Here is a 56585-nt window from a genome sequence, read left to right as displayed (position 1 = left end):
ACGCCAATGCCGACATCGAGGCTGCGAAGACGTCGTTGTCGGAAGCCGACCTCGACCAGTTGACCGTCCGGGTCGGGTACCTCGCACCGGACCCGGTGCGGGCGCAGATCGTCTCCGAAGCGAAAGCCGCGTGTGCTCCGGCGGGAATCACGGTCGAGGACGCAAGTAGCGACAGCTTCGATCCCGCGAGTCTGCAGAGTGGGGGAGTCGACGCCGTACTCTCCGGCATGGCAGGCAAAGTCGGCGCAGGCGGAACAGCGAGCATGATCGACGCGCGCGGAGCGCTGCGATCGGGCAACGGCGCAAACCTCGGTACGTACGGAAATGCCAGGATCGATCAGATCATCGATCAGTTGAACGTGGATGCGAGCACGAGTGCGCAATTGGGACTCTCGGTGGAGGCGGAGAACATCCTGTGGACCCAGGTGCCTACGATTCCACTGTTCAATCAACTACGAACTGTCGCTGTAGCTCCAGGCATGTCGGCAGTGTTGGTCAATCCGACTCGGGCCGCTACCGGCTGGAACATGGACAGATGGGTACTACGCAGATGAGCGTCTCGAATGGTGTTGCCTTGCACACGACTGAAGAATTGATCGCAATCCACCGGGCTGCCGGGGACGCCGTTGTTCGGCTGACCCGCTGGGCTGACAACTTTCCCGGTCCCGGTGTTCGGTTCGCCGATCTGACTCCGGTGTTCGCCGACGCCGAGGGGTTCGGGGCCGTGCTCGATGCCCTTGTCTCCTGTGCTCCGGACGCCGACACGATCGCCGCCGTCGATGCTCGTGGATTCCTGCTCGGTGCCGGTGCGGCCGCGAAGATGGGTGCGGGAGTCGTTGCCGTGCGGAAGGTCGGCAAACTGCCGCCGCCGGTGCTCTCTCGTTCGTACAGCCTCGAGTACGGATCCTCGACTCTCGAGATTCCCGCAAACGGCTTCGATCTCACCGGGCGGAATGTTCTGGTGATCGACGACGTTCTGGCTACCGGAGGGACACTCGAGGCGGCTGTACAGTTGGTCGAGTTGGGTGGAGCGAACGTCGTCGGCGTCGCAGTGGTGCTCGAGATCGAGGAACTGCGCGGTCGAGATCGCTTCTTGAAGTACCCACTGACATCACTGGTGAAGGTCTGAGTATTAAAGTTGTCTCCTGGGGGTCGAGTTAGACCTCCAGGGCAATTACCCGATGCAGGGCGGTTGCCTCAACCAACTCGGTGGTAGGAGGTGGCGACATGACGTCGAATCTTGATCGATCACAGAACTCGGGTGCAGTGTCGCAGGAGACGGGTGCAGTTCCGGCTCCGGAGACGACACCATCGAAGTCCGCGGTGCCCGACGATTCGGGATCTGCGCAAACTACCGGCAATCGGGGTGGGCAGAATCTGGCCGTGCCCGCTTCCGCCTCCCGTAGGGTGCGCGCTCGGCTTGCTCGACGCATCACCGGTCAGCGCAACGCCACCATCCGCCCGGTGCTCGAGCCGTTGGTCAGCCTCCACCGTGAGCTGTATCCGAAGGCCGACCTCGCGCTGCTCCAGCGTGCGTACGACGTCGCCGAGGACAGACATTCGAGCCAGCGGCGCAAGTCCGGCGATCCGTACATCACGCATCCGTTGGCCGTCGCAAGCATTCTGGCCGAGTTGGGTATGGACACCACTACCCTCGTCGCAGCCCTTCTGCACGACACCGTCGAGGACACCGGTTACTCACTCGAAGAGTTGACCAAGGACTTCGGTGACGAGGTCGCTCATCTCGTCGACGGAGTCACCAAACTCGACAAGGTCGTTCTGGGCACCGCAGCCGAGGGCGAAACCATCCGCAAGATGATCATCGCGATGGCGCGGGACCCGCGCGTGCTCGTGATCAAGGTTGCGGATCGTCTGCACAACATGCGCACGATGCGATTCCTGCCGCCCGAAAAGCAGGCACGTAAGGCGCGTGAGACTCTCGAAGTCATTGCACCACTTGCGCATCGGCTCGGAATGGCGACCGTCAAGTGGGAACTCGAGGACCTTTCGTTCGCGATCCTGCACCCGAAGAAGTACGACGAGATCGTTCGACTGGTCGCCGATCGCGCGCCCTCTCGAGACACTTATCTGGCCAAGGTTCGCGCCGAGATCAACTCGACTCTGTCCGCCTCGCGGATCAATGCCATCGTCGAGGGCCGGCCCAAGCACTACTGGTCGATCTACCAGAAGATGATCGTCAAGGGCCGCGATTTCGACGACATCCACGATCTGGTCGGCGTGCGCATTCTGTGCGAAGAAGTGCGTGACTGTTACGCCGCGGTCGGTGTTGTCCACTCGCTGTGGCAGCCGATGGCCGGACGCTTCAAGGACTACATCGCACAACCGCGCTACGGCGTCTACCAGTCGCTGCACACCACCGTCGTGGGACCGGAAGGCAAGCCCCTGGAGGTCCAGATCCGGACCCAGGACATGCACCGGACCGCCGAGTTCGGTATCGCCGCGCACTGGCGGTACAAGGAGACCAAGGGCAAGCACGCGGGCGACATCGCCGAGGTCGACGACATGGCGTGGATGCGTCAGCTACTCGACTGGCAACGTGAAGCGGCCGATCCGGGGGAGTTCCTCGAATCGTTGCGTTACGACCTCGCGGTCAAGGAGATCTTCGTCTTCACGCCGAAGGGCGACGTCATCACGTTGCCTGCCGGATCGACTCCCGTCGATTTTGCATACGCCGTGCACACCGAGGTCGGGCACCGATGCATCGGTGCCAGGGTCAACGGCCGACTGGTCGCGCTGGAACGAACTCTCGAAAACGGCGAAGTGGTGGAGGTCTTCACGTCGAAGGCTGCCACCGCCGGGCCGAGCCGTGATTGGCAGACGTTTGTCGTCTCGCCGCGTGCCAAGGCCAAGATCCGGCAGTGGTTCGCGAAGGAACGCCGCGAAGAGGCGCTCGAGTCCGGCAAGGATCAGATCGCGAAGGAAGTCCGCCGTGTGGGACTTCCGTTGCAGCGGTTGATGAATGCCGAATCGATGAGCACGATCGCGCACGAACTTCGCTATCCCGACGTCTCGGCGTTGTACACGGCCGTAGGCGAGAGTCAGGTGTCGGCGCACCACGTCGTGCAGCGACTGGTTGCTCATCTGGGCGGCGTCGGCGCCGTCGAGGAGGAACTGGCCGAGCGTTCGACGCCGTCGACCATGCCGGTGCGCACCCGCAGTACGGGTGACTCCGGAATTCTGGTTCCCGGAGCACCGGGCACGGTGGCAAAACTCGCGAAGTGTTGCACGCCGGTACCGGGCGATTCGATTCTGGGCTTCGTCACGCGTGGCGGCGCGGTCAGCGTGCACCGTACCGACTGCACCAACGCCAACTCGCTCCACGATCAGTCGGAGCGAATCATCGACGTCGAATGGGCACCGTCAGCGACATCGGTGTTCCTGGTCGCGATCCAGATCGAGGCACTCGATCGTCATCGGTTGCTTTCCGACGTCACCAAGGCGTTGGCCGACGAGAAGGTGAACATCCTGTCGGCCTCGGTCACCACCTCAGGTGACCGAGTGGCGATCAGCAAGTTCACCTTCGAGATGGGTGACCCGAAGCACTTGGGTCATGTTCTCAACGTGGTTCGTAACGTGGAAGGCGTCTACGACGTCTACCGCGTGACCTCTGCCTCGTAAACTGCTGTGCGCCTTTATTAACCGCGGGCGGTTAATAAAGGCGCACAGGGGGTCAGGCGACTACTGCAGTCTCGATGGTGATCGGGGTGTTGGGTGCACCGCCGCCGGTTGCTCCCATGCCACCATCGTCGCCGTCGGCCGCGATCTTCTCGATCGTCGCCAGGCCGGCGTCGTCGATCTTTCCGAAGACCGTGTAGTTGGGCGGCAAGACCGAATCCTCGTAGACGAGGAAGAACTGACTGCCGTTGCTGCCCGGTTTACCCGAGTTGGCCATTGCCAGCGTGCCGCGGGGGTAGACGGCAGGCAAGGAGAGTGCCGGATCGTTAGCCGGGTAGGCAGTGGTCGGGTACTCGTTGTCGAAGCCGTAGCCCGGTCCGCCCGTGCCCTTGCCCGAGGGATCGCCGCACTGCAGGATCTGTAGACCGGGTGTGGTGACGAGTCGATGGCACGGGGTGTCGTCGAAGTACTTCTGCTCGGTCAAGCTCACGATGCTGTTGACCGTGCAGGGGGCTTCCGCCCGGTTCAGTTCCATCCCGATCGGGCCGGCCGTAGTCGTGAGCGCGACGTTGACGGTTCCCTCGGTGGACACACCCGTGGAGTTCGGCGGATTGACGGTTTTTGCTGCACCCGCCGCGCTCGGGTACGAGCAGTCGACGGTCGCCGAGGCCGGAGTCGGGACAGGCGGGAGTGCGTCGAACTGTGACATGTCGAGCGGCGGCATGGCAGCCGTTGTCGTCTTCGCCTTGGAGGTGCTGGACGGCGAGTCCGAGCTACCGGAATCACTGGAACAACCAGCCAGAAGCAGCGCCGCGGCGCTTGCGGCGGCAATAACTACAGGAAAGCGCATCACAGGATTACGTCGCATCAGTCGAGCCTTACTGTCTTGATGTCGGTGGTCAGATTCGGCTTGCCGTCACCCTCTGGCGTCGATCCGCCGGCCGCGACCTTGTCCAAAGTGGCGAGCCCGGTTTCGTCGATCGTGCCGAAAACCGTGTACTGCGGGGGGAGTTGTGAGTCGCCGTAGACGAGGAAGAACTGGCTGCCGTTGCTACCGGGTGCCCCGGTGTTGGCCATCGCAACCGTGCCGCGCGCGTAGGTGACGGGCTCCTGCGCTGCCGGGTCGGTGGTGGAATACGCCGTGGTGGGGAATTCGTTGTCGAAGCCGTAGCCCGGTCCGCCGGTGCCGGTGCCCGACGGGTCACCGCACTGCAGCACCTGGAGCGAGGGGCTCGTCGTCATGCGGTGGCAGGTGGTGTCGTTGAAGTAGTCCTGCTGCGCCAAGCTCACGAAGCTGTTGACCGTGCACGGAGACTTCGTTCCGTCGAGTGTGAGCCCGATGTTTCCCTGCGAGGTCTCGACGCTGATGCTCGGCGTCGCGTCCGGCGCGGTGGTGGGAATCCCGTCGGTACGAGGAGGGTTGTTGGCCTTGGACGCGGTAGCGCCGTCGGCTGGATACGAGCAGGAGACCGTGTCGGCCAGTGGCGTCGACAGACCGGCCGGCATTGCACCCGCGGTCTGTGGCGTGAGGCTCGAGTCGTCGGCAGCAGTGTTGGTGGTGTTCGCGTCGTCGTCACTGCGATTGCTCAGCCAGATGAGTCCACCGACGACGCCGACTACGACGACCACGCCGAGCGCAGTTCCGGCTATCGTCATCTGCTTGCGCTTGCGGGCACGTTCTGCGCGACGTTCGAGCTGACGCTCGAGCTTGCGTTTCGCCGCCTCGCGGCGTTGCTCGTTACTCGGCACTGCTGTAGTCCTCCGTATCGCGGGTGGATCGTGGTCGGCCGGCCGAGCGACACCCTGGGGGTCGGCTTCGGCAAGCGGCTCTACTCGTCGTCAGAGTCTCCCATTGCAACCTGAGAACTTACTGGCGGGGCAGCAGCTTAGGCTGTAACCGACACCGTGTTGTTTGTTTCCACCCTTCGAAGAGGAGTTGCCCCCGTGCTCGTCACTGGTTTTCCGGCCGGGATGTTCCAAACCAACTGCTACATACTCGCTCAGGACGACGCGTGCGAGTGCGTAGTCGTAGATCCGGGTCAGGATGCAGCTGAGCCGCTCTTCGAATATCTGGACTCCAAGGACATGTCGGTCACGGCGGTCCTCCTGACGCACGGTCATCTCGATCACGTGTGGTCGGCCCGCGAGGTCTGTGAGCGGTATTCCGTACCCGCGTACATCCATCCCGAGGATCGCTACATGCTCAGCGATCCGGCACGGGGGATCGGCCCGACGATGAAGGAATTCATTCAAGGCATGACGTTCGTGGAGCCGGACGAGGTGATCGAACTGGCCGACGGAGACAAGATCACCGAGGCCGGAATGACGTTCGTCGTGGACCACACACCCGGGCACACGCAGGGATCGGTGGTGTTCCGCACCCAGGCGAACACCGAGAGCGGGCCCGTGGATTTGGCGTTCACCGGTGACACCCTGTTCCAGGGTTCCATCGGGCGCAGCGACCTGCCCGGCGGAAATCACGAGCAGTTGCTCGCTTCGATCGCCCGCAAGCTATTGGTACTCGGTGACGAGACAGTGGTCCTGCCCGGGCACGGCGGCAACAGTTCGATCGGCGCCGAGCGAAGCTCGAATCCGTTTCTCGTTGGACTCAGCGCACAAGAATAAGGAAAAGTACCTCTCGTGAGTAAAGCCAGCACCTTCTCTGCACCCAAGGGCATTCCGGACTACGTTCCGCCGCAGTCAGCCGAATTCGTCGCCGTTCGTGACGGTTTGACGCGCGCCGCGAGGTTGGCCGGATACGGCCACATCGAATTGCCGATCTTCGAGGACACCGGCCTGTTCGCTCGCGGTGTCGGTGAGTCGACCGACGTCGTCAGCAAAGAGATGTACACCTTCGCCGATCGCGGTGACCGTTCGGTGACGTTGCGTCCCGAGGGAACCGCGGGTGTCATGCGTGCCGTCATCGAGCACAGCCTCGATCGTGGACAGTTGCCGGTCAAGGTCAGCTACGCGGGCCCGTTCTTCCGCTACGAGCGCCCGCAGGCCGGCCGCTACCGCCAGTTGCAGCAGGTCGGAGTCGAAGCCATCGGGATCGACGACCCCGCGCTCGACGCTGAGGTCATCGCGATCGCCGACGCCGGATTCCGGTCGTTGGGGCTCGACGGCTTCCGCCTCGAAATCACCTCTCTCGGCGATGACACCTGCCGACCGCAGTACCGCGAACTGCTGCAGGAGTTTCTCTTTGCACTTCCGCTCGACGAAGACACACGTCGACGCGCCGAGATCAACCCGCTTCGGGTGCTCGACGACAAGCGCCCAGATGTACGCGAGATGACGGCCGGCGCACCGCTCATGCTCGATCACCTGTCCGAGAGCTGCAAGGCGCACTTCGACGAGGTGCTAGCGCACCTGGACGCATTGGGCGTTCCGTACGTCGTCAACCCGCGCATGGTCCGCGGCCTCGACTACTACACCAAGACAACCTTCGAATTCGTGCACGACGGACTGGGTGCGCAGTCCGGAATCGGTGGTGGTGGTCGTTACGACGGTCTGATGGAACAGCTGGGTGGACAGCCGCTCTCGGGCATCGGGTTCGGAATCGGCGTCGACCGCACGGTTCTCGCGCTCGAGGCCGAGGGCAAGTCCGTTGCGCCACCGGCGCGTGTCGACGTCTTCTGTGTACCGATGGGTGCCGAGGCGAAGGCTGCACTGGTGAAGATCGCACATCAGTTGCGTGCCAATGGGATTCGCGTCGACCTGGCGTACGGAAACCGTGGCGTGAAGGGCTCGATGAAGGCAGCTGATCGTTCGGGTGCCGCGATCGCTTTGGTTCTCGGCGAGCGTGAACTCGAAGAGGGCGTTGTCGTTGTCAAACAGTTGGCAACAGGTGAGCAGGAGACAGTGGCGCTCGACCAGGTTGTCGACAAGCTCGGGGAACTCGTTGAGCACTGAGGCCGAACCGGTTTCGCTCGATCTGGTTCCCGTGGCGTTGATCGCGCCGCGGCTGAAGAAGTTCGCCGTTGTTGTCGTGGTGTTCGGTGTGGTCGTCGGGTTGATCGTCAGTGTGTTCTCGACGGCGACCGTTGGAGTGATCGTCGGTGCCGTCATCGCGGTGCCGACGTCACTGGCGATCCTGATGACGCTGCGCCGACATATCACGTTGTACGGCAACAGAGTTCGTGCGCAAGCTGGTTTTCGAACCAACGACGTCGACGTGGCCGAGGTACTCACGGCGGCATTGACGGTGCGATCCGGCCGGATCAGCGAAGTCAGCTTGACGCTCGGCGACGGACGGTCCACCGTGCGGATCCCGCTCGCGCTGTATACCGCGGGGGGTGGGCGCGAGTTGGAAATCCTTGCACTCCGCAAGCTCGCCGACGCGCTGGCGGCCAGCGAGTTGGTACCGGCTGCCGCGTTGTCCTCGGTGCTGATCGAACAGTTGCGTGCCGAAGCCCGCGGCGCCGGACTCGCCGAGCGTCCGCTCTACCGCGCCGTCGAACTCGTGACGGCGGAGGGACGAGTGCCGAGGACCACACTGACAGACCACGAAGTGGCCGGTTTACTCGACTAGCGTGGAAACCGTTCTTACAGCGTTGTAGAACGGACAGTCGTGAAAACGGCAGGTGAGGAGTCGGCAATGAGTATTGCGCCCGTAACCGTCACGGTAACCGGAGCGTCGGGTCAGATCGCATACGGAATGCTTTTCCGCATAGCTGCGGGGGAGATGCTCGGCGCTGACGTCCCGATCAAACTTCGACTGCTCGAGATTCCTGCCGCCGTGTCCGCTGCCGAAGGCGTTGCGATGGAACTCGAAGACGGCGCATTTCCGTTGCTGAGCTCCATCGACATCACCGACGATCCCGATGTCGCCTTCTCCGGCGCGAACGTCGGGATGCTGGTCGGCGCACGTCCGCGGAGCAAGGGGATGGAGCGTGCCGACTTGCTGAGTGCGAACGGCGCGATTTTCACAGCGCACGGGAAGGCGATCAACAACAACGCAGCCTCGGACGTCAAGGTGCTGGTCGTGGGAAACCCGGCCAACACCAACGCGCTCATCGCGATGAACAATGCACCGGACGTGCCCGATACTCGGTTCAGTGCGCTGACACGTCTCGACCACAACCGAGCGATCGCGCAGGTGGTGAAGAAGACCGGGGTTCGTGCGTCGTCGGTGCGCAAGGTGTCCGTCTGGGGAAACCATTCGGCGACGCAGTACCCGGACCTGTCCCACGCGACTGTCGCAGGTGAGCCTGCACTCGCGGTGATCGACGACCGCGACTGGGTGGAGAACGATTTCATCCCGACTGTGCAGGTGCGAGGCACCGCCATCATCGCTGCGCGGGGATCGTCCTCTGCGGCGAGTGCGGCCAGCGCGTCGATCGACCACGTCCGGGACTGGGTGATCGGTACCGCCGAGGACGACTGGGTATCCATGGCCGTCTGTTCGGACGGTTCCTACGGAGTGCCCGAAGGATTGATCTCTTCCTTCCCTGTGACCTGTGCCGATGGCGAGTTCGCTATCGTTCCCGACCTCGCGATCGACGACTTCTCACGCGAACGGATCGACCTGTCCGTCAGCGAACTGGAGCAGGAGCGTGCGGCGGTGCGGAAGTTGGGCTTCGTCTGAGGTTTGTCTTGATCAGAGATCTCGGAACAGGTACTGATCGGGATCGTCAGCCCCGAGCACGGGCGGCGACACCATCGGCAGATCGTCGACCATCGAATTCTCGTCGCCGGCAGTGACGAGATACCTCGGGGTAGTGCGTGACGACTCGTCGTCCCGAGATCCGCGGGGTCCACCGCCCAGCATGCCGCCCGGCGACATGCCGCTACTGCCGACTGCCGACGATGGTGCACCCAGGCCGGGCGTTGTTACCGGAACCGGTTGAACTGCAGCAACTCCCGCTGCACCCCTCACCATTCCGCCGGTAGTGCCACCGCTTCCGCTCACCCATGCTCCGCCAGAGCTTGCCGTCGCACTGGGTGACGGCGACGCGCCGGCTGCGAGTGACGTCGACGGATTGCCTGCGCCCCACAGCTTGTCGACGCCGGTCGGAAGCCCGGCGCCGGCCTGTGCAGCCGAGGTTCGAACAGCCTCGGTGCCTGGCTGAGTGGAGTCCGGGTGGGTGGAGTACGGCGCATCACCGGCATCGGTTGAGGCAGAAAGAGGTTGGGCGATCTGACGGGCGGCGTTGTTGATTGCCTCCGCAGTGACCAGGTTGGAGAGTGCCTCACTGGTCGGTGGGGTCGGCACGGGGATCGGTCCGGCAAGGGCGTTCATGGCTGCGGTGTGCCCGAGCATCTCCCCACGCGTCCGAGTCACCGCCGCGACGGCTGCCTGCATGTGTTCAGCTGTCGAGGCAAGCAACATCGCCTGTCCTGGTGGTGTCCACGCGATGGGCGCGGCAGCTGCGACCGTGGTGGCGAAGGACTGCGCGATTGCCGCGAGATTCGCGTTGCCTCGCTGCACCGATTCCGCGGCGGCGGCAGCAGTTTTCGATATCGCGGTTCCGCGTTCGCTCAATTCTGCGCCGCTGTTCTGGGCGGATCGCGACAGTTCGGTCGCGGCGTCACTGCCGGTGCTGTTCCAGGTCTGGCCCACGTCGGCGACCGCGCTTCGGGACAGTCCCATGGCGTGGTAGATGAGAGTGGACGCCTGATCGAAGATGCCGACGGGATCGATGCCCGCAAAAGTGCCTGTGCCGAGACCCTTCCCGAGTTCGATCAAGGGCGCGAACAGATCTTCGATTCCGGGGAGTGCCGGTACCGGTATGCCGGCGAGCATCGATTCGACCACATTGTTCGGCAGTACCGGGGCAGGAGCGCCACCGTGAGGGAATTCGATGACGGTCGTCGAGTCGTCTTCGGTGCTCACGCGGTCGCGCCCGTCGATCCGGCCGCAGCGGTCAGATCTGTTGCGATTGCATGATCTGTGGTGTCGTAGGCCTGCGCGGCTGCACCGGCCGTCGCGGCGTTGCCGGCGTAGAACGTGGCGAGTGCTGCAACATCTTTGGTGTGTGTGGCCTGAGCGCGCGCGAATGCTTCGAGAAATTCGATCCCGACGGGGCCCACGGCCGGTGCGACTGCTGCGATGTTTGCACCCAGATCGACGGCGGCGGCCTGCGCGATGCGTCCTGCCGCTTCGGTCGACGTCGAGCCGTACTTTCGGATGCCGTCAGTGGCGACAGTCAATTCGCTCATCATTACCCCCCAGTTGGTAAGCGTCGTGAGAACTTTAGCGGACCACTGTGGGCCCTTACAGGGAGACGACGCGACCTACTCAGCGGTTCCGGACAACCTGGACGAAGTGGCAGAGATTACATTCGGCTCCGGTGTTGGTATTGCGAGTGCGATCGATTTGGCACACTCGAACCATGCGAACCGCTTCGGACGTCATCCTCCGACTCACGTCCGATCCAGCTCGCTGTGGACTGGTGATGGATTTCGACGGCGTGCTTGCACCCATCGTCGACGATCCGTCGGCGAGTGCGCTACTGCCCGGCGCCGAAGACGTGCTTGCGACCCTGGCCGAGCATCTCGGTGTTGTCGGCTTGCTCTCGGGACGGCCTGTGTCGTTCTTGCGAGAGCGGCTCAGCTTGAATTCCGTTGCGCTCATGGGTTCCTACGGCGTCGAGACCTGGACGGACGACGGAATCCACGTGCTTCCGGCCGTCGCGGCGTTCAGTGATGCTGTCGCCGAAGCAGAAGCCGAATTGCGACGCTTGTTCGACTCTCCGGCAGTTCCTGGCATCCATGTCGAGAGCAAAGGCCTTGCGGTGGCCGTGCATTGGCGTCGGGCCGCGGATCGTGCGGTCGCGCAGCGCCTGGTGGAAGCAGCGACGACAGAAATCGCGAGCCGGACCGGGTTGCGGCGTGAGCCCGGCAAGTTGGTCGAGGAATTGCGCCCACCCGTTGAGGCGGACAAGGGGACAGGCCTCCTTCGCGCGATCGCGGCCGCAGGGGTCGACGTCGTCGCGTACGCGGGCGACGACCGGGGTGACCTACCGGCCTTTGCCGCTGTCCTTGCCTCGGGTGGAGAAGCGTTGGTGGTCAAGGGCGACGACATCGCACCGGAAGTGGCTGCTGTCGACGGCGTCCAGTTCGACGGCCCGCAGGCATTCCTCGATTGGATGAAAGAGCTTGCCGCGCAACTGGAACGCTGACGCGTAAGGTCAGTCTGCCAGGAACTCGACCAGGTCTTATTTCGAGGTGCCGCGTCCGCGGGGCAGAGTGACGCGAACCCGCGCGTGCCCTGTTCCTTGGCGTGATCGACAAGCGCTGCGGGTTCTGTCAACGCGAAACTGGCCGCACCGGAAGGGCTCCGGTGCGGCCAGTTTTGGTCTTGGTCGGTTTGCGACTCGGTCAGGCGTCGCGCTTGTTGACGACGCCGATGCTGATTCCGAATATCACCAGCACAAACGCTGCGAAGTAGAACAAGCTTCCCCAAGGGCCCCAATGGAAATTGGTGCTCGAACCCGAAGAGAGGAAGTGGTCGGCGTTGGCGAACGGGAGGAACGGTGTGACGTTTCTGCCGAAGGATCCGAACATGCCGAACAGGCTCTCGATGAGCAGTGGCCACAGCAGCAGTAGTGCAATGGCGCCGGCGGACTGACGAAGGAGTGCTCCGACGGCGATGGCAAGGGCAACGCAGAGGAACGCGAAGATCGGTACGCCGTAAACGGCGCGCCAGGCGTCGGCGTTGTCCAGTGCCAGATTGGTGGAACCTTCAGAGCCTGCCGCAGCTTTGGTGATGAATACCGCGCCGAGCATGAGAACGAAGGACAGCACCGCGCCGAAAGCCCCGATCAGGCAGGCTTTGGCGATCAGAACCGAAGCCCGACTCGGGATGGCCTGGAAGGTGGTACGGATGATGCCGAAGCGGTACTCGCTGGTGATCGCGAGCGCCGCCATGATCATCAGGACCATGACGCCGAATCCGGATACTCCTAGCCCCGCGTCGTTGAACGTGGGGAGGAATTTCTCGAAATCAGGAGTTCCTGATGCGGCTTCGTCGTTGTACGCCTGAATGCTCGAACTCGACGAACGCCCGATCATCCAGGCGACGCCCAACCCTAGGACGATGATTGCGATCGTGCACCACAGCGGCGACTTGGTCGTGGTGATCTTGATACGTTCAGCACTGAGAACAGCCATTACAGTGCACCTCCCATAGCGTGCTGTGTGTTTGCGTGGTGGGCTCCGGCGCCCGGATCGATACCGGATGCGTGGTACTGGACATCGTCCCCGGTCAACTTCATGAACGCATCCTCGAGCGACCCCTGCTGAGAAGCCAACTCGTACAACACGATTCCCTGCGAACCAGCTAAACCACCGATCACATCGGTGGTCGAATCCACGACCACCAACACCGGCTCCGATCCTGAATGTTCCTCGCGGACAGTCAGTCCCTGGGCAGTCAATGCGGCATGGAGAGCGTCCAATTGTGGGCTGCGCACGCGCACCGTCGACTCCGACGAACGATCCACGAACTCCGCGACCGTCGAATCCGAAATCAACCGACCCCGACCGATCACCACCAACTGCTCCGCCGTGAGCGCCATCTCCGACAGGAGGTGACTCGACACGAGCACCGTGCGGCCCTCGGCCGCCAACCGCTGCATGAACTTACGAATCCAGACGATGCCCTCCGGATCGAGACCGTTGACCGGCTCGTCGAACAACAACACCTTCGGATCCCCCAACAACGCACCCGCCAACCCCAGACGCTGCGACATACCGAGCGAGAACCCGCCGGCCTTCTTGCCCGCCACCTCGGACAACCCGACCAACCCGAGCACCTCGTCGACGCGGGACTTCGGGATCCCGTTCGAAGCAGCCATCCACTGCAGATGCGCACGCGCACTGCGATTGGGGTGCACCCACTTCGCATCCAACAACGCACCCACCGTCCGCAACGGCGTCTTGAGCTCCCGGTACGGCTTGCCCTCGATCAACGCCGCACCCGACGTCGGCTGATCCAAACCCAGGATCATCCGCATCGTCGTCGACTTACCGGCACCGTTCGGGCCCAGGAAGCCCGTCACGATGCCCGGCTTGACCGTGAACGACAAATCGTCCACCGCTTTCGTCGGTCCGTAAACCTTGGTCAATCCCCTCAGTTCAATCATGAGGAGAACTGTGCCCTACCGGCACTGACCAGCACATCGGTCCCGAGGATGACATGAACCCTGAGATGTGAATACGGCAGTTCAGGGAAAACCCTGTGCTCGACCGGAAGGCGGAACTGGCGCGGCCTGCGGGTAGGGCGCATCGAAGTCGCCGTCGAACAATCGCCAGTAGAAGTCGTTCATCCTCGCAGCGGCGGGCGCGTGCCGTGTCACGATCGCGGCCACCTCTGGTGTCACATCACCTGGAATATGACCTGTGGCGCATCGTCGTACGTACTGGTTGCGGGCGACTGGTCCGCCGCTCGTCGGCCTCGGTACCCCGCAGACCTCGGTCACCAGCCAGTTGACCAGAAGCATGGCGGCGTAGTCGGCGTCATGAGTGGCGTGGCGCCGGACGAAGTCGTGCTCGGCAGTCGACAGGTCGAAGTGTGGGGATGTGGCCAGTCCGAAGTCGGTGAGATAGATCCGCTCCATGTCGGTGCGCATGTTGCCGAAATGTCCGTCCATGTGCAGCAACTGTCGATCGCGCAAGAACGCCACGATCTCCGAAAACTGTCGCTCGACTTCGGCAGCTTTGGCGGACGGGTTGTCTTCCAGCCAATTCGAGATCGGGTGTTCGATGTACTCGCAGAACAGTACGAGGCTGCACGGCGCAGCGGCAAGCGCTTCGAGACGGGTCCGCACTTCACGGCTGGCGCCGGCGGTGTGAACGGAATCGATGTCGGCGTGTTCGACCGCAACGGGCGAACGTCCGGGAAGTATCCGCCAGTGGTAAAGCATTGGGAACGACTGTGTTTCGCCGGCCAGAACGGCATCGGTGACCACGAGGTTCGCGGCCAGTTCTCGCCAGGCGTTGAAGCTTGGGCCACCAATGCCGTACTGGCAGAACGTCGGCAGATCGAAATGGTTGGAAGTAGAGCCCACCTCGGCGATTTCCCGCACGCTCAGTGGGATGCGTTTGGTGAATACCGGAACGCCGTTGAGCCTGTGGTCATAGACCCTGATCACTCCTGCGGCGCCACCTACGCCGACACTCGAGATTCGAACGGTGTCGACCAGTCGGGCCAGTTCGACATCGTTCTGGGAAGACAGGAACGCCGACAGCTTTCGGTGGCGTTCAATCCTGACGTCTGTCATTCCACGACTGTGCCACAGGCTCGTCCGGCTTCGATTTCGCGGAGCCGCCTGTCGAAGTCACCGATTCTGGCGGTGTCCTCGTAGTAGTCCTCTTGCTCGATGATCTTTCCCCACTTGGTCCGAACGAGAAGCACTGTTCGATTTCGATAGATGACGGCGCCGTCGGGGCCAAGGGCTCGGTCGTCGAAACGGGCGAGCAGGGTCATGCGCCAGAGCGGACCACCGAAATACGCTTCGGTGACCGCGCCTTGAAGCCCCGCATCGACAAATTCTTGGAGAAACGTCTCGATTCGGTCCCGTCCGGCATGCACTCCTGACCACCGGTGATCACCATCCGCGAATCTCAGCACCGCGTCGCGGTGATAGGAATTCAACAGCGGCTGATAGTTGCCGGAATTGAGCGCGCGGACGTCGCGTCGGAACTTGAAGATCAGCGCTTGGCGCAGTAGCGATCGCGAGACGATCGCCGTTCCGAAGCCCGCCGCGAACCATCGTTTCATCTTCGAAGCTTGTCGTGGCATCGAATGCCCTGTCAACGAAATGCCCGGGTCTGCTGATATCTGACAGAGAATTGGATATTGACAGTAACTGTCACAATAGGTGAGACTCGCATTATCGAGAACGGCCGGATCTCGGCCGAGGCGGGAGGACGTTGCTGATGTCACTACGGGAGAGACAGCGGTTGCAGGTGCGAGCAGACATTCAACGTGCGGCATTCGATCTGTTCGCGCGTGACGGTTTCGAGGACGTGACCACCGAGCAGATTGCGGCGGCAGCGGGGGTGTCGGCGAGTACGTACTTCCGGCACGTTCGTAACAAGGAGGATCTGCTGTTGGATCCGGTCAGGCAGGGCGGCGCCGGAATCGTGACGCTGCTCGAGGATCGCCCGGCATCCGAGTCGGCTGATCTTGCGATCTCGCGGGCAATCCTGGAACGCTCCAATGCTTTCGAGTCCTCGGAGATCGATCAGTGGCGAGCAGCGTTCCGCACCGCGCCGCACCTGATGGATCGAGTCGCCCTGATCGCGCCCGAGCATCGTGATCGGTTGGTCGAGTTGGTGGCACAACGGATGTACCTCGATCCGGAAAACGACAGCCGCCCAGGACTTCTCGTTCATTTGATGTTGGCAGCGGCGGAGTTCGGTTATCGGCAATGGATACGTAACCCTCACAAGCGCGGGGCATCACTTCCCGTGTGCGTCGAGGGGGCGCTCGACGCAGTTCGGGGATCCCGGTGGCACACGCAGGACGAAGATGACACGAAAGGTCGTGACCAGTGATGGACGAGAACTCTCAGGGCGCCGCGCCGCCCGTAGTGGATGTCGTTGTTGTCGGATCGGGGGCTGCCGGCATGTCCGCAGCCATCACCGCAGCCCGCAACGGACTCTCGACGATACTCGTGGAGAAGTCCAAATACTGGGGCGGTTCGTCGTCCCGGTCCGGGGGCGGCGTGTGGATTCCGGGAAACTCGATACTTCGCCGCGAGGCACCGAAAGATGATATCGACTCTGCGCGAACATATCTGAAGAGCATTGTCGGAGAGGATGCAGACAGCGACCGAATCGACACGTATCTCGATCGAGGTCCGGAAGCCCTCGATTTCCTGATTCGTCACTCTGCACTCGAGCTCGAATGGGTGAAGGGTTACTCCGACTACTTTCCCGAGGCACCTGGCGGACGTGCAAGCGGCCGCTCGTGCGAGCCGCGCCCGTTCGACGCGCGAGCTCTGGGCGACGATCTTGCGACACTTCATCCGCCGTACATGAAGGTTCCGCTCAACATGGTTGTCCAACAATCTGATTACCGTTGGCTGAGCACGGGGATCCGGCATTGGCGGGGTCCGGTGCGGATGCTTCGGGTAGGAATGAGATCCCTGGCCGCAAGAGCTCGGAAGAAGAAGCTGATCGGGCTCGGGCCGGCGCTCATGGCCGAACTGATGCTCGGAGTTCGGGACGCCGGAGTGACGGTGGAGCTCGGGACGAGGCTTGTGGATTTGGTGACCGACAGTGATCGTGTCGTGGGTGTGCGACTCGAGTCCGGGGGAGTGCAGACCACCATGCACGCTCGATGCGGTGTCATCCTCGCGTGTGGCGGGTTCGACAACAACGACGACATGCGAGGCGAGTACCAGCGACGGCCGAGTAGCGCGCAGTGGACTCTCGGGGCACCGACCAATACCGGGGATGGCATCCGTGCAGCTCTACGCGTCGACGCCGCAATTTCGTACATGGACGACGCGTGGTGGGCCCCGTCGATTCCACTGCCCAAAGGCCCGTGGTTCGCCTTGGCGGAACGCTCGTTGCCTCGCAGCCTCATGGTCAACGCCAGCGGTCAGCGCTTCATGAACGAGTCACTTCCCTATGTCGAAGCGGCACACGCCATGTTCGGCGGAAAGTACGGCCGAGGTGAAGGACCCGCTGAGAACATCCCGGCTTGGCTGATCTTCGATCAGACGTACCGTGACCGTTACCTGTTCGCGGGGGTTCCGGCGCGCAGGCCGATACCTCGGTCGTGGATCGAATCGGGTGCGATCGTGCGAGCTGGATCGATTGCCGAACTCGCTGCCGAGATCGGAGTGCCGGGCGATGCGCTGTCCGCGACCATCACACGATTCAACAGTCACGCGCGCGACGGAGTCGATCGCGACTTCGGCCGTGGGACAAGCAGATACGACCACTACTACGGCGACTGCACCAACAAGCCCAACCCCAGCCTCGGAGAACTCACGAAGGGTCCGTTCTATGCCGCGAAGATGGTGCCTGGAGACCTGGGGACCAAAGGCGGCATCAACACGGACGCTCGCGCGCGAGCGTTGCGCGCCGACGGTTCGGTCATCGACGGGCTCTATGCAGCAGGTAACACCAGCTCACCGGTGATGGGTCATACCTATGCCGGTCCAGGTGCAACTATCGGTCCCGCAATGGTTTTCGGATATCTGGCGGCGCTCGATGCGGTCGGACGATCCCGCGACGGTAGTGAGCTCGAGACCGAAGGCAGGAATAATGGTTTGGCAGATCGCCGTGGGTAGGGTTCTCTTGACAGCGTGACCCACCTCAACATCGCCGACGTCGACTACTTTCTCCCTGATGGTCGGCAACTGCTCAGCGGTGTCAGCTTTCGGGTCGGCAACGGTGCAAAAACTGCACTGATAGGCCCCAACGGGACTGGTAAGACGACGTTGCTCCGCATTGTCGCCGGAGACGTCGTCGCCGACGAGGGCGCTGTCACTCGATCCGGAACACTGGGCGTGATGCGGCAATTCGTCGGCCAGGTTCGCGACGAGTCCACCGTGCGCGATCTTCTGTTGTCCGTCTCGCCGGCACGGATCCGGGACGCAGCACTGGCGCTCGATACGGCAGAAAACGCGATGATCGAGCGCGACGAGGAATCAACTCAAATGAAGTATTCGCATGCGCTGGCCGATTGGGCCGACGTGGGCGGCTACGAGACCGAAGACTTCTGGGACAAGGTCACTACCGCGGCTCTCGGTGTTCCCTATGACCGTGCGAAGTGGCGCGCGGCCAACTCCCTCAGTGGTGGCGAGCAGAAACGGTTGGTTCTCGAAGCACTGTTCGCTGGGCCCGACGACGCACTCCTACTGGACGAGCCGGACAACTACCTCGATGTTCCGGGCAAGCGATGGCTGGAAAAGACGATCTCGGAATCGTCGAAAGTGGTTTTGTTCGTCAGCCACGACCGCGAACTGATCGCCAACGCGGCCACCCACATCGTGACGCTCGAGCCCGGAATCAGCGGCGCAACGTCGTGGACGCACGGCGCTGGGCTGGCCAGCTACCACCAAGCCCGCGAGGATCGCAACGCTCGATTCGAAGAACTGCGCCGACGCTGGGACGAGGAGCACGCGAAATTACGTGCCCTGGTTCTGCGATTGCGTGAAAAGGCCAAGTTCAACGACGGCGTCGCTGCGCGGTATCACGCCTCGCAAACCAGGTTGGCGAAGTTCGAGGAGGCAGGGCCACCCGAAGCGATTCCACTTCAGCAGAAGGTGACGGTTCGGCTGGCGGGCGGGCGAACCGCCAAGCGCGCGTTGGTATGTCAAGATCTCGAGCTGACCGGATTGATGAAGCCTTTCGACACCGAGATCTGGTACGGAGATCGGGTTGCCGTGCTGGGCTCCAATGGATCCGGAAAGTCGCATTTCCTTCGGCTCTTGGCGGGTGGGGGGACCGATCCGGGGAGCGAGCATCTGCCCGTCGAGGCGCTCGACATCGCGCCGGTCGAGCACGGGGGTACTGCGACGCTGGGTGCCCGGGTACGTCCCGGATTGTTTGCGCAGACACACTCCAGGCCCGATCTGACCGGAAACACGCTGCTCGAGATCCTGCACATGGGCGACGAACACCGCAGCGGAATGGGACGCGAAGCGGCGAGCCGCGCGCTGGACCGTTACGGATTGTCCCAAGCTGCGGAACAGAAGTACGACGACCTGTCCGGCGGTCAGCAGGCACGATTGCAGATCCTGCTCCTCGAGCTCTCCGGCGCCACGATGTTGTTGCTCGACGAACCGACCGACAACCTCGACCTTCATTCGGCTGACGCGCTCGAGCAGGGCATTGCTCAGTTTGCCGGCACGGTCATCTCGGTAACCCACGATCGCTGGTTCGCGCGCGGGTTCGACAGGTTCCTCGTCTTCGGATCGGATGGGAACGTGTACGAGAGCGAGTCGCCGGTGTGGGACGAGGCCAGGGTCGAACGAGCGCGCTGAGATCGAGCAGCCACTCCCTACCTGGTGAGAGGCGGCAGCTCGTTGATCACCGCGCGAAGGAGGCCCGGATCGCTGCGATCCGATCGAGGCGGGGGACAGCGCGAAAGATCGAGCTGTGTCGGAAAGCGCCACACAACGCGACCTGGATCTACCCTGTTCACTGCCGAGTACCAGTGGGTGAGGGGCTCGGCGAGCGCCGCGTGAAGCTCGAAATGCCGTCGGCGGCGGCTGGGGTCTCCTTCGCGCTGAAGTAGAAGCTGCCCCGGTGACGGTATCGAGATGACGGTCAGATCCGCGAAACCCAGTTCGAGGTGCTCGAAAGCTGTCTCGAGTGCCGCGAGTTCGTACTCGAATCGCTCCCGAGGTGCTGCGCCCACCGCAGCGAGACACCAGCTGTAGTGCAGTTTCAGCGGGTCGCTGTCGCAGAGCGCGATACCGGTTCTCGCTTCGAGATCTTCCGCTTGCGACCATCGCTTCGAATTGACCGTTGTCCAGTAACTTGCCTGAAGATCGAGATCCGTGCCGTCCGGCTCGAACCCGGTGGGCTGATACTCGGCGACGAATCTCTCCGCGGCGGATTCGCCACCGAGTTGGGTTCGGCACCAGGTGGTCTTGCCGGCGGCGCTGGGTCCTTCTACTGCGATGATCATCAGTTGATCTCCATAATGATTGGGGCGGTTGGTTTTTCCCGTTGCCAGGACTCTCTTAACATCCCCAGGATCCTCGTTGGCGGTCCGACACGGCCTGTTTCGGTGCGGTGGGTCACAAAATCACCGTGACGGTTGCCACATAACGGACGGATAACGATCGGTATGGTTGAAGCTCGAATCAATTAGTTGACCTGTGGTTATTGCTCGAGTTTTGACTGAGTCTGGTACAGCAGTGCCGGAAAACTGCCCCGTGACCAATCCGTGACCATCGCCTACGGTCGTTGACAGCCCGAAACTACCGGGCAAACACCGACCCGCAACTGCGTGCTTCTGCCCCGCGGGTCCGGTACTCCCGAAACCTTCGCGGGGCAGGAGTGAAACAGACGAGTCGATCGACGAGACGTGAAAGCGTCCGGGCCGACCTCGTCCGCGGTAGCGGAGAGGATTTACCCAATGACCAGCATCACCTTCAAGCGCGCCCTCGGCGCAGTTGCAACCGCAGGCGCAGTCGTCGCGATCCCGCTCGCCATGAGCACCGGCACCGCTTCGGCAGCCGGCCACGACTGGTCCGGAGTCGCAAACTGCGAGTCCTCCGGTAACTGGGCCGCCAACACCGGAAACGGCTTCTACGGTGGTCTGCAGTTCACGCAGAGCACCTGGAACGCATTCGGTGGATCGGGCAACGCTGCCAACGCCAGCCAGGCCGAGCAGATCCGTGTCGCCGAGAACGTTCTCGCAGGCCAGGGCGTCGGCGCATGGCCCGTCTGCGGTCAGTACCTGACCACCGGCACCACCGCAGGCAACTACGAGGCCGCAGCCGCCCCCGTCACCGCTGAGGCTTCCGTCGAGTCGGCTCCGGCAGCAAGCACCGGAAGTGGCAACTACGTGGTCAAGGCAGGCGACACCCTGTCGAAGATCGCTGCTGCACACGGCATCTCGCTTGAGAACCTCGCCAGCCAGGTTCCGAACATCAACCTGATCTTCCCGGGACAGTCCCTCTCGGTCTAGTCTCGTGGCCGTTTAGGTCCTCAATGCGTCGAAATTGTCCGGAGCTGATGCAGCCCCGGACAATTTCGGCGTTTCTGCGTTCGCAATGATCGTTGCCGCTTCCGTATGGATGGGGTCAAGATCCTGGCGCCACCCAAGAATGTGCAGCGCCGACCCGGCGATGACAGCGGCGTCGGGAATCGGGGTGCCTTCGAGCGCGTCGGCTCGCGCGCTGATCACACTTTCTACCAGGCGAAACGGAAGCTCGGCCAGGTGCGTTGATGATGGATCGTCAATCGCGTCGAGCACATCCTGGGCGAGTGCCCGGTATTGCTCGCGAAGCCGATCGCGATCGGCTCGGAACGACATGAACCTGTCACTTCTCAGTTCCGGTAAGAGATAAAGGACGCCGAGGTTCCACCGTCCGGTGATCAGTTGTGCCGCGTCGATGTACGAAAGTGCGTAAAGCTTCACCTCGGGTGCGGTGTCGAGTGGCCTGAGATTCTCCGCGAAGTCGAGCGCCGGCGTCACGGTGTCGGCGAGCAGTGCAACCAGAATGTCGTCCTTGGTGGCGAAATGGTTGTACAGCGACGCCTGACGCATTCCGACTGCTTCGGCGATGTGGCGTGTGGACGTCGCGGCGAAGCCTCGGGTGGTGAACAGTTCAGCGGCTGCATCCAAGATCTCCGCCCGGGCAGTGCCACCCGGGCGTCGGCGAGCGGTCAGGCGGGGTCGTCCGGGGCCGGCGTTGGTCACGCCTTCCATAGTGGCAGGCTGCGGCCTTACGTGCGGGGATGGCCGCCGCTGTGAGCATTCGGTCACGTGCTCGAAACGTACTCAACGAGCCTGTTACAGAATCAGGCGAATCGTATACGCGGGCGTCACCTGCGGCGAGTGGATTTCGCGAAAACTATCAATCGACAGTTATTCGCCTCTGAATCGCTTCGCCGAAGGAGTACGCCGTTGAGTGCAACCACCCCGGCTGCGCAGCCCACCACCGCATCCGCACTCGCCTCTTCGCCTCACGACGACGGTGACCTCGCGGAGTTCGGCTACGAGCAGCAGCTGCATCGATCGCTGGGAAAGTTCGCGTCTTTCGCCGCGGGCTTCTCCTTCGTCTCCATCCTCACCACGATCTTCCAATTGTTCGGCCTCGGTTTCGGTTTCGCGGGTCCGGCATTCTTCTGGACGTGGCCGGTCGTCTTCATCGGTCAGTTCATGGTCGCTCTCAACTTCGCGGAACTTGCTGCCAGATATCCGATTTCGGGTGCCATCTACCAGTGGTCGCGGCGGATGGGTGGTGAGATCGTCGGCTGGTTCGCCGGTTGGTTCATGATTCTCGCTCAGATCGTTACTGCATCGGCCGCCGCGATCGCCTTGCAGGTCGTGCTCCCCAATGTGTGGAGCGGGTTCCAGATCATCGGCGAGGACAGCGCACTCACCTCATCGAGTGGTGCCGCCAACGCCGTGCTGCTCGGATCGGTACTTCTGGTTCTGACCACCTTTATCAACTGCATCGGCGTCAACTGGATGTCGCGTATCAACAACATCGGCGTGACCTGCGAAATCGTCGGTGTCATCGCAGTGATTGGGATGTTCTTCACCCACGCTCAGCGCGGACCGGACGTCGTCTTCGACACCGGCAGTGCCGGCGGTCAGCCCGGATACGCCTGGGCGTGGATCATGTCCGGACTGATGGCTGCTTACGTCATGGTCGGCTTCGGTTCGGCAGGCGAACTGGCCGAGGAGACCCGCAACCCCCGACGCGTCGCACCTCGTACGATCCGGCTTGCACTGTCCGCTTCCGCGCTCGGCGGCGGCTTGATGATCCTCGGCGCGTTGATGGCAGCGCCCTCACTCACCGACGGACGCCTGGCCACGGAAGGTTTGCCGTACGTACTGACATCGATTCTCAGTTCCCCGTGGGGCACGGTCTTGTTGATCGACGTCTCGATCGCAGTGTTCGTGTGCACCTTGGCCATTCAGACTGCTGCTTCACGGCTGATGTTCTCGATGGCCCGCGACGGGCGGCTTCCTGCCTCGCAGGTACTGGCAAAGGTCAACCCCCGCACCGGAACACCTATCGCGCCGTCCGTCCTCATCGGTCTGGTCTGCATTGCCGTCCTGGCCGTCAACGTGGGCAACTCGGCAATTTTTGCAACCCTGTCCAGCGTATGCATCATCTTGATCTACTTGGCCTACCTCATGGTGACCGTGCCGCTGCTGGTTCAGCGTCTCAAGGGATGGCCTCGCACGGCAGTCGGCCCCAAGTTCGACGCCGAAGGCAAAAAGCTTTTCTCCCTGGGCGTCTGGGGAATTCCGGTCAACATCGCCGCGGTTGTGTACGGCGCGCTGATGGTGATCAACCTGTCCTGGCCACGAGCCGAGATCTTCAACCCCACCGGGGAGTACCCCATTCTGCAGTGGGCCGCGCCCATCACGGTAGCGCTGGTCGTGGGGCTGGGAGTCGCTTGCTTCCCACGTGGCCGCGCCACCCCGAATCCCGTCACGATCGGAGCCTGACCATGAGTACTCAGACCACCGCCGGAGCGCGCGAGCATGCCCGGTCTCAAGCTGGAACGATCACCGATTCCATGCCCGTATTGCCGGCAACGCGTTGGCCGAACCCACCCGAAGACGTCGCTCCCGAACGTCTGACCTGGGCTGAGACCGTGCCGGGTGGGCGGTACACGACCAAGGTTCTCGCACGTGGAACCCGATTGCGACTTCGCGACATCGCTGGCAGCGCCTGCGCAAACATCTTGCTCTATCGCGCCGACGCCCCCTGGGAGCGTCTCAACGTCGCCGATACCGTCAAGGTGCCATGGCAGGCCTATCTCGGCGTCGGGCACCCGTTGCTCTCCGATCAGGGGCGAGTACTTGCGACCGTGGTCGCAGACACGTCGGGTCACCACGACGCGTTCTGCGGAACGACGTCACGCGCCACCAACGAGGCGAAGTACGGGCAGGGTTCGCTGCACAGTGCCTCACCGGCCGGTCGTGAACTGTTCACCGTCGCTGCCGCGAAGAACGGACTCGGGCCGCAGGACATAGCGCCGCCGTTGTCCTTCTTCCATGGTGTCCGCGTCGAGGCGGACGGCGCTCTCACCAGTACGGGGTCCGCCGGCTCAGGCGCAACGGTCGACCTTCTGATTCACCTGCCCGTCATCGTGATGATCGCCAACACCGCGCACCCACTCGATCCGGCGCCGCAGTTTCCCACCACGTCCCTCGAAGTGCTCGCGTGGAAGGCCGCCGACGAACTCGGCAGCCTTGACGATCTCGGGCCGGAATACCAACGCGCAGTGCTCAATACCGAAGATGCCTGGACGGCTTCGAACCTGGAGGAGACCGCATGACCACCACCTTGGATGTCCCCGCCCTCCTTCCCGGAACGGTGATCCTCGACGAGATCGCGGACGCATTCGGGCCGTGGTCCGCAGTTGTCCGCGCCGGTGACGTCCTGACCATCGTCGATTTACACGGAAATCAAGCCGTCGACACCCTCGTCTACGCCGGTGACGATCACAGCGTTCGGTATTCGGCAGCAGCGACGGTCACAGCTCAGAAGAACCTGTTTCTGTCCACAGGCTCCGTGCTCCGCAGTGACGACGGAACTCCACTCATGACCCTGGTCGCAGACGAGGTCGGAAACCACGACACCGTCGGCGGCGCGTGCTCACAGGAATCGAACACCCTGCGATACGGCCACCACACCAAGCATCAGCACGCGTGCGTCGAGAACTTCCTCGTCGAGGGCGCAAAATGGGGGCTCGGTAAGCGGGACCTGGTGTCCAACATCAACTTCTTCATGAACGTCCCGGTCGACCCCGACGGCACACTCGGAATCGTCGACGGACTGTCGGCACCAGGCAAGCGGCTCGCGTTGCGTGCCGAACGTGACGTGCTCGTCCTCGTGTCCAACTGCCCGCAGATCAACAACCCGTGCAACGGCTTCGATCCCACGGCCGTCCGCATGATCGTCACACGGCCGGGAGCAGACGAATGAACGCAAAACTGACCATCGTGCGTCCCGGAATGCTGACGACGGTTCAGGACTATCCAGGACGCGTCGGATACTGGCAGATCGGAGTCCCACCATCGGGCCCGATGGACGACCTGTCGTTTCGGTTGGGAAACACCGCACTCGGAAACCCCGAAGGCGCCCCCGGCATCGAATGCGCGATGGCCGGACCTGCCATGACGTTCGACGAAGACACCACGGTCTGCATCACAGGTGCCCCGGTGTCGGTGACCGTCGACGGCGTCGTACACGGTCAGTGGCGACCAGTTTTCGTCCCCGCTGGATCGGTGCTCGACGTCGGAACGGTCAGCGGCCCGGGACTGCGCATCTACGTACTCGTACAGGGCGGAATCGAGACCGACGACTATCTCGGCAGTGCGTCGACCTTCACCCTGGGCAGGTTCGGGGGACACGAAGGTAGGACTCTGCGGGCAGGAGACGTTCTCAAACTCGGACAGGCGACCGGGGTCGCGGGAGCTGTTCCCGCCGAGCATGTTCCGGCGATACACACGTGCTGGGAACTTGCGGTGACCGAGGGCCCGCACGGGGCGCCGGAGTTCTTCACCCGCTCCGACATCGACACGCTGTACGCGACCGAGTACGAGGTCCACTTCAACTCCGACCGCACCGGTGTCCGGTTGATAGGTCCGAAACCTGACTGGGCCAGAACCACCGGCGGCGAAGCGGGACTTCACCCTTCGAACATCCACGACAACGCGTATTCGATCGGTGCACTCGACTTCACCGGCGACACGCCCATCCTCCTCGGACCCGACGGACCGAGCCTCGGCGGCTTCGTCTGCCCGATCACGGTGGTGTCCGCTGATCGCTGGAAGCTCGGACAGTTGGCTCCAGGGAACAAGATTCGCTTCGTGCCGGTCCGCGCCGAACGGGCAGCCTCCCGGCGTGACCTCGGAGTATCGCGTCGAGCCTCCAATTCGGTTGTTCATTCCTCCGGTGGTGACGGCGACGACGGCGTCATAGCCCGCCGTGACGGCGACACCGCGGTCACGTACCGGCGCTCAGGCGACGACAACGTTTTGGTCGAATACGGCGACATGAATCTCGACCTGGCGTTACGTGCGCGTGCTCATGCACTGCATCAGCGACTCGAAGCCGAGAAGCCGGCCGGACTACTCGATCTCACCCCGGGAATCCGCAGCCTGCAGGTCCGCGTCGACCCGGACGTGCTGCCCGTCGGCAAGCTGATGGGAATGCTCGCCGAGGCGGAGGACACCTTGCCGGCGGCCAACGAACTCGTTGTGCCCAGTCGCACTGTGCGGATGCCACTGTCGTGGGACGACCCGGCAACGCGCGAAGCGATCCAGCGGTACATGCACGGGGTTCGCGCCGACGCGCCGTGGTGCCCGTGGAACATCGAGTTCATCCGCCGGATGAACGGTCTCGAATCCGTGAACGACGTGTTCGACACCGTCTTCGGCGCCGAATACATGGTGCTCGGACTCGGTGACGTCTACCTCGGAGCGCCGGTCGCGACGCCGCTCGATCCGCGTCATCGTCTGGTCACGACCAAGTACAACCCCGCCCGCACCTGGACCCCCGAAAACGCCGTCGGGATCGGTGGGGCGTACCTCTGCATCTACGGCATGGAAGGCCCAGGCGGGTACCAGTTCGTCGGACGTACGACGCAGGTGTGGAATCACCGCCACCCCGCGAAGTCCGGGCCGTTCGAGGAGGGCACTCCGTGGTTGCTGCGATTCTTCGACCGGATCTCCTGGTACCCCGTCGAGCCGGAAGAGTTGATGGATCTGCGCGCGGACACCGCCGCCGGCCGCGGCGGGGGCGTCGAGATCGAGGACGGCAGCTTCTCGCTGGCCGAGCATCAGGAGTTCCTCGCGTCGAACTCGCGCTCGATCGAGGAGTTCCGCGCGATGCAGTCCGTCGCGTTCGGGGCCGAGCGTCAGCGTTGGTCCGACGCAGGAGAGTTCGCGCTGCCCGGCTGATGGTCGAGTGAGCACAGTCGTCTTAGAGTGAGCACCGCTTCGAGTGTGGCGGAAGCGGTGCTCACTCAGCAGTAACGGTGTTCAGTCCGCCTGGAACGGTTGCAGATGTCTGCGTCAGCGAGTCAGCGCGCGATTGAACAGATCGATGAACGGGCGAGGCGACGGGGTTCCGGTGGGCCGGAAAGGCGCAGAATCCCTCGACGCGGATACCCACTCGGTTCTGCTCACCCGCGACAAGTCGAGCTGATACCGGGTGTCGGCGGCGAGTCGGTGCAGGAAGAGGGTTCCGGTTCGCCCGTTTCCTTCCCGAAACGGGTGGGCATGATTGAGCGTCGAGTACACCAATGCGAGCGCGAACGACGCAGCGCCGTGATCGAGCGCTACCCAATCGACGGCGGCGATGATCTCTTCCGCCTCGGACAGGTAGTTCCGAATCGCCGAGACCGGAGCAAACGTTGCCGCACCTTTCCTGATGTCGACGGTTCTGATGTGGCCGGCCCACTGGTACAGATCTTGGAAAACGTGCTGGTGAAGTAGGAGAAGTTCGGCTGTGTCTCGCGTGTGCGGTACGAGGTCGCTGCCGAGATGCGCCTCACCCAGGCGAAGCGCGGTCGCCGCGAACTCGAGTGATTGCAGTGCGGCGGGATCTCGTACGTCGAAATTGTTCTCGAGAACCGATGTACCGCGATAGACGTACGGCGCTGATCGTCGCCAGCGGATCCGCGGGGGAATCGCAGACGAGAGGCCGACGGCTCGCGCCAATTCCTGCTCGAAATACTCACGCCGAGAAAGCATCCCGATCATCACGGCCTCGAGTTCCGCGATCTGTTCATCGCTCGGATCCCAGCCTTCGAGGCGCTCCGCCGCCAGAACCTGTTCGAGCGCAGTGCGATTCACGGATCGATGTCGGGTAGCGCCGACGCGGACGCGGCATATTCGAGTCGTCGTTGCACGCCCGCGACCTCGCGCACTGCATTGCTCAGCAAGCTCCTCGAGAGCGGAGTGAGTTCGGAGATCACGACTTCGTCGGTCGGTGGCCGACCTGCCGCGAACTGATCGGTCTGGTGGCGGACACGAATCTGCTGCAACACCTCGAAAGATTCGATCAGTACCTGGGCGTCGTCGTCGAGTAGGAAACCGCTTCCCGCTGCAGCCTTGAGGCGTTCGAGTGTCGAACTCGTGCGGGCGCCCACGGAAATCCCCGCCCAACGAGCGATGTTCACGATCGGTTGGACGGCGCTGGCTTTGAGGTCGACGGTTCCGGTCCGACGCGTCATCACGTCCTTGAACGAATGGAGCTTTGCCTTGTCTCCGACGGCTTCGCGAAGGAGCAGTCGCATGACGGCCGGGTGCAGTCGCAGTTGATCCAACGCCGCAGGGCGAGGATCCAACGCCGGATCGCCTGCGACGACACGGGCGTCCGCCAGCATCGACAACATGACCAGGGCTTGGTCCTGATACGGGTTGGACACCCATTTCCGCAGCGCAGTGCGCCATTGTGGGAGTGTCCGAGCAAACCTGGCCTGGGTCGCGACGGCGTTCTTGGTGTCGCGAGGGAACCCGCAGAGATCGAGGATGTCGTGGATGGTCTTCGCGGCGTCGGCTCCCTCGTGATGAGATTCGCCGCCCCACACCAGCGCACTGTCGATATCCGAAGAGGGGAGCGCTTCACGTCTGGCGACGCTGCCGAGCGACAGCCACGCGAAATCCGGTCGCTCGTCTCCGCCGACCACCAATTCGATGGCTCGCCTGACCGTCACGTCGATCAGCACGGCCAGCGTCGCGCCGATGTCGAGCGGAGAGACCCGTGACGCCACCAATTCCGTCACCAGAACAGGGACCGCGCGGGCTGTTTCGACGAGGTGGGCGTCATCCTGTGCTGTGGCGAGCGCTGCGCGCAGTTCGAAACCCTGATTGGTGGCCGAAGTCAGGAGGTCGCTGAGTTCGAGCACGCCCATCAGTGCGCCTGCCTCGGTCACGACCGGGAGATGGCGCAATCCGTACTCGAGCATGTCGGTCACGGCGTCGGCGCCCAATCGATCCGGATCGACTGTCACTGCTGACGGCGTCATCACCGTTGATACCGGCTGATTGCTGTCGATACCACCGACTACCACACGAGCACGTAGGTCACCTTCGGTGAAGATTCCGAAACCGGTTGTCTCCGTCGGGATCACAACGGCGCGGCGGCCCGCATCGGTCATCAACTTCGCGGCCTCGCGGATGGTTGCCCGGCCATCGCAGACAATTGCGGGCCCGCGCAACAGGTCTCGCACCCGGCGCATGGCGGGACTCTGCATGCCTTGCCCCGTCGAGTGCCCCGTCATGGGGTCATTGTCGCAGGTGTGTCCGGTTCAGGCAGCGGAGGGTGAGATGTCAGAGACCACCGAGTCGCGAGAGTACGTCGAGAGCGGAATCTGTAGTACGCCAGAGCGCGTCGATCTCCTGTTCTGCGCCGGGACGTGTCTGCGGATTCTGGAGGGCGAACCCGTTGGCCAGCGTGATGGTGTTGTATCCGCTGTCGGCGGCGCGGAGCAACAGTTCCGAGGGCTGCGAGTTTCCGGCCAATCGGTCGAGTCCTTCGCCGACGAAGTAGAACCGCCAGAGGGGCCCGAGATCGGCGTCGTACTCGGCCTTGGTGAGCGTCACGATCGAACCACCTTTGACGGCAATCGAATCGACGATCTTGTAGAAATCGGGGACATCCTCTGCTGTGGTTCCGGACGTGGCGACGGCGTGAGCGAGGTCGACGGTGAGATGCGCGTTGTAGCCGGCCATGGCGACTCGTGCCGGACTGGCGTCGCACTGACGCGTCAGGGTGAAGTAGTTGTTCCACGCCGGATCTGTGGGAGTGCCGGTGAACTCCGCATGGACGTTCACCAGGTACCTTCGCAGCAATTCGTAGCTGACCGAATGGGCCCACTCGTCATCGTCGAAGGCCGCGGGGTCTCGCTGCAGCGGCATCACCGCCTCGTGCTCGACAGCGTCGAGGCCGACGGAGAACAGGCCTCGCCAATCGTGGTGGGAGACGAGGATCGACGTGATCTCACGATGACGTTCGACAGCGGTCTCGAGGCGAGGTAGTCCGCCACCGTTCAGCGTCGAGACGTCGCTGAGTTCGGCAATCCTATCGACCTCGGCATTGCTCAGCGGGCTGCCGCAAGCCGTCGAAAGACTCTCGCCCGGTTCTGCGAGTGCAGAGCCGGGCGAGAGGAAAGTGACGGTGATGCCGAGCGCGAGCGTCAACGGATACAGCCGCATCGGTTTCATCGGCTCAGACTAGGCGCCCACTGTCACAAACGTCCGGATTGGCGATCAGCTGAGGACCGCGTCGGCCTCGATCTCGATGAGCAGAGCGGGGTCGATCAGCGAGCTGACCTCCAGGATGGTCGTGGCGGGACGAATCTCGCCGAACACTTCACCGTGCGCGAGAGCGGCCTGCTCCCACTGCGTCATGTCGCGCAGGTACATGCGAGTGCGGATGACGTCGTCGAGCGAGGCGCCGGCCTCGGCCAGTGCCGCCTTGATCGTTTCGAGTGCTGCGCGGGTCTGATCTGTGAGGGTCTCACCAGGAGCGGTGGTGCCGGAGACTGCGATCTGGTTACCGATGCGCACGGCACGGGAGTAACCGATCTTGGGTTCCCATTCGGAACCGGACGAAATATTGATTCTGTTCGACATGCACCGAATTCTGCCAACAACTTCCCGGCCGTGGTGAGGCACGGTCGGGTATTCGCTCCATCTTGACATACCTTAGAACAAGTGTTCGACTTGGGGCCATGAGGTGGTCGGGTCAGGCATTGGATGCAGATGACGGAGCGCTACCCGGACTCGAACGGGCCGGGTTGGTTCGCTCCGTGCAGACTCCCGAGTTCGAGGGAATCACGTTTCACGAGGTGCTCTGCAAGAGCGCGCTCAACAAGATGCCCGAAGAGTCGACGTTGCCGTTCAGCTTCACCGTCAACGCTTTTCGTGGTTGCTCGCACGCATGCCGATATTGTTTCGCGAGACCGAGTCACGAGTATCTCGACCTCGACGCCGGCGCGGATTTCGATTCCCAAGTGGTCGTGAAGACGAACATTGCCGCGGTGCTCCGCAAAGAGTTGGCGCGAAAGTCCTGGAAACGGGAGGCGGTGGCACTGGGTACCAACACCGATCCCTATCAGCGAGCCGAGGGCCGATACCGCTTGATGCCCGGCATTATTCGCGCGTTGACCGAATCCGGAACTCCCTTCTCGATCCTGACGAAGGGAACTCTGCTCCGACGGGACCTGCCGCTGTTGAAAATGGCGGCAGCGCAGGTCGACGTCGGAATCGGTGTGTCGTTGGCGATCAACGACGCTGCACTTCAGAAGCAGATCGAGCCTGGTACCCCGTCGCCGCGGGCGCGTCTCGAGATGATCCGCGCCATCACCGACGCGGGATTCTCGTGCAATGTCATGGTGGCGCCGGTCATTCCGTTCCTCACCGACTCCACCAGTCATCTCGACGGGCTGTTCGAGGCACTGTCCGAAGCCGGTGCGACGAGTGTGACGGTCTTCCCGATGCACCTGCGGGGGAGTACTCGGGGTTGGTTCATGAATTGGCTTGCTCAGGAACATCCGGCGCTCATCCGTCGCTACCGCGAGCTGTACGGGCGGGGCGCGAATGTCACTCCCGAATACAAGCGTTGGCTCGCAAGCCGTGTCGAGCCACTGGTCGAGCGCCATGGGTTGGGTGGTCGTTCGGAGCATCGAGACGTCAGTGCAGCTGGCAGTGAGCCGCGTGAGGCGCCCCGGGAACTGGTGGGTGCGGGAGCAGCTCTCACTTTGTTCTGACGGCCGCGGGCGCGTAAATCGGAGGCGCCCCGGACGTTTGCCGGGCTACATTCGCCTGGTGCTACTCACACTGACGTCCACCCCGACCCCGCAGACTCCTGATGCGACCGCGTTGAGCTACCTGCTGCACAAACATCCCGACCGCGTGCAAAGCTTCGACTTGGCGATCGGCGCCGCCACGGTTCTGTACCCTGAGGCCTCGGCCGAAAAGACCACGGTGGCAGTGATTGTGGACGTCGACCCCATCGAACTTGTGCAGAGTAGGTATCGACGCGGCAAGAGTGGCGACAACTTTTCGCTGGGTGAGTATGTCAACGATCGGCCGTATGCGGCGTCGTCCATACTCTCGGTTGCTCTGTCGAAGCTGTTTCGCACCGCGTTGACGGGAACGTGCAAGTCGCACCCGGAACTCGTCGGAACCGAACTCGCGTTGACCGTCTCGATTCCGGTGGTTCCGTGCGGCGGCGATGCGGAATTGCCTCGTCGGTTGTTCGAGCCGCTGGGCTGGGATGTGACCGCGATACCGGTGCAGCTTGATCCGCACCTGCCGACGTGGGGAAACTCCGACTTCGTGTCGTTGACGCTCACCGGGGAACACACGGTGCAGAGTGCCCTTCGGCACCTCTACGTGCTGTTGCCGGTCCTCGACGACGTGAAGCACTACTGGGTGGGACCCGACGAGGCAGACAAGTTGATCCGCGTCGCTGGAGAGTGGTTGGCGTCGCATCCGGATTCCGCGCTGATCATGTCCCGCTACCTGGCGCGTCGACGCGACCTGGTCGAATCGGTGGTCGATCGACTGATTCCCGACCAAGCAGAGGCGCAGATCGAACTACCGCGACCGGATCCGCCGCTGGCACGGCTTCGCGTCGACGCAGTTTTGGCGACGCTTCAGCGACTGCACGTCAGAACGATTGTCGACATCGGTTGCGGCGAAGGCAAACTGATCGAGGTGCTGATGCCGCACGCTCAATTCGACAAACTTGTCGGCGTCGATGTGAGCGCGCGCGAACTGACACGGGCGCAACGCAGACTGAAGTTCACCGAAATGTCCGACGCCCAACGTGAACGTGTGTCTTTGATGCAGTCGTCCGCGACGTACCGCGACGCACGCTTGAAAGGCTTCGACGCAGCCGTGCTGATGGAGGTGGTCGAGCACGTCGACACGGCGCGCCTGCCGGCGCTGGTCAGATCGGTCTTCGAGGACGCAGCACCGCAGTATGTGCTGCTGACTACTCCGAATGCCGACTACAACGTGCTGTATCCGGCATTGGCCGCGGGAGAGTTCAGGCACCCCGATCACAGGTTCGAGTTCTCCCGAACCCAATTCCGCGACTGGGCAACCGAAACGGCCCGAGTCCACGGCTATTGCGTGGAGTTCGAATTTGTCGGAGCAATTGATCCGGTCCTTGGCGGGCCGACACAGATGGCAATCTTCACGAAGGAGGCACGAACGTCATGACGGTGTACGAGATTCCAGATCTCGCCCTGGTAGTACTCATCGGCGTCAGTGGCTCGGGAAAGTCGACCTTCGCGGCGCGTCACTTCGGTGAGTTCGAAACTCTCTCGAGTGACACATTCAGAGGGTGGATCAGTGATGATCCGAACTCACAGGAGTCGACGTCCGATGCTTTCGAAGTGCTGGAGTTCGTCGCGGCCAAGCGTTTGCGACGCGGACGCCTCACGTTGGTCGACGCGACCAACGTCCAGCCCGCCGCGCGCAAGCGACTCGTTGCGTTGGCTCGCGAGCACGACATACTGCCGGTGGCAGTCGTGCTCGATATTCCGGAATCGGTCTGTTCTGCGCGCAACGACGCACGCTCTGATCGGACGTTCGGACGCGACGTCATTCGCCGCCAGCACCAACAGCTGACTCGCTCGCTTCGCGGGTTGGGCAAGGAAGGTTTCCGTTCGGTTCACATACTCAGAGGTGAGGACGCGGTTTCCGAAGCCACATTCTTGCGCCACCCGCTCCGCAGCGATCTGCGTGTCGAGCGTGGTCCGTTCGACGTCATCGGTGACATCCACGGATGTCGAAGCGAGCTCGAGACGCTCCTCGTGAAACTCGGCTACACCATCGACTTCGGGACGGATGGCAGAGCTGTCGATGCGGTGCCGCCGGTCGGGCGAACTGCCGTCTTCCTCGGTGACTACGTGGATCGAGGTCCGGATTCGGTCGGTGTGCTGCGTCTGGTCATGGGGATGGTCGCGGCGGGACACGCGATAGCGGTTCCGGGTAACCACGAGAACAAACTCGTCAAGGCGCTGCGCGGCAAGAAGGTCACGCCGAGTCACGGACTCGCCGAGACCCTCGAGCAGATGGCCACCGAGTCGGCGGAGTTCCGCGAAAGCGTCGTCGACTTCTGTGACGGCCTCGTCGCGCACCTCGTCCTGGACGACGGCAAACTCGTTGTCGCGCACGCCGGTCTCAAGGAGGACTACCACAACAGGGCATCCGGTCGAGTCCGGAGCTTTGCGCTCTACGGTGAAACTACCGGTGAGACGGACGAATTCGGCTTACCCGTTCGATACCCGTGGGCGCAGGACTACCGAGGATCAGCGATGGTCCTCTACGGTCACACGCCGGTGCACGAGGTGGAATGGATCAACAACACCGCGTGCCTCGACACCGGGTGCGTCTTCGGTGGATCCCTCACCGCCCTTCGATACCCGGAACGAGAGATCGTGTCGGTTCCGGCGGAGCAGGTTTGGTACGAGCCGGTGGTACCGCTGGCACCGCCGACTCGTGATCCGGATGTGCTCGATCTCGCCGACGTCCTCGAAACGACCGGCGTCGACACCGAACTGCGCGGTCGAGTGTCCGTTCGCACCGACAACGCTGCCGGCGCCTTGGAAGTGATGAGCCGATTCGCGGTCGCGCCGCAATGGCTGCGATACCTACCGCCGACCATGGCGCCCTGCGCGAGCGCCCAATCCGATGACTATCTGGAACACCCGTCGACCGCGTTCGACGCATACCGGGCCGGCGGAATCGGAACAGTGATCTGCGAAGAGAAGCACATGGGTTCGCGGGCAGTGGTGCTCGTGTGCCGTGATCGATCGGCTGCTCAGTCCCGCTTCGACGCACCGGATGCGCTCACCGGGATGGTGCACACCCGCACCGGCCGCCAGTTCTTCGACGACGACCTGACTCAGCAGTTGATCGACGACATCGCCGCCGCAGTCACCTCCGCTGGGTTGTGGGAAGAGCTGGGCACCGACTGGCTGCTCCTCGACTGCGAACTGTTGCCGTGGAACGTCAAAGCGGAAGGTCTGCTGCGCTCGCAGTACGCGTCGGTCGCGGCGGCCGGGCGATCAGACCTCACAGCTCGCGAGGCCGTGTTGGCGCGGGCCGGGTCGCGGGGCCTGGACGTGGCGGAGATGTTCGAACAGACAACTGTTCGGGCCGCCAGTATCGAGCGCTTCGGCGAGGCGTACCGACGGTACGTGTGGCCGACGAACGGACTGGACGGCGTCACCATCGCGCCGTTCCAGATTCTGGCGGCCGAGGGCCAGTCGTACGGGGAACGGGATCACGAATGGCACCTCGGTATTTCGGACCGCCTGACCGCGGCCGACCCGAGTCGATTTACCACTACACGTCGCCTGGTGGTCGATCTCGGTTCCGAGGACTCGGTGTTCGAAGCGACGAAGTGGTGGGAGTCGCTCACCGGCGACGGTGGTGAGGGGATGGTCGTCAAACCGCTGGCGAATCAGATTCACGGACCGCGGGGGTACAACGCGAAGGTTCAGCCGGGGATCAAGGTCCGCGGCCGGGAGTACCTGCGATTGATCTACGGTGCCGACTACCTCGAACCGTCGACGCTTGCGAGGTTGCGTAACCGCAACCTCGGACACAAGCAGTCGATGGCGCTGCGCGAGTACGCGCTCAGCATGGAGGCGGTATCCAGGCTCGTCGACCGTGAACCTTTGTGGCGAGCGCACCAGGCCGTGTTCGCGGTGCTGGCTCTCGAATCGGAGCCGGTCGACCCGCGGTTGTGACGGCCGGTGCGCGGGCTCGGATTGATACCGTCGGGTATGGGTGTGATTGCTCGCTTGGACGGTTTCAATCGACGCCATCCGTGGAGTCACAACGATCACTACGGCCGGTGGGTTCTACGTAATCTGCGCGGGGTCAGGTCCGGTCGCGCTCTCGACGTGGGGAGCGGGACCGGCAATCTGATCGACCTCTTGCGTCGGCGGTTCGACGTGGTGGTCGGTGTGGAACCCGACCTGACAACCTCGGCCGCCGTGCGCGCAAGGTTTGTCGACGACGGGAACGTGATCATCGACGCGCAGCGGATCGAGGACTTTGCATCCGAGGCGAAGTACGACGCGATCACAGTCGTCGCAGCGTTGCATCATCTTCCACTCGAAGAATCGATGAAGCAGCTGAGTAGCCTGCTCGAACCGGGCGGGCGGCTCGTCGTGGTCGGGTGTTATCGATCGACCACAGCCACCGACGCACTCCTGTCGGTGTTGGCGACCGTGTGCAATCCCGTCGTCGGCGTCGTCAAGCATCGACGGGTTGCCTCCGAGCCACTGAAGGCGATGACAGCTCCCACCGCGGAACCGGGTGAGTCGATGGCTGACGTCCGGCGCGCGGCCGCGTTGTGTCTGCCAGGTAGCCGGATCAGGAGACGACTGTTCTGGCGATACACCCTGATCTACGACGAGAGTCCGGCCGGCGCGTCGGTGGGGGAGTGAGTAGACCGTTCCGGTTCCTGGGGAAACGCGCGTCGGCCGAACCCGACTATCGCCAACGAAGCGATCATCAGAGCGACCCCGATGCCCGCCAGATGTGAGAGCCCGCCACTGTCGACGACGGCCGCACCGAGCAGAGCGCCCGTTGCAATCGCGATCTGGAACACGACAACGTAGATGGCCGAGGCACGGTCGGTCCCGATAGGGACGGCGCGCAGAACCGAGGACTGGAGGCAGATCGGAACGGTGGTGAACGCCGCACCCCACAAGATCGTGGCGACGACAGCGAACGCTCCCATCGACGGCGCCAAGAGCCAGAAGATGGCCAGCGCGCCTGCCACCGTCGCGATCGAGATGAGCGTGAAGAGGCGCGGTCGGCGGTCGTAGTACTTGCCGGCGACCCACACTCCGACGGCGCCGGCGGCGCCGTAGACCAGAAGCATCGCGGTACGGATGCCACCGGACGAGCCGAGGCTTTCCTCCACCAGAAGTGTGAAGAACGTGTACGAAGCGAATTGCCCCAGGGCGGCAAACAGCGTTGCCGCGCAGATGACGGCGAGTGCCCGTTTCATCGCCGGTGTCGGCTTCGGTTTGTCTCGCTTGCTCCGATGGTGTTGATCGACCGGCATTTCGGGCAACGCACGATGCAGTGAGAAAGCAATGACCACTGCCACCACACCGATTGCCGCCGACGCGGTCCGCCAACCCCAGGACTGGCCGATCGCCGAAGACAGTGGCCCTCCGAGAACAAAAGCGAGAGACGTTCCGGCATACACCATCGCGATGGCCTTGCCCTGTTGTCCGCGCGGAACGAGGGTGGCTGCGACCGGTGCAACGACAGCCCAGAACACTCCGTGCGTCGCAGCGCAGAGCAATCGTCCGATCACCAGCATCGGATAGTTGACGGCCAATGCTGCGACCAGTTGCGACACCGCGAGGGTGGCCACCGTCAGAACGACGACGCGTCGTCGCGGCCAGGTTTTGACCGCTCCGATCAGCGGAAGCGTCAAGACCGCGACACCGTATGCGTAGAAGGTCAGCAGTAGGCCGACACGCCCTTCGGTGACGTCGAGGTCCGTCGAGATTTCGCTGAGCAGTCCGACGGGGAGCATTTCGGCCGTCACGTAGGCGAAGGCTGCTCCGGCCAGTGTCATCAGCCGTAGCGTGGTTGCCTTCGGCAGTCGAGCACTCATGTTGTGTAACGATACATGTATCGATACACACCTGCGCAATGGATATTTTTCACTCGCTATGCTGATGCTCATGGCCATACGTGCGCAGCGTTCGAGTCGTCCGACGATGGCCGACGTCGCCAAGGCCGCAGGCGTGTCGGTGATGTCGGTGTCGTACTCCTTCGCGCAGCCCGAGCGCGTGTCTGAATCAACGCGGGCCAAGGTGTTCGCCGCCGCCGAAGAGCTCGAGTACGCGGGCCCGAACCGGGCGGCGCAGTCCTTGCGGAGCGGGAAATTCAACAACATCGCGGTCGTCTTCAGCGAGAAGCTGACGTACGCCTTCGAAGACGCAGTAGCTCGGCGATTCCTCTCGGGAGTCGCCGAAGCGTGCCTGGATGCAAACGCCGGGCTGATGATGCTGCCGAACTCGGGGAAAGCCGGAGACGTCGACAGAGTTCGCGACGCGGCAGTAGACGGTTTTGTCGTCTGGACCACCGTCTTCGACGATCCCATCCTCGACGCGATTGTCGGCACCGGAAAACCCGCATGCATCCAGGGTGGTCCGTTGCACGAGGGTGTGGATCTCGTCGGGATGGACGATGTTGCCGGCGCCGTTGCGATCGGGGCAGTCGGGTTGTCGGGGGCGCAGCGGCCCGCGGTGATCAGCCTTCCGTGGGATCGTGAGCGTCGGTCCGAGATTCGGATGGACGTGGATCCAGGTGAAGCGTTCTTTCCGGTGTCCCGCCATCGGCTCGAGGGCTACGAGCGCGCCGTCCGCGACGCGGGCCTCGATTGGCCCTCGGTGCGGGTAGGGGTCGTCACTGTCAACGAGCGGAGCGAGGGTGCGCGGATGGCTCGGTCCCTGCTCGACGTTCCCGAGAGCCGAAGGCCCGATGTCATCTTGGCGATGAGTGACGAACTGGCTCTGGGGGTTCTGGACGCGATCCGTGAACTCGGCCTCGCGCTGCCCGACGATGTCGCAGTCGTCGGATGGGACGACACAACAGCCGCATCGGACGCCGGCCTGACGACGGTTCGCCAGTCCCTGTTCGATCAAGGGCGCAATGCAGCTCGCGTGGTTCTCGGGCTGGACGATGCGGTCGAGCCGGTCGAATGGTCGGTGCGTCGGCGAACCTCGACGCGATGATCACCCCGGTCATCGTCGACGGTCTGCGTTTTCGGTGGTTTGTTCCTCCAGAATTGGGGGAGACCGTCCGGTGGGGACTCTCCTGGAATGCCGACAACCCGCGCCGGTGGGCGGTTGCCGAAGTCGCGGGTGCATTGCACCTACTTGCCGGAACTCCTCGTGACGACCCAAACGCGCGTCAGGCGTGGATAGACTTCGGCGCAGATGCCGCCACGACCGGAGTAGTTCGGCGCCTGCGGCTCATGTCGATCGAGTCCGACATGCTGCCCGACCCGAAGTTTCCGCACGGCCCGAACTGGGGTTGGGCTACGAGGCAATTCGTGCCGGGCTCCGAGCGCTTCTACGAGTTGGCGCGTGCACCTCGTGCGTTGCGCTCGTATCAGCTGACCGATCGTGAATACGGGCCGCGGCGCGAGGACTTCCTCCTGGTCGACCTCGAGACGGCTGCTTGATCGTTGGGACCTGACACCGTTTTCATTCAGTGGACACAGACTCCAGCTGACCGGAACCAGTGTCTGCTCGACGAAACCGGTGCCGGGTGCTGCGACTAGCGCGCTCCACTGGCCACGTTCAGTGAGTATTTGCCGGGCGGCGCCCCGACATGCTTGACGAAGTGCCGCGACAGGTGGGATTGATCGTGGAATCCGACGTCGACGGCCACGTCCGCCAATTCGCGCCCGGCGAGGATTGCGCGTCGCGCCAGATCGATTCGACGTCCCGTCACGTACTTGTGAGGCGGAAGCCCGAAATGCTTCGCGAAGTTCTTGATCAGATACGTGGGGTTCCGCTGCAGGATGTTCGACGCTTCCCGCATCGTGATTCCCGTTGTGAGTCGCGCATCGAGCAGGTCCCGAAGTTGATCGGCAACGCGTTCGTCAACGGTCGGCGTGTGACGGGATCGACCTGTGGCCGGTGTGAGGATCTCGTTCAATCTTTCAGCGAGGAATCCCAGGCGACTTTCGGCCTCGAGTGATTCGCCGTCCGGGCCGAGTGCAGAGTGCAGTTGATCGATGCGATGGCGCAGCAGAGGGTCTCGAATCTCGGGGCTGTCCACCGCCGGGCCGATGAGGACCTCGCCGAGAACTGACGTGTCGAGGTAGAGGATTCGTTGACGAAATCCGGCCTCGGTGACCGGAACTCCGTCGTGTGCGATGCCTGGCGGCAACAGAGTCACGATCTCGGGTGCCGCGCCATGAGCGCGATGATCGAGGTCGTATGCAATCGTGCCGCGGTCGACGAGCATCAGGGACCACTGATCGTGCGTGTGTTTGGGATAGGCGTGTCCGACAAAATCGGCATGAAAGACCTCGGTGATTCCCGCGAGGCCCGGTGCCCACGCGGTGATCTGTGCGCCGCGGGGATCCATGTCAGAAACGTACAAGACGCAGCTGCCTCGGGTGACGAAGAGTGGCGGGGTCGTCATCGCGGTGGTGGCGCGCCCGAGGGAGGAACAACATGAACAGTTCGGCAACAGCGGTATCGCTCCGCGAGAAGTTCGGTCAGTTCACCGAGCACTGGTCGCCCAAGAAGATTGCGGCCCTCAATGATTACGAGATCAAGATCGTCAAGATCAAAGGTGAATTCGTCTGGCACTCCCACACCGACACCGACGAAATGTTCCTGGTGACGAAGGGGCAGATTCGAATCCAACTCCGAAACGGAGATGTTCCACTGGGGCCCGGTGAACTGTTCGTGGTACCTCGCGGAGTCGAACATTGCCCGATCGCCGAGGACGAAGCGGAGGTGATGTTGATCGAACCCGTTGGCGTGGTGAATACCGGGAACGTCGGAGGGGCGCGAACCGCAGTGCTCGAGGACTTTTCGTAGTTTACCGGCTCTTCCAATCCAGGGGATTGGTACGCAACGGCAAGGCCATTCCCGATCTCCAGAGCGTCGCCGCGCGAGAGTGCGAACGGAGCTGGACCTCGCGCCGCATCGACTGCGTGAACTCGTCGGTGAACCCTGTTCGCGGGTACTCCGCGATTGTTGCATCAACAGTTGCTCGCGGAATTTCGGGCGCACGCCGACCGGCAACGTCGAAATGCGCTGCGGCATGCAGTAGGTAGGCGTCAGCGCCCGCGCCGCGGTCGACGGTCAGATCCATGTGCAGACGGATCGCTTCGCCGATTCGCTGTACCGACCTCTCCGAAGTTCCCACTCTGGTCGCGAGTTCTTCTGCGTCTGCGGCACTGATGTAGGTGAAACACCCGTGCTCGGCCGATCCTTCTGCGCCCAGTCCGACATCGTGAAGGGCGCACGCAGTGAAGAGATCTTCGGGGTCGTACTCGATCGCATCGATCTGCGCGAAGGCGTCGGCCCAGATCCAGCAGCGCAGGCTGTGGTTCAAGACCGCGGGGGACAGGGTTCCTCTGGCATGATCGAGCGCTTCGCTGCACAGCTTGGTGTCGGGGAGTGGGCGTTTGCGCAGCTCGGGTGTGCGAGTGGGGTAGCGGCCGAGCCGCAGTCGGAGCATCGACGGAGCACTCATGGCCTGCGCAGCAGCCGCGCGGGCCATGAGTTGTATCTGCTCGAGGGTGGTCAGCTCACCAGGGCGCATCGAATTCCTGTCTGAGGTAGGGGACAGCTGGATATGAATCTAGTTGCCAGGTCTGATCCTTCGTTCGATATGAATATCTGTCGACGACGGAAACAGGGAATTGTCCGAATATTGGTTGATAGCAAGTGCCATCCAACGGCAACCCCGAATCTGTAACCTCACCTCTACACTTCGCAAGAACCATCAAGCGACGACGGTGGGGCTGGGCTCAGATGACGCCGAACCCGACGATCCCCGGGACTTCCGACGGGACGATGCGATGGAGCATGACCTTGTTGTTCTCGTTGCCGCCGACGGTCGTCAGAGTGCCGCCGTCGTTGACCAGAACGACGTTGACGTGTTGGCCGAAGGGGCTCGAGTCGCCGTACAGGATCGTGTCGCCGACCTTGGGTTGGTAGTCCCGACCGTAGGGGACAAACGCGTCGACGGACTCGTAATACTCCTGCAGCGTGTACACCCCGGGGATGCGCCACGACCCTGAGTTGGGGTTCGAGAATGGCGTGCCGATCTGGTTCATCGACCAGCTCACGAAATCGGCACACCACGATTCTTCGACACCCTCGGCGTATTTGGTGCCGGGACTCCCTGACTCCCATTCCTGCTCGAGGACGCCCAGTAGCGCACTCTGCTGAGCGCTGAGAATGCTGTGGTCGACGGCCGGGAACGAATCCAGGTTCTCGCCGGCAAGAGCGTCGTCGCCGCGCGCGAACCACCACAGTGCGCCGGCGACAACGACAACCACTACAACGCCGAATACGCCCAGAACAGCGAGAGTGCGTCTGGGCGTATTCGGTACGTGCGACATCACGCCACGATAGTCAATTACTCGAGCGGGGGTGCCGAGCGATCGATCGTCGTCGCGAGGGGCTTCTCCTCGACGAAGAGCAACAACACGACCGCTGCGATGACCAAGGGGACGAGGTAGAGGAAGATCGGCGCGAGCGCGTCGTTGTACGCGCCGACGATGATCTCGCGAACCTGGCTCGGCAACTTCCAGAGGATTCCCGGGGTCAAGGAGTTCTCGTCACCACCGACCGCGCCGCCATTCGCCGGGAGTCGCTCGGCCAGGAGATTGGTCAGTCGCGAGGCGAACAGGCTGCCCACGATCGCGCTGCCCAACGACGCACCGATCTGGCGGAAGAAGTTGTTCGACGCGGTGGCCGTTCCCACTTCGGCCGCGGGGAAGGTGTTCTGCACGATCAAGATCAAGATCTGCATGACGAGGCCGAGTCCGATACCCATGAGTGCGATGTAGCAACCGAAGACGAGCAGTGAGGTCGACGGCGTCAGACGTGAGAGCAGGACCAGAGCAACAGCGACGATGGATGTTCCGACGATGGGGAAGATCTTGTAGCGGCCGGTCTTGCTGACCAGCTGGCCGGACCCGATGGAGGCGACGAGCAGGCCCGCCATCATGGGAATCATCATCAATCCAGCTTCGGTGGCGTTCTTGCCGGTCACCATTTGGATGTAGGTCGGCAGGTAGGCGAGCGCACCGAACATGGCGATTCCGATGATCAGGCCGGCGACGGTGGTCAACACGAAGTTGCGCTGAGCGAACAGATGCATCGGAATCACCGGTTCGTCGGCACGCTTTTCGACGAAGACAAAAGCCACTGCCGTCACGACGCAGCCGACGATCAACCCGATGATGACGGCCGATCCCCAGGCGTAGGTGTTTCCGCCCCAGGTCGTGAACAGGATCAGACACGTCGCTGCCGTCGCGACGAGAACCATGCCCAGATAGTCGATGCGAGGCTTGCCGAGGTTCGGCTTCCGCAGGTGCAGAAATGCCATCGCGCTCGCGATGGCGAGTAGGCCTAGGGGGATGTTGATCCAGAAGGCCCAACGCCAACCGATGCCCTCGGTGAACCAGCCGCCGAGTAGGGGACCGGCAACCGAAGCCAGTGCGAACACCCCGCCCATCGCACCCATGTACCGGCCGCGTTGCCTGGCGGGGACGACGTCGGCGATGATCGCCTGGGACAGCAGGATCAATCCGCCGCCGCCGAGTCCCTGCACGGCTCGACCAGCGATGAGTGTGGTCATGTCGTGGGACAGACCGCCGATCACCGAACCGACGATGAAAATGCTGATGGCGCCGATGAAGAGGCCCTTGCGGCCGATCAGGTCACCGAGTTTTCCGTACACCGGCATCATGACGGTCGAGGCGAGGATGTATGCCGTCGTCACCCAGACCATGTGGTTGACGCCGTTCAATTCGCCCACGATGGTGGGCAACGCGGTACTGAAGATCATCTGGTCGAGCGAAGCCAGAAGCATCGTGATCATCAGCCCGACAAAAACGAGGATGATCGACCGTTTGTCCGGCGAGGCCTCGGTGTCGGTATGCGTGCCGTCGGGCTCGACGGTCGCAGCTTCTCGAGTGGACATGTAGTTCCTTAGTTGAGTGACGGCGGGTGCGAGAGTGTGGATCAGCTCTCGGACCTCAGTATTCGAGCCATCAGGAGTAGTGCCGGATCGAGCAAATCTGTTCTGGGGCTTGCCCGTTCACTGTTCTGCCATTTTCGGAAGACGTAACGCATCGCGGCGCCTGCGGTGATGACCGTTGCTGTGGCTTCGTCGGCAGCGGCTGTGTCCGAGTGCAGGCGGCGATACTCGGTTCTGTTCGACAACTCCCGCGTGAGGATCCGGGTGAGCGTGTCTTCAAGATCGTGGAAGGTGGCCAGATGTTGTTGCAACAGCGTGGGATGACGCTCGAACAATTCGCGTCGATGCGCGAGCAGATCGGGTCGCTCGTCGACGATTTGCATCGCCGCCTCGAATACCGCGAGGGCGCCGCGCAGCGGATCGTCCGGGTGCTCGCCGATGAGCGTGAGCATGGTCGTCTCACTTGGCACGACGAGCATGAGCCCACCGATCGCTGCGTCCTTGGTGGGGAAGTAGTTGAAGAACGTGCGGGTCGACAGATTGCAGGCTTCGCAGATTTTCTCGACGGTCACTTCGTCATAGCCCAGGTCGAGAACGAGTTCGACGGCGGTGTGCTCGATCAGCTGCCTCGTCGCAATTCGTTTTCGTTCGCGCAATCCGAGAGTTTCGGTTCCCATTTCATCCATAATTGCACAGAGTGCAAAGTTTCATCGAATGCAATATTTCGCCCAAGAATGCCTCATGAAATGCAAAAATGGGGATCGGGTGCCTGGTGGATAGGATGAACCGCGTGGAAGACACCTTGCCCCCTTGCCCTGAATGCGCCGGCGAATACACCTACGAGATGGGCGCGTTGATGGTCTGCCCGTCCTGCGCGCACGAGTGGGCGCCGACCGATAGTGCCGGCGAGGACCTGGGTGTGGTGAAAGATGCCGTAGGCAACATTCTTGCGGACGGCGACACGGTGACGGTCGTCAAGACGCTCAAGGTGAAGGGCAGTCCGACCGGCATCAAGTCAGGTACGAAAGTTCGCAACATCCGCCTTGTTCAGGGTGTTGGTGACCACGACATCGACTGCAAGGTCGACGGCATCGGACCGATGCAATTGAAGTCGAGCGTCGTCAAGAAGGTGTGACCGGACAGCGATAGTTGTCGGCTCGAAATCCTGTTCAGTTTCGACGGTTCGATAGCCACAATCGAGGTGATTCTCGACCGCTCGAACGAATGGACCGAACTGTGCCGAACTCGATCTGCCTGGCGCCCGCACTCGATAACACCGCACTCGATACAGACGAGCAGTGGAAACGCATCGTCGATGCGCTGACGCGCAGGGGTTTCCTCGGCGCCGGGCTCGGTGCCGCGGCCGCGACCTTGCTTGCAGCGTGCAGCAGCGACGAAAACGGCTCGGCGCCAAGTGGTCTCGTCACAGTGCAGGATGAGACGGGCAGTGTCGAGATTCCGTCGGACCCGCAGCGAATGGTCATCGCCCATGTCAGCGCCATGGCGACGGTGCTCGACCTCGGTGTGCCGCCGGAGAAGATCGTCGGCGGCTTCTTCGGTCTCGAGGGTGTGAGCGGTGACGCGGTGTTGCGTACGATGCCGGAGGCTGCGAACATCCCGAACCTCGGCACGGCGGGGACGTGGAACAAGGAAGCGATCATCGGCGCGTCGCCGGATCTGATCGTCATGCTCCTGACCGCCGGAAATGCTTATGCGGCAAAGTCCTACGACGAACTCTCCGCGACCGGTGTTCCAGTATTCGCCGGCTTCAACGGGTACCTCACGTGGGCCGAGATGAAGAAGTTGGTCACCTCGATGGGCGTCGCGGTCCGACGCGAAGACGCTGCTGCGGAATTGAACGCGAGAACGGAAGAGCGCCTCCTCACAATCAAGGATCGACTCTCCGCCCTCGGTTCGTTGCCGTCGGTGACCCTCCTCCGCACCGGCGAGAACGGTGTCGTCTACAACCAGGTCGACGCTCTTCTCGACGCCCTCGGTTTCCCCGGCGAACGAGCTACATCGGAGGAGTTCACGCGCACACTCACAGCGGAGCAACTCGATCAGGTGACCAGCGACGTGATCATCGTGGGCGCATTCCAGGACCAGCAGGACGTCCGCGCGCAGTTGGCGATGAACCCGCTCTGGGAGCGTCTTCCCGCTGTCCGCTCGGGGAACGTCCATTACGTCGACGACAGCCTGTGGGGCTCGGGCTATTCTCCCCGCGCGACCGAGCTGCGACTCGACGACATCGAGCGGATCTTCAGCTGACGCCGTCGTGTCACCTCGACTTATCGGTGCATTACCTCGAGAATCATGACCATGGACAAAATCAGGTTCTTCGAGCTGGTCACCGAATGGTTCGAGGTACTCGGTGTTGTCGCCATGGTTCTCGGGTTCGTGTTCGCATTCGTGATCGCGGGGCGCGCATGGAGTCGAACGCGGGACGGTAGTTCGGCGTTTCGTACTCTGCGCGAGACCATGGGCGCGGTCATCCTTCTCGGCCTCGAGATCCTTGTCGCCGCTGATCTGGTGAAGACGGTGACGTCGTCGCCGTCGCTGACAGACGCCGCAGTTCTGGGCATGATCGTTCTTATTAGGACCGTGCTGAGCCTGTCGATTCAGATTGAGATCGACGGGGTACTTCCGTGGCGCAAGGCGTTGGTGTCAAGTCCGGAACTCCTGGTACGCGCAGCGCGCGGATCAGGAGGCCGCACGACGCCCGACGCGTCGAGTTCGTAGCGATAGCCGTTGCGAGTGAAAGGTCGGGCAGATGACAGCAGTGCGTACCGAGCATCTCACGGTCGACGAAAGGCGGGCGCGCGGCCGTCAGGCGCGTAGAGATACGCCATTGGCCGCGCTCGCGGATCTGGCAGAGAGTGACCGTGATCCGATATCACTGCTCGAATTGCAGGCGAAGTCGCGGGTACAGGACCTGGTGCCCATCCGATACGGGCGGATGTCGGCATCGCGGTTCTCGTTCTTCCGCGGCGCTGCTCTGGTGATGGCCGACGATTTGTCACACAGTCCGGATTCGGGTCTTGCCAGCCAACTCTGCGGCGACGCGCACCTGAGCAACTTCGGTATCTATGCGACGCCCGAGCGAAAGCTCGCGTTCGACATCAACGACTTCGACGAAACGTACCCGGGACCGTTCGAATGGGACGTGAAACGACTGGCCGCAAGTTTGGTGATCGCCGCAAAGGACAACGGATTTTCGGGCAAGGAGCGGAAGAAGATCGTTCGCGGATGCGCGGCCGAGTATCGGGAAACCATGATCACCCAGGCAGGATTGGGAAATCTTGCAGTCTGGTACTCGCACATCGCACCCGAGGACGGGCTCGAGGCTCTCCAGATCGACCTGAAGAAGCGCATGCTTGCTCGCACACAAGCGACGCTGGACAAGGCTCGTCGCCGCGACAGTGTGCAGGCGGCAGGCAAGTTCACCGAAATCGTCGACGGCCGGCGGCAATTCATCAGTGATCCGCCGCTGATCGTGCCCGCAAACGAGTTGTTCGCAGGGACCGATCTCACGCAGATCGAGGAGTTGCTACGTCAGCGCGTTCGGTCGTATCGGAGCACGCTGCAGTGGGACCGTCGGGTGTTGCTCGAAAGCTTCGAGATGACGCACATTGCGCGGAAGGTTGTCGGTGTCGGGAGCGTCGGAACACGCGCATGGATGATCCTCATGAAAGGAGTCGACGACGACGATCCGTTGATCCTGCAGGTCAAGGAAGCGCAACCCTCGGTATTGTCCGGCTACGTCGATGGTCCGACCTTCAAGAACGAAGGGGAACGCGTCGTCAACGGGCAACGCTTGATGCAAGCGACAAGCGACATCTTTCTCGGCTGGGAACGAGGGCCGGGGCTCGACGAGGGTGAGCACGATTTCTACATTCGTCAACTGCGTGACGGTAAAGGGTCGGCAGTCATCGAAGAGATGGTGCCGCAGGGGCTGGAACTCTACGGGCGCCTGTGCGCCAGGGTCCTTGCCTACGCACACGCTCGCTCGTCCGATCGGATAGCGATCGCCGAATATCTCGGTGACGGAACCGAATTCGATTTCGCGATCGGGGAGTTCGCGGCTGCCTACGCCAAGCGCAATGCACGCGATCATGCCGCTCTGCTGACCGCGATCGACGACGGTCGCGTGTCAGCAGAGCGGGGAGTGTGACGACTCAGGCGAACACGCCGTCGAGCCAGCCCTGCCACGCTGCCGTTGCTGATCCACCGTCAGCACCCTCTGCGAAGAGGTGATGGGCCGCGTCGACGGTGCCGCCGAAAGCATTTCGGCCGTAGAACCGCAGCAATGCGTCCTGGGTGCGCAAGCCGATGAACCAGTCGTTGATGTAGTCGACAATCGCGTCGACGGTTCCGATTCCGGGGACTTCCACCGACGCGGAGTCACCGACAGCGGCGCCCGAGGTGATTCCGAGGGCGCTGCGAAGCGTTCCCATCGCTTGCGGCGCGGAAGAGGATTCCGGGCCTTCAGCCGAGACATAGGTGGTGGGCCTGCCGGCGAAGTACCGCACGTACTGGCCGAGACTGTGCAGGTAGAAGTCCGTGTGCTTGCTCGCGCCGTCGTACTGGTTGTCCCAGTCATCGGCAAACACTCCGGCGTGGACGTAGCGGACAACGGCGGTGCTCTCGTCGCGGGCCTCGACGACGTATTCAAGGTTGTTGAACCAGCCGTCGGGGCCTTGCATGTGGATGGCGAGTTCGCGGGGTGGCTCCCACGTGGCGATGATCGGGCTGTCCGGGCGGCTGCCGTCGGCGGGGATCTCGAGAGGGGAGGGGAACATCCAGCCGGCCGTTTCGGCCGAGATGGCGGCCCAGATCTGCTCGGGGGTTCCTGGGACGACCACCTCGCGGCGGATTTCGAATTTCTCGGACATTGCTACTTCTCCGTTTCGGGCGCGTCGATCGCTTGGGTTGTGATGGTTTGGGGTGTGGTGAGGCTGGGATGCAGGGCGACAACGAGGCGGTGTTTGCGTCCGCCTTCGGAATTGCCGTCGTGATACTTGGCGACGAGTGAGTTGATCGACTCGCCGAGTTCGCCGGCGAAGGCGGCACGGTCGGCCGCCGTGGCAAAGGTGATGTCGCTGTCGATGGCAAAGGACGCCAACGGTTTTCCGGCTGCAGTTGCTCCGGCGATCAGTTCGCCGACCTCTCGGACGATCCGCGCTGCGAGACTGACGAGCCAGCGCGCCGAGAGTTGATCGGGGAACCGGCCCGGGTCCGGGGCGAGCGCCGACATGGCGGCAGGGGATATGACGTACGACGCGGCACTGGCCTGCATGATTCGCTCGGTCATGTTGCCTCGCTTGCGTTCCTCGACGAGCTCGACAAGTCCGTGGTCTTCGAGAGTGCGCAGGTGGTAGTTCACCTTCTGGCGTGTCAGCCCGATCCGGGGCGCCAGCGAGGATGCCGATCCCGGCACCGCCAATTCGGCCAGAATCCGTTGCCGAATCGGATCGAGCGACGCCTCGGCAGCTCCGGGGCGATCGATGACTGCTACGTCCAACATGAGAAAACCATCCCACCGACAACTGAATCTGTCAAGACAGAAAAAATTGTCGGTGGGATGGTTTCGGAGGTTCGCTATCGCTTGAGGTCGGGCGGGTTGTTCAGATCCCGCGCCGAGTACGTGTCACACGACGAAATCTGGCCGGTCTGGTATCCGGTCTTGAACCACGCCTGCCGCTGTGCGGAGGAGCCGTGTGTCCAGCCTTCGGGGTTGACCCGACCGGTCGTGGACTTCTGGATGCGGTCGTCGCCCACCGATGACGCCGCCGAGAGGGCGTCTCGAATATCGCTCTCGGACAAGGGCTTCAGGAATGGTTGACCGGTCGCTTCGTCGGGAATCGTGTCCGCAAAATGTGCCCAGACGCCGGCGTAGCAATCGGCCTGGAGTTCGGTGCGAACCGCACCCGACTGCTCACCCTGCGGGTCGGCCTGCGCGCGGCCGATGTCGCCGAGCTGATTCTGGATGTGATGTCCGAACTCGTGCGCGACCACGTACTCCTGTGCGAGCGGTCCGGCGCTGGAACCGAAACGGTCGACGAGTAGTTGGAAGAAACTCGTGTCGAAGTACGCCGTTTGGTCCGCCGGGCAGTAGAACGGACCGACGTCACTCGACGCCTGGCCGCAACCGGTGTTGACCGAACCGCTGAACAAGACAACTTCGGGACGCACGTACGCCGTGCCGGTCTGCTTCACCAACTGCTGTTCCCAAACGTCGTCGAGGCTTCCGACGGTCAGCGTTACTCGGCAGTTCACATCGGCGTTGGCCTGAGCGCCGGTGCACTCGTCGACCGACGACAGTCCGGTCGACGAACTCGAAGTCTCGGTGGACGTGCCCAGTAATGAGCCGGGATCGCCGCCGAACAACAGCGCCAGGATCAGAACGATGATGCCGCCCGCGCCACCGCCGATCGCGATTTTGCCGCCGCGGCCACCGCCACCCCCGCCGCCTTGAACCTGAACGCGTCCCGCTTCGCCGCGGGCCCCCTCGTTGAAGGTCATCTATGTCCGCTTTCTGCTGTCGTGAACAAGTGCTTGCCGTCACTTCTGGAGATAGCTTCGCATGCGATGCGGGTCCGCGTTTCCGCTCTGTGCAGTTCGCTCCGTAGGATCGCAGGCAAAGTAGTCGGTCGTCGGTTATTGGAAGTAGTTCGAAAGGAATCCCGTGCTGCGCACACATCTCGCCGGTTCATTGCGACCCGAGCAGGCAGAGCAGACCGTAACGCTCACCGGTTGGGTAGCCAGGCGTCGTGATCACGGCGGAGTGATCTTCATCGATCTCCGTGATGCATCCGGAGTTGCGCAGGTAGTTTTCCGGGCAGGTGACGTGGCCGAGCAGGCGCACCGTCTGCGCGCGGAATACTGCGTTCGCGTGACCGGAACGGTCGAGGTTCGCCCAGAGGGCAACCAGAACTTCGAGATCCCCACCGGAGCGATCGAGGTCAACGCCACAGAACTCGAGGTTCTCAACGAAAGCGCACCGCTGCCGTTCCAGCTCGACGATCAGGTCGGCGAAGAAGCGCGCCTCAAGTACCGCTACCTCGACCTGCGTCGTGAAGGCCCCGGCTCCGCAATTCGCTTGCGCTCCAAGGTAAGTGCTGCAGCGCGCGGCGTTCTCGCGCATCACGAGTTCGTCGAGGTCGAGACTCCGACGCTCACGCGCTCGACGCCCGAGGGTGCCCGTGACTTCCTGGTGCCGTCGCGCCTTCAGCCCGGTAGCTTCTACGCACTGCCGCAGAGCCCGCAGCTGTTCAAGCAGCTCCTCATGGTCGGCGGCATCGAGCGCTACTACCAGATCGCACGTTGCTACCGCGACGAGGATTTCCGCGCCGATCGCCAGCCCGAGTTCACTCAGCTCGACATCGAGATGGCTTTCGTCAACCAGGACGACATCATCCTGCTCGCCGAGGAAATCCTGACGGCGCTCTGGAAGCTCGTCGGCCACGAGATCAAGACGCCGATCGACCGCATGACCTACACCGAGGCAATGCGTCGTTACGGCAGCGACAAGCCGGACCTGCGTTTCGACATCGAACTCGTCGAGTGCATGGACTTCTTCAAGGACACGACGTTCCGCGTGTTCCAGGCGGAGTACGTCGGCGCCGTCGTGATGCCCGGCGGTGCAAGCCAGCCGCGCAAGCAACTCGACGCCTGGCAGGAATGGGCCAAGCAGCGTGGGGCCAAGGGTCTGGCGTACGTGTTGGTCGGTGAAGACGGCACTCTCGGTGGACCTGTTGCCAAGAACCTGACCGACGCCGAGCGTGAGGGCCTGGCCGCCCACGTCGGAGCTCAGCCGGGAGACTGCGTCTTCTTCGCAGCTGGTGCAACGAAGCCGATGCGCGCCCTCCTCGGCGCTGCCCGTGGTGAGATCGCCCGCAAGAAGGACCTCATCGATCCTGACGCGTGGGCCTTCGTGTGGATCGTCGACGCTCCGATGTTCGAGCCGACCGCCGACGCCACTGCATCCGGTGACGTCGCTCTCGGCCACTCCGCGTGGACCGCCGTGCACCACGCGTTCACGTCGCCGAAGCCGGAGTTCTTCGACACGTTCGACACCGATCCGGATTCCGCTCTCGCCTACGCCTACGACATCGTCTGCAACGGCAACGAGATCGGCGGCGGCAGTATTCGTATCCACCGCAAGGACATTCAGGAACGAGTGTTCAAGGTGATGGGTATCTCCGAGGAAGAGGCGCAGGAGCAGTTCGGCTTCCTCCTCGACGCCTTCGCCTTCGGTGCGCCGCCGCACGGCGGAATCGCATTCGGCTGGGACCGCATCACCGCGCTCCTCGCCGGCATGGATTCCATCCGTGAGGTCATCGCGTTCCCGAAATCCGGCGGCGGCGTCGACCCGCTGACGGATGCTCCGGCACCGATCTCGGCTCAGCAGCGCAAGGAATCGGGTATCGACGCGAAGCCCGAGAAGAAGTCGGAGGACAAGAAGTCCGAAGGCGACACCGGCGAAGCCAAGTAGAGCCGACACCGGATCGCCATGCTGCATTTGCGGGTGATCTGCCCGACCGAGCGCACCGAGCAAGTTCTCGGTGCGCTCGCGTCGCAGCGGGGCGCGACACACATCGTCGTGATGCGCGATGTCGCGGTTCATCCTGCCGGCGACATGGTGGAGGCCGACGTCGCCCGTGAGGCGGCAAACGACGTCGTCGATGCCCTGAACGAACTCGGCGTCGCCGAGGACGGCGGAATGACGCTCGTACCGGTCGAGACGGTGTTGTCGGCGTCGGCGCGCAAAGCCGAGCGTGACGTGCCTGGTGATCCCGCGGATTCCGTCGTGTGGGAGGAATTGCTGTCCCGCACTCGCGAAGAGTCGACTCTCAACGGATTGTTCGTCGCGTTCCTGACCATTGCGTGTCTGCTGGCCGCGATCGGCGTCGTCACCGACTCTCAGATCACGATCGTCGGCGCCATGGTCGTCGGTCCGGAGTTCGGTCCGCTGGCTGCTTTGGCAGTCGCACTCGTACGGCGAGATCGACGGTTGCGTCGACGTTCGATTCTCGCGCTTGCCGTCGGATTCCCCATCGCGATGGGCGTGACGCTTGCCGCAACGTTCGTGGTGAAGTTCTTCGGATGGATGGACGTCGTCAGTCTCGAGTCACTCCACGAGGTCGATTTCGTATACAAGGTCGGGCCCATTTCGTTTGTCGTCGCGCTTCTTGCCGGTGCGGCTGGGATGCTGGCACTCGTCTCGTCGAAGTCCGCTGCCTTGGTCGGGGTGTTCATCTCTGTCACCACGGTTCCTGCCGCCGGTTTCGCGGTGGTTGCGGCAGCAAACGGAGAATGGCGGATCGCCGGGTTGTCGTCTCTGCAACTGGCTGTCAACCTGCTTGGGATCGTCACTGCCTGCGTGCTTGTTCTCTGGCTCAGAACCCGGGCCGACGAGGAATTCGAAGCAGCGTTGAAAGGCATTTCTCGATTTGTCGACGAGGACAAAACTCCATGACGTCGCCGGTTCGGAGTTCTGCTCACCGACAGCAAAATTCTCGAGAGAACTGTGTGCCGGTGTGGCGATTGGGGACTTTTGTCATCGCCGCAGGTAGTCGGCAATTTCTGTTGCTGTGAGGCCTTGAATTCTCCGCTGCGAGCGGACGAGCTGGGCATGATCGGAGTCACTAACGGGTAAGTTGGTCGGTGATGACCGCATTACTGGCAGACCCCGTTTCCGAAGTCGTCGCAGCTGCTGAGCAGTTGCTGACACGCCGCACAGGGGCACCCGTAACCCTGGTGGATCCCGTAGATCTCGGGGGGAGTGGCCGCACCGTCGTGCTGCGCGTTCGTGTCGCCGAGAACCCGTTCTCCCTGCCCCGAACTTTGGTGATCAAGCAGGTCCGCGACAACTTCCAGGGAGCTACCAAAACAGCGATTGCGCTCCCGGCCGCGTCCGAAGGTGACTTCGACGTCGAGACCGCATTCCTTCGTGAAGCGGTGTCGTATCAGTTCGCCAACGCGCTTGCCAAGGACGCACGCCCCGGCGCCGAACTGTTGGCGTCCGACCTCGATGCTCGCCTCCTGATCCTGAGTGATCTCGGCGACGCCACCGCAATCAGCGTCCGACTCGAAGACTCCGACCCGGACACCGTCACTTACACGTTGATGGCCATGGCTCAGGCAATGGGACGCATGCACGCCGCGACCGTCGGCCGGGAGGACGACTTCACCGCACTGCTGCGTCGAGCCGAGGTTGCCCATTGCTCCGATGAAGTTGCGGATCAGGTGGGACGCGCAGTGACCGGTGTTCCCGCGATGTTGGTGGAAAGTCTCGGGATCGATGTGAGTTCGGACATTCTCGAGCAGGTTCAGCACGCGCAGACACTGTTCAGTGGCGGTCGGTTCCGTGCCTTCAGTCCGTCGGACTTGTGCCCCGACAACATCATCGTCAACGACGACGGCGTGCAGTTCCTCGACTACGAGTGGGGTGGCTACCGCGACGCCCTCCTCGACATCACCTACGCGTTGGTGTCTTTTCCCGGCTGCCTGTGCAACATCGACCTGACCGAAGAGCGGGCGTCGGCGATGGTCGATGCCTGGCGGGCCGAGGTAGTGGGGATGTGGCCCGCCCTGGCCGACGAGGCCGAATTGGGGCGCAGGATCGTCGAGGCCCAACTCATCTGGGTCTGGCTCAGTACCTATCTGTACCTGCCCGAGGATCATTCGCGTATCGCCGCCGTCCGCGAACATTATCTCTCGATTCCACGCGCCGACGCACTGGTCGGACGCTGGGCCAGGCTCGCACGCTCGGCTCAGCTCGCCGGCAACGACGCCGTCGAGGCACACGCCCGCGACGTCGTGGCGGCGCTGCGGACCGAGTTCAGCTGACCGATCACACACAGAAGGGCGCCCGTGCACGAAGCACGAGCGCCCTTTCTCGGTCGAGTCCGCTCAGTTGTCGGAGACCAGATCGTTCTCGGACAGGTCCGTCGCCGCGAGCGCTGACGCCAGATCGGGATGCCGGAACGTCGACGTCACCTGGTCGGCCACGACTCGGAAAGCAGAGGCCAGGGTCGCGGACTTGTCCGGTTCGGCCGCCCACGTTGCGGTCTGTTCGACGACGACCACGCCGTGGTGGACGTACATCTTTCCGGGGACGAGCGTGATGCCGGCGTTGGTGGCCCACTCGCGCAGGGCAGCGAGTCCCTGGCTCGCGCCCTTGGGGCCGCCTACCTCGATGTCGTCACTCGACAACTGCAGCAGAGTGTCGACGTCTTGGGAGTTGAGTGCATCGTGCCACGCGAGGACGGTGGCGATCTCGGAGGTGCTCATGGCGACAACGCTATCCAATGCGGATTCACGACTGGGTGAGGGCTGGCGGAACAGCGGATTGTGTCGGGCGTCGGTGGTCTCTAGTAGCGTCGATTCGTGAGCGATTGGCAAGCGGAAGACAGTGTGGGGGCGAAAGACGGCGTGGTGGCGGAAGACGGCCTGTTCGAGGCAACTCCGGAGGAATCCGCGATCGTCGACGAACCAGATGTCGTGTCTGTAGCCGAGCGCGCCCTGTCCTCGGTGCCGCCCGGTGCTCCTCTGGCTGTCCGCATGCGTCCGCTCACTCTTGGTGAAGTTGTCGGCCAACAGCACTTACTCGGGCCCGGCGCGCCACTCCGCAGAATGGTCGAGGGGTCCGGCGCCGCATCGGTACTTCTGTACGGACCTCCCGGCACCGGCAAGACCACGCTCGCATCGTTGATCTCGGGTGCTACCGGCCGCCGGTTCGAGGCTCTGTCGGCTCTGTCCGCCGGAGTCAAAGAAGTCCGCGGTGTCATCGAACTCGCGCGCCGCCGCCTGCTGAACGGCGAACAAACCGTCTTGTTCATCGACGAAGTTCATCGCTTCTCCAAGACCCAGCAGGACGCCTTGCTCGCCGCGGTCGAGAACCGCATCGTGCTCTTGGTCGGCGCGACCACCGAGAACCCGTCGTTCTCGGTCGTCTCCGCTCTGTTGTCGCGCTCGTTGGTCCTGCAACTGCAATCGCTCACCGCTGCGGATGTCCAGGAACTGCTCGAGCGCGCTGTCGCCGACGAACGCGGGTTCGGCGGAGCGATCACGATCGACGACGACGCGATGGAACACCTCGTTCGTCTGGCGGCCGGCGACGCCCGCCGAGCCCTGACGGCACTCGAGGCTGCCGCCGGAGCTGCACTGGACACGGCCGGTGACGCTTCGGGCCCGGTGGTGCTCGACCTCGCGACCGTCGAGGCCAGTGTCGACAAGGCCGCGGTTCGGTACGACCGTGCCGGAGATCAGCACTACGACGTCATCAGTGCATTCATCAAGAGCATTCGTGGATCAGACGTCGACGCCGCCCTGCACTACCTCGCACGGATGCTGACCGCGGGCGAAGACCCTCGCTTCATCGCACGGCGTCTGGTGGTTCACGCCAGCGAAGACATCGGCATGGCTGATCCGATGGCGCTGCAGACTGCCACCGCCGCGGCGCAGGCAGTGCAGCTGATCGGTATGCCGGAGGCTCGTCTGGCGCTGGCACAGGCCACCATTCATCTGGCGACGGCTCCCAAATCGGGTGCGGTCATCGCCGCACTCGGCGCGGCCATGGCCG

The 56585-nt window shown here is 62.9% G+C and carries 55 protein-coding genes (2 of these 55 cut by a window edge); 31 read left to right on the top strand and 24 right to left on the bottom strand.

All coding sequences use genetic code 11. The features are described 5' to 3' along the window. The 3 genes from RhoBH5_RS01710 to RhoBH5_RS01700 form a co-directional block, all read left to right on the top strand. Window positions 1–554: the final stretch of an ABC transporter substrate-binding protein gene (locus RhoBH5_RS01710; protein ID WP_270007893.1), read on the top strand. 1177 nt of this gene lie to the left of the window's left edge; 554 of the gene's 1731 nt are visible here — the last part of the coding sequence; its start codon lies beyond the left edge, outside the window; the stop codon is at window positions 552–554. Then, the gene (locus RhoBH5_RS01705) at window positions 551–1129 is read left to right on the top strand and encodes an adenine phosphoribosyltransferase (RefSeq protein WP_165638376.1); all 579 of its coding nucleotides are present in this window, start codon (window positions 551–553) and stop codon (window positions 1127–1129) included. The genes RhoBH5_RS01710 and RhoBH5_RS01705 overlap by 4 nt, the downstream gene beginning before the upstream one ends. Before the next feature lie 98 nt (window positions 1130–1227). Beyond that, on the top strand, window positions 1228–3639 hold the full coding sequence (locus RhoBH5_RS01700; protein WP_003943344.1) for a RelA/SpoT family protein: 2412 nt from the start codon (window positions 1228–1230) through the stop codon (window positions 3637–3639). 52 nt (window positions 3640–3691) lie between these two features. On the opposite strand, the gene RhoBH5_RS01695 is transcribed toward RhoBH5_RS01700, so the two are convergent. Together RhoBH5_RS01695 and RhoBH5_RS01690 are read right to left on the bottom strand one after the other, a co-directional pair. Continuing rightward, the gene (locus RhoBH5_RS01695; protein ID WP_370333875.1) at window positions 3692–4504 is read right to left on the bottom strand and encodes a peptidylprolyl isomerase; all 813 of its coding nucleotides are present in this window, start codon (window positions 4502–4504) and stop codon (window positions 3692–3694) included. Continuing rightward, window positions 4504–5385: a peptidylprolyl isomerase gene (locus RhoBH5_RS01690; protein WP_003943303.1), complete on the bottom strand. Its 882-nt coding sequence runs from the start codon at window positions 5383–5385 to the stop codon at window positions 4504–4506. The genes RhoBH5_RS01695 and RhoBH5_RS01690 overlap by 1 nt, the downstream gene beginning before the upstream one ends. Window positions 5386–5580: 195 nt before the next feature. Here RhoBH5_RS01690 and RhoBH5_RS01685 point away from each other — a divergent pair, with 195 nt between their 5' ends. The 4 genes from RhoBH5_RS01685 (at window position 5581) to RhoBH5_RS01670 (ending at window position 9223) form a co-directional block, all read left to right on the top strand. Next, window positions 5581–6261, top strand: coding sequence for an MBL fold metallo-hydrolase (locus RhoBH5_RS01685; RefSeq protein ID WP_007732970.1), 681 nt, complete (start codon window positions 5581–5583; stop codon window positions 6259–6261). A 15-nt stretch (window positions 6262–6276) separates the two neighbouring features. Then, window positions 6277–7548, top strand: a complete 1272-nt coding sequence (gene hisS, locus RhoBH5_RS01680) for a histidine--tRNA ligase (protein ID WP_007732972.1) — start codon at window positions 6277–6279, stop codon at window positions 7546–7548. Further along, the gene (locus tag RhoBH5_RS01675; protein WP_042919891.1) at window positions 7538–8167 is read left to right on the top strand and encodes a hypothetical protein; all 630 of its coding nucleotides are present in this window, start codon (window positions 7538–7540) and stop codon (window positions 8165–8167) included. The genes hisS and RhoBH5_RS01675 overlap by 11 nt, the downstream gene beginning before the upstream one ends. A gap of 66 nt (window positions 8168–8233) precedes the next feature. Continuing rightward, window positions 8234–9223 carry a malate dehydrogenase gene (locus RhoBH5_RS01670; protein WP_221742123.1) on the top strand — a complete coding sequence of 330 codons (990 nt, stop codon included), beginning with the start codon at window positions 8234–8236 and terminating at the stop codon, window positions 9221–9223. A gap of 12 nt (window positions 9224–9235) precedes the next feature. On the opposite strand, the gene RhoBH5_RS01665 is transcribed toward RhoBH5_RS01670, so the two are convergent. After that, entirely contained in the window at window positions 9236–10471 is a 1236-nt protein-coding gene (locus tag RhoBH5_RS01665) for a hypothetical protein (protein WP_270007892.1), read from the bottom strand. Beyond that, the gene (locus tag RhoBH5_RS01660; RefSeq protein WP_037130770.1) at window positions 10468–10797 is read right to left on the bottom strand and encodes a type VII secretion target; all 330 of its coding nucleotides are present in this window, start codon (window positions 10795–10797) and stop codon (window positions 10468–10470) included. The genes RhoBH5_RS01665 and RhoBH5_RS01660 overlap by 4 nt, the downstream gene beginning before the upstream one ends. Window positions 10798–10970: 173 nt before the next feature. Here RhoBH5_RS01660 and otsB point away from each other — a divergent pair, with 173 nt between their 5' ends. Beyond that, window positions 10971–11759, top strand: coding sequence for a trehalose-phosphatase (gene otsB / locus RhoBH5_RS01655; RefSeq protein ID WP_270007891.1), 789 nt, complete (start codon window positions 10971–10973; stop codon window positions 11757–11759). A gap of 199 nt (window positions 11760–11958) precedes the next feature. Here the strand turns inward: otsB and RhoBH5_RS01650 are convergent, their stop codons facing one another. From RhoBH5_RS01650 to RhoBH5_RS01635, 4 genes are all read right to left on the bottom strand, one after another. Further along, the gene (locus RhoBH5_RS01650; RefSeq protein WP_221742125.1) at window positions 11959–12750 is read right to left on the bottom strand and encodes an ABC transporter permease; all 792 of its coding nucleotides are present in this window, start codon (window positions 12748–12750) and stop codon (window positions 11959–11961) included. Then, a complete protein-coding gene (locus RhoBH5_RS01645; protein WP_221742126.1) occupies window positions 12750–13724 on the bottom strand; it encodes an ABC transporter ATP-binding protein in 975 nt (324 codons plus the stop codon). Before RhoBH5_RS01645 ends, RhoBH5_RS01650 begins: the two co-directional genes overlap by 1 nt. Window positions 13725–13805: 81 nt before the next feature. Further along, window positions 13806–14861 (bottom strand): serine/threonine protein phosphatase, encoded by a 1056-nt coding sequence (locus RhoBH5_RS01640; RefSeq protein ID WP_221742127.1) that lies wholly within the window; start codon window positions 14859–14861, stop codon window positions 13806–13808. Further along, a complete protein-coding gene (locus tag RhoBH5_RS01635; RefSeq protein WP_233272422.1) occupies window positions 14858–15361 on the bottom strand; it encodes a hypothetical protein in 504 nt (167 codons plus the stop codon). Before RhoBH5_RS01635 ends, RhoBH5_RS01640 begins: the two co-directional genes overlap by 4 nt. Before the next feature lie 158 nt (window positions 15362–15519). Here RhoBH5_RS01635 and RhoBH5_RS01630 point away from each other — a divergent pair, with 158 nt between their 5' ends. From RhoBH5_RS01630 to RhoBH5_RS01620, 3 genes are read left to right on the top strand one after another with little or no spacing between them, the layout of a single operon-like run. After that, on the top strand, window positions 15520–16140 hold the full coding sequence (locus RhoBH5_RS01630; RefSeq protein ID WP_030536452.1) for a TetR/AcrR family transcriptional regulator: 621 nt from the start codon (window positions 15520–15522) through the stop codon (window positions 16138–16140). Continuing rightward, window positions 16140–17888 (top strand): 3-oxosteroid 1-dehydrogenase, encoded by a 1749-nt coding sequence (gene kstD, locus RhoBH5_RS01625; protein WP_221742128.1) that lies wholly within the window; start codon window positions 16140–16142, stop codon window positions 17886–17888. The genes RhoBH5_RS01630 and kstD overlap by 1 nt, the downstream gene beginning before the upstream one ends. Window positions 17889–17903: 15 nt before the next feature. After that, window positions 17904–19586: an ATP-binding cassette domain-containing protein gene (locus tag RhoBH5_RS01620; protein WP_003944811.1), complete on the top strand. Its 1683-nt coding sequence runs from the start codon at window positions 17904–17906 to the stop codon at window positions 19584–19586. Window positions 19587–19603: 17 nt separating this feature from the next. On the opposite strand, the gene RhoBH5_RS01615 is transcribed toward RhoBH5_RS01620, so the two are convergent. Further along, a complete protein-coding gene (locus RhoBH5_RS01615) occupies window positions 19604–20236 on the bottom strand; it encodes a hypothetical protein (protein ID WP_221742129.1) in 633 nt (210 codons plus the stop codon). A gap of 453 nt (window positions 20237–20689) precedes the next feature. On the opposite strand from RhoBH5_RS01615, the gene RhoBH5_RS01610 reads away from it, so the two are divergent. Further along, window positions 20690–21244: a LysM peptidoglycan-binding domain-containing protein gene (locus RhoBH5_RS01610; RefSeq protein WP_003944949.1), complete on the top strand. Its 555-nt coding sequence runs from the start codon at window positions 20690–20692 to the stop codon at window positions 21242–21244. Between the two features lie 12 nt (window positions 21245–21256). Here RhoBH5_RS01610 and RhoBH5_RS01605 read toward each other — a convergent pair whose 3' ends face one another. Continuing rightward, on the bottom strand, window positions 21257–21988 hold the full coding sequence (locus tag RhoBH5_RS01605; RefSeq protein WP_054188193.1) for a TetR/AcrR family transcriptional regulator: 732 nt from the start codon (window positions 21986–21988) through the stop codon (window positions 21257–21259). A gap of 198 nt (window positions 21989–22186) precedes the next feature. Between RhoBH5_RS01605 and RhoBH5_RS01600 the strand changes: the two genes are divergently transcribed. From RhoBH5_RS01600 to RhoBH5_RS01585, 4 genes are read left to right on the top strand one after another with little or no spacing between them, the layout of a single operon-like run. Continuing rightward, a complete protein-coding gene (locus tag RhoBH5_RS01600) occupies window positions 22187–23746 on the top strand; it encodes an amino acid permease (RefSeq protein WP_042448709.1) in 1560 nt (519 codons plus the stop codon). A 2-nt stretch (window positions 23747–23748) separates the two neighbouring features. Continuing rightward, entirely contained in the window at window positions 23749–24582 is an 834-nt protein-coding gene (locus RhoBH5_RS01595; protein ID WP_193595324.1) for an urea amidolyase associated protein UAAP1, read from the top strand. Then, window positions 24579–25232: an urea amidolyase associated protein UAAP2 gene (locus RhoBH5_RS01590; protein ID WP_054188195.1), complete on the top strand. Its 654-nt coding sequence runs from the start codon at window positions 24579–24581 to the stop codon at window positions 25230–25232. The genes RhoBH5_RS01595 and RhoBH5_RS01590 overlap by 4 nt, the downstream gene beginning before the upstream one ends. Then, entirely contained in the window at window positions 25229–27211 is a 1983-nt protein-coding gene (locus tag RhoBH5_RS01585) for a 5-oxoprolinase/urea amidolyase family protein (protein WP_270007890.1), read from the top strand. The genes RhoBH5_RS01590 and RhoBH5_RS01585 overlap by 4 nt, the downstream gene beginning before the upstream one ends. Before the next feature lie 114 nt (window positions 27212–27325). Here the strand turns inward: RhoBH5_RS01585 and RhoBH5_RS01580 are convergent, their stop codons facing one another. Genes RhoBH5_RS01580 through RhoBH5_RS01565 form a run of 4 tightly spaced genes read right to left on the bottom strand, consistent with a single transcriptional unit; the run spans window position 27326 to window position 30892 of the window. Beyond that, window positions 27326–28108 (bottom strand): Fic/DOC family protein, encoded by a 783-nt coding sequence (locus tag RhoBH5_RS01580; protein ID WP_270007889.1) that lies wholly within the window; start codon window positions 28106–28108, stop codon window positions 27326–27328. After that, on the bottom strand, window positions 28105–29538 hold the full coding sequence (locus RhoBH5_RS01575) for a putative nucleotidyltransferase substrate binding domain-containing protein (protein WP_228232711.1): 1434 nt from the start codon (window positions 29536–29538) through the stop codon (window positions 28105–28107). The genes RhoBH5_RS01580 and RhoBH5_RS01575 overlap by 4 nt, the downstream gene beginning before the upstream one ends. A 49-nt stretch (window positions 29539–29587) precedes the next feature. Next, a complete protein-coding gene (locus tag RhoBH5_RS01570) occupies window positions 29588–30472 on the bottom strand; it encodes a DUF5995 family protein (protein WP_333482234.1) in 885 nt (294 codons plus the stop codon). A gap of 54 nt (window positions 30473–30526) precedes the next feature. Further along, window positions 30527–30892: a RidA family protein gene (locus RhoBH5_RS01565; protein WP_019748335.1), complete on the bottom strand. Its 366-nt coding sequence runs from the start codon at window positions 30890–30892 to the stop codon at window positions 30527–30529. A 98-nt stretch (window positions 30893–30990) separates the two neighbouring features. Here RhoBH5_RS01565 and RhoBH5_RS01560 point away from each other — a divergent pair, with 98 nt between their 5' ends. The 4 genes from RhoBH5_RS01560 to RhoBH5_RS01545 are packed head-to-tail and all read left to right on the top strand — an operon-like array spanning window position 30991 to window position 36735. After that, on the top strand, window positions 30991–32028 hold the full coding sequence (locus RhoBH5_RS01560; protein WP_270007887.1) for an Rv2578c family radical SAM protein: 1038 nt from the start codon (window positions 30991–30993) through the stop codon (window positions 32026–32028). A gap of 37 nt (window positions 32029–32065) precedes the next feature. After that, a complete protein-coding gene (locus RhoBH5_RS01555) occupies window positions 32066–33490 on the top strand; it encodes a 3' terminal RNA ribose 2'-O-methyltransferase Hen1 (protein WP_270007886.1) in 1425 nt (474 codons plus the stop codon). Further along, window positions 33487–36030 (top strand): polynucleotide kinase-phosphatase, encoded by a 2544-nt coding sequence (locus RhoBH5_RS01550; protein ID WP_270007885.1) that lies wholly within the window; start codon window positions 33487–33489, stop codon window positions 36028–36030. Before RhoBH5_RS01555 ends, RhoBH5_RS01550 begins: the two co-directional genes overlap by 4 nt. A gap of 36 nt (window positions 36031–36066) precedes the next feature. Then, window positions 36067–36735, top strand: a complete 669-nt coding sequence (locus RhoBH5_RS01545; protein ID WP_042449164.1) for a class I SAM-dependent methyltransferase — start codon at window positions 36067–36069, stop codon at window positions 36733–36735. Here RhoBH5_RS01545 and RhoBH5_RS01540 read toward each other — a convergent pair. Continuing rightward, entirely contained in the window at window positions 36696–37925 is a 1230-nt protein-coding gene (locus tag RhoBH5_RS01540) for an MFS transporter (RefSeq protein WP_039972887.1), read from the bottom strand. The two genes, RhoBH5_RS01545 and RhoBH5_RS01540, sit on opposite strands and share 40 nt — an antisense overlap. A gap of 70 nt (window positions 37926–37995) precedes the next feature. Here RhoBH5_RS01540 and RhoBH5_RS01535 point away from each other — a divergent pair, with 70 nt between their 5' ends. Together RhoBH5_RS01535 and RhoBH5_RS01530 are read left to right on the top strand one after the other, a co-directional pair. Further along, the gene (locus RhoBH5_RS01535) at window positions 37996–39051 is read left to right on the top strand and encodes a LacI family DNA-binding transcriptional regulator (protein ID WP_270007884.1); all 1056 of its coding nucleotides are present in this window, start codon (window positions 37996–37998) and stop codon (window positions 39049–39051) included. After that, on the top strand, window positions 39048–39503 hold the full coding sequence (locus RhoBH5_RS01530; protein ID WP_270007883.1) for a hypothetical protein: 456 nt from the start codon (window positions 39048–39050) through the stop codon (window positions 39501–39503). Before RhoBH5_RS01535 ends, RhoBH5_RS01530 begins: the two co-directional genes overlap by 4 nt. Window positions 39504–39598: 95 nt before the next feature. Here the strand turns inward: RhoBH5_RS01530 and RhoBH5_RS01525 are convergent, their stop codons facing one another. After that, on the bottom strand, window positions 39599–40417 hold the full coding sequence (locus tag RhoBH5_RS01525; RefSeq protein WP_270007882.1) for a helix-turn-helix domain-containing protein: 819 nt from the start codon (window positions 40415–40417) through the stop codon (window positions 39599–39601). 89 nt (window positions 40418–40506) lie between these two features. Between RhoBH5_RS01525 and RhoBH5_RS01520 the strand changes: the two genes are divergently transcribed. Continuing rightward, window positions 40507–40878, top strand: coding sequence for a cupin domain-containing protein (locus RhoBH5_RS01520; protein ID WP_003945018.1), 372 nt, complete (start codon window positions 40507–40509; stop codon window positions 40876–40878). A gap of 1 nt (window position 40879) precedes the next feature. On the opposite strand, the gene RhoBH5_RS01515 is transcribed toward RhoBH5_RS01520, so the two are convergent. The 4 genes from RhoBH5_RS01515 to RhoBH5_RS01500 form a co-directional block, all read right to left on the bottom strand. Beyond that, complete coding sequence (locus RhoBH5_RS01515; protein ID WP_270007881.1) at window positions 40880–41608, bottom strand: HD domain-containing protein; 729 nt, start codon at window positions 41606–41608, stop codon at window positions 40880–40882. Between the two features lie 208 nt (window positions 41609–41816). Next, window positions 41817–42416: a CHAP domain-containing protein gene (locus RhoBH5_RS01510; RefSeq protein WP_442972446.1), complete on the bottom strand. Its 600-nt coding sequence runs from the start codon at window positions 42414–42416 to the stop codon at window positions 41817–41819. Window positions 42417–42430: 14 nt separating this feature from the next. After that, window positions 42431–44002 (bottom strand): MDR family MFS transporter, encoded by a 1572-nt coding sequence (locus RhoBH5_RS01505; RefSeq protein WP_270007879.1) that lies wholly within the window; start codon window positions 44000–44002, stop codon window positions 42431–42433. A gap of 41 nt (window positions 44003–44043) precedes the next feature. Then, complete coding sequence (locus RhoBH5_RS01500) at window positions 44044–44676, bottom strand: TetR/AcrR family transcriptional regulator (RefSeq protein ID WP_003944787.1); 633 nt, start codon at window positions 44674–44676, stop codon at window positions 44044–44046. Between the two features lie 113 nt (window positions 44677–44789). On the opposite strand from RhoBH5_RS01500, the gene RhoBH5_RS01495 reads away from it, so the two are divergent. The 4 genes from RhoBH5_RS01495 (at window position 44790) to RhoBH5_RS01480 (ending at window position 48170) form a co-directional block, all read left to right on the top strand. After that, on the top strand, window positions 44790–45134 hold the full coding sequence (locus RhoBH5_RS01495) for a zinc ribbon domain-containing protein YjdM (protein WP_003944988.1): 345 nt from the start codon (window positions 44790–44792) through the stop codon (window positions 45132–45134). Between the two features lie 101 nt (window positions 45135–45235). Beyond that, on the top strand, window positions 45236–46267 hold the full coding sequence (locus tag RhoBH5_RS01490) for an ABC transporter substrate-binding protein (protein WP_228402242.1): 1032 nt from the start codon (window positions 45236–45238) through the stop codon (window positions 46265–46267). A 51-nt stretch (window positions 46268–46318) separates the two neighbouring features. After that, window positions 46319–46738, top strand: coding sequence for a DUF1622 domain-containing protein (locus RhoBH5_RS01485; protein WP_007728052.1), 420 nt, complete (start codon window positions 46319–46321; stop codon window positions 46736–46738). A 31-nt stretch (window positions 46739–46769) separates the two neighbouring features. Further along, entirely contained in the window at window positions 46770–48170 is a 1401-nt protein-coding gene (locus RhoBH5_RS01480; RefSeq protein ID WP_064444572.1) for a DUF2252 domain-containing protein, read from the top strand. Window positions 48171–48174: 4 nt separating this feature from the next. Here RhoBH5_RS01480 and RhoBH5_RS01475 read toward each other — a convergent pair whose 3' ends face one another. The 3 genes from RhoBH5_RS01475 to ypfJ all read right to left on the bottom strand — a co-directional run bounded on the left by RhoBH5_RS01475 (window position 48175) and on the right by ypfJ (window position 50521). Next, a complete protein-coding gene (locus RhoBH5_RS01475) occupies window positions 48175–48891 on the bottom strand; it encodes an SRPBCC domain-containing protein (RefSeq protein ID WP_269609275.1) in 717 nt (238 codons plus the stop codon). Between the two features lie 2 nt (window positions 48892–48893). After that, a complete protein-coding gene (locus tag RhoBH5_RS01470) occupies window positions 48894–49523 on the bottom strand; it encodes an ArsR/SmtB family transcription factor (RefSeq protein ID WP_007728048.1) in 630 nt (209 codons plus the stop codon). Window positions 49524–49597: 74 nt separating this feature from the next. Continuing rightward, window positions 49598–50521: a KPN_02809 family neutral zinc metallopeptidase gene (ypfJ, locus tag RhoBH5_RS01465; protein WP_042448761.1), complete on the bottom strand. Its 924-nt coding sequence runs from the start codon at window positions 50519–50521 to the stop codon at window positions 49598–49600. 163 nt (window positions 50522–50684) lie between these two features. Here ypfJ and aspS point away from each other — a divergent pair, with 163 nt between their 5' ends. The 3 genes from aspS to RhoBH5_RS01450 all read left to right on the top strand — a co-directional run bounded on the left by aspS (window position 50685) and on the right by RhoBH5_RS01450 (window position 54850). Beyond that, on the top strand, window positions 50685–52493 hold the full coding sequence (gene aspS / locus RhoBH5_RS01460) for an aspartate--tRNA ligase (protein ID WP_003944808.1): 1809 nt from the start codon (window positions 50685–50687) through the stop codon (window positions 52491–52493). Between the two features lie 18 nt (window positions 52494–52511). Continuing rightward, window positions 52512–53477 carry a DUF389 domain-containing protein gene (locus RhoBH5_RS01455; protein WP_042448764.1) on the top strand — a complete coding sequence of 322 codons (966 nt, stop codon included), beginning with the start codon at window positions 52512–52514 and terminating at the stop codon, window positions 53475–53477. Window positions 53478–53668: 191 nt separating this feature from the next. Then, window positions 53669–54850 (top strand): kinase, encoded by a 1182-nt coding sequence (locus RhoBH5_RS01450; protein WP_030536429.1) that lies wholly within the window; start codon window positions 53669–53671, stop codon window positions 54848–54850. A 63-nt stretch (window positions 54851–54913) separates the two neighbouring features. Here the strand turns inward: RhoBH5_RS01450 and RhoBH5_RS01445 are convergent, their stop codons facing one another. Beyond that, window positions 54914–55294: a nuclear transport factor 2 family protein gene (locus RhoBH5_RS01445; RefSeq protein WP_064444578.1), complete on the bottom strand. Its 381-nt coding sequence runs from the start codon at window positions 55292–55294 to the stop codon at window positions 54914–54916. A gap of 96 nt (window positions 55295–55390) precedes the next feature. Between RhoBH5_RS01445 and RhoBH5_RS01440 the strand changes: the two genes are divergently transcribed. Then, on the top strand, window positions 55391–56585 hold the 5' portion of the coding sequence (locus RhoBH5_RS01440) for a replication-associated recombination protein A (protein WP_370852743.1). Its footprint extends 245 nt past the window's final position; 1195 of the gene's 1440 nt are visible here — the first part of the coding sequence; it begins with the start codon at window positions 55391–55393; the stop codon falls past the right edge of the window.

This window comes from Rhodococcus sp. BH5, assembly GCF_027583855.1.
In the GTDB taxonomy this organism is placed as follows: domain Bacteria; phylum Actinomycetota; class Actinomycetes; order Mycobacteriales; family Mycobacteriaceae; genus Rhodococcus_F; species Rhodococcus_F qingshengii.
Note: the sequence above shows the minus strand (reverse complement) of the source record. Positions and strands in the feature narration are given on the sequence as shown.

Coding starts and splice junctions, on each gene's coding strand:
- RhoBH5_RS01705 (WP_165638376.1), top strand. CDS start 551: ATGAGCGTCTCGAATGGTGTTGCCTTGCACACGACTGAAGAATTGATC.
- RhoBH5_RS01700 (WP_003943344.1), top strand. CDS start 1,228: ATGACGTCGAATCTTGATCGATCACAGAACTCGGGTGCAGTGTCGCAG.
- RhoBH5_RS01695 (WP_370333875.1), bottom strand. CDS start 4,504: ATGCGACGTAATCCTGTGATGCGCTTTCCTGTAGTTATTGCCGCCGCA.
- RhoBH5_RS01670 (WP_221742123.1), top strand. CDS start 8,234: ATGAGTATTGCGCCCGTAACCGTCACGGTAACCGGAGCGTCGGGTCAG.
- RhoBH5_RS01660 (WP_037130770.1), bottom strand. CDS start 10,797: ATGAGCGAATTGACTGTCGCCACTGACGGCATCCGAAAGTACGGCTCG.
- otsB (WP_270007891.1), top strand. CDS start 10,971: ATGCGAACCGCTTCGGACGTCATCCTCCGACTCACGTCCGATCCAGCT.
- RhoBH5_RS01650 (WP_221742125.1), bottom strand. CDS start 12,750: ATGGCTGTTCTCAGTGCTGAACGTATCAAGATCACCACGACCAAGTCG.
- RhoBH5_RS01645 (WP_221742126.1), bottom strand. CDS start 13,724: ATGATTGAACTGAGGGGATTGACCAAGGTTTACGGACCGACGAAAGCG.
- RhoBH5_RS01640 (WP_221742127.1), bottom strand. CDS start 14,861: ATGACAGACGTCAGGATTGAACGCCACCGAAAGCTGTCGGCGTTCCTG.
- RhoBH5_RS01635 (WP_233272422.1), bottom strand. CDS start 15,361: ATGAAACGATGGTTCGCGGCGGGCTTCGGAACGGCGATCGTCTCGCGA.
- RhoBH5_RS01630 (WP_030536452.1), top strand. CDS start 15,520: ATGTCACTACGGGAGAGACAGCGGTTGCAGGTGCGAGCAGACATTCAA.
- kstD (WP_221742128.1), top strand. CDS start 16,140: ATGGACGAGAACTCTCAGGGCGCCGCGCCGCCCGTAGTGGATGTCGTT.
- RhoBH5_RS01615 (WP_221742129.1), bottom strand. CDS start 20,236: ATGATCATCGCAGTAGAAGGACCCAGCGCCGCCGGCAAGACCACCTGG.
- RhoBH5_RS01610 (WP_003944949.1), top strand. CDS start 20,690: ATGACCAGCATCACCTTCAAGCGCGCCCTCGGCGCAGTTGCAACCGCA.
- RhoBH5_RS01605 (WP_054188193.1), bottom strand. CDS start 21,988: ATGGAAGGCGTGACCAACGCCGGCCCCGGACGACCCCGCCTGACCGCT.
- RhoBH5_RS01595 (WP_193595324.1), top strand. CDS start 23,749: ATGAGTACTCAGACCACCGCCGGAGCGCGCGAGCATGCCCGGTCTCAA.
- RhoBH5_RS01590 (WP_054188195.1), top strand. CDS start 24,579: ATGACCACCACCTTGGATGTCCCCGCCCTCCTTCCCGGAACGGTGATC.
- RhoBH5_RS01585 (WP_270007890.1), top strand. CDS start 25,229: ATGAACGCAAAACTGACCATCGTGCGTCCCGGAATGCTGACGACGGTT.
- RhoBH5_RS01575 (WP_228232711.1), bottom strand. CDS start 29,538: ATGACGGGGCACTCGACGGGGCAAGGCATGCAGAGTCCCGCCATGCGC.
- RhoBH5_RS01570 (WP_333482234.1), bottom strand. CDS start 30,472: ATGCGGCTGTATCCGTTGACGCTCGCGCTCGGCATCACCGTCACTTTC.
- RhoBH5_RS01565 (WP_019748335.1), bottom strand. CDS start 30,892: ATGTCGAACAGAATCAATATTTCGTCCGGTTCCGAATGGGAACCCAAG.
- RhoBH5_RS01560 (WP_270007887.1), top strand. CDS start 30,991: ATGAGGTGGTCGGGTCAGGCATTGGATGCAGATGACGGAGCGCTACCC.
- RhoBH5_RS01550 (WP_270007885.1), top strand. CDS start 33,487: ATGACGGTGTACGAGATTCCAGATCTCGCCCTGGTAGTACTCATCGGC.
- RhoBH5_RS01545 (WP_042449164.1), top strand. CDS start 36,067: ATGGGTGTGATTGCTCGCTTGGACGGTTTCAATCGACGCCATCCGTGG.
- RhoBH5_RS01540 (WP_039972887.1), bottom strand. CDS start 37,925: ATGAGTGCTCGACTGCCGAAGGCAACCACGCTACGGCTGATGACACTG.
- RhoBH5_RS01535 (WP_270007884.1), top strand. CDS start 37,996: ATGGCCATACGTGCGCAGCGTTCGAGTCGTCCGACGATGGCCGACGTC.
- RhoBH5_RS01530 (WP_270007883.1), top strand. CDS start 39,048: ATGATCACCCCGGTCATCGTCGACGGTCTGCGTTTTCGGTGGTTTGTT.
- RhoBH5_RS01525 (WP_270007882.1), bottom strand. CDS start 40,417: ATGGATCCCCGCGGCGCACAGATCACCGCGTGGGCACCGGGCCTCGCG.
- RhoBH5_RS01520 (WP_003945018.1), top strand. CDS start 40,507: ATGAACAGTTCGGCAACAGCGGTATCGCTCCGCGAGAAGTTCGGTCAG.
- RhoBH5_RS01515 (WP_270007881.1), bottom strand. CDS start 41,608: ATGCGCCCTGGTGAGCTGACCACCCTCGAGCAGATACAACTCATGGCC.
- RhoBH5_RS01505 (WP_270007879.1), bottom strand. CDS start 44,002: ATGTCCACTCGAGAAGCTGCGACCGTCGAGCCCGACGGCACGCATACC.
- RhoBH5_RS01500 (WP_003944787.1), bottom strand. CDS start 44,676: ATGGGAACCGAAACTCTCGGATTGCGCGAACGAAAACGAATTGCGACG.
- RhoBH5_RS01485 (WP_007728052.1), top strand. CDS start 46,319: ATGGACAAAATCAGGTTCTTCGAGCTGGTCACCGAATGGTTCGAGGTA.
- RhoBH5_RS01480 (WP_064444572.1), top strand. CDS start 46,770: ATGACAGCAGTGCGTACCGAGCATCTCACGGTCGACGAAAGGCGGGCG.
- RhoBH5_RS01475 (WP_269609275.1), bottom strand. CDS start 48,891: ATGTCCGAGAAATTCGAAATCCGCCGCGAGGTGGTCGTCCCAGGAACC.
- RhoBH5_RS01470 (WP_007728048.1), bottom strand. CDS start 49,523: ATGTTGGACGTAGCAGTCATCGATCGCCCCGGAGCTGCCGAGGCGTCG.
- ypfJ (WP_042448761.1), bottom strand. CDS start 50,521: ATGACCTTCAACGAGGGGGCCCGCGGCGAAGCGGGACGCGTTCAGGTT.
- RhoBH5_RS01455 (WP_042448764.1), top strand. CDS start 52,512: ATGCTGCATTTGCGGGTGATCTGCCCGACCGAGCGCACCGAGCAAGTT.
- RhoBH5_RS01450 (WP_030536429.1), top strand. CDS start 53,669: ATGACCGCATTACTGGCAGACCCCGTTTCCGAAGTCGTCGCAGCTGCT.
- RhoBH5_RS01445 (WP_064444578.1), bottom strand. CDS start 55,294: ATGAGCACCTCCGAGATCGCCACCGTCCTCGCGTGGCACGATGCACTC.